31 protein-coding genes and 1 pseudogene are annotated in these 45,142 nt (G+C 60.4%); 19 read left to right on the forward strand and 13 right to left on the reverse strand.

The window, feature by feature from the left end; genetic code table 11:
- Positions 1 to 22: 22 nt before the first annotated feature.
- The 5 genes and pseudogenes from A7A77_RS15335 to A7A77_RS18500 all read left to right on the forward strand — a co-directional run.
- A pseudogene (locus A7A77_RS15335) lies at positions 23 to 289 on the forward strand (acyl-CoA dehydrogenase family protein); the annotation flags it as partial.
- Positions 290 to 322: 33 nt separating this feature from the next.
- Positions 323 to 502 (forward strand): hypothetical protein, encoded by a 180-nt coding sequence (locus A7A77_RS17995; protein ID WP_156500612.1) that lies wholly within the window; start codon positions 323 to 325, stop codon positions 500 to 502.
- 607 nt (positions 503 to 1,109) lie between these two features.
- Complete coding sequence (locus A7A77_RS15340) at positions 1,110 to 3,494, forward strand: TonB-dependent receptor (RefSeq protein ID WP_066560262.1); 2,385 nt, start codon at positions 1,110 to 1,112, stop codon at positions 3,492 to 3,494.
- A 94-nt stretch (positions 3,495 to 3,588) separates the two neighbouring features.
- Entirely contained in the window at positions 3,589 to 5,325 is a 1,737-nt protein-coding gene (locus tag A7A77_RS15345; protein WP_245638509.1) for an arylsulfatase, read from the forward strand.
- Between the two features lie 2 nt (positions 5,326 to 5,327).
- Entirely contained in the window at positions 5,328 to 5,453 is a 126-nt protein-coding gene (locus A7A77_RS18500; protein WP_281180042.1) for a hypothetical protein, read from the forward strand.
- Positions 5,454 to 5,595: 142 nt separating this feature from the next.
- On the opposite strand, the gene A7A77_RS15350 is transcribed toward A7A77_RS18500, so the two are convergent.
- The 5 genes from A7A77_RS15350 to A7A77_RS17615 all read right to left on the reverse strand — a co-directional run bounded on the left by A7A77_RS15350 (position 5,596) and on the right by A7A77_RS17615 (position 13,258).
- The gene (locus A7A77_RS15350; RefSeq protein WP_066560263.1) at positions 5,596 to 6,522 is read right to left on the reverse strand and encodes an alpha/beta hydrolase; all 927 of its coding nucleotides are present in this window, start codon (positions 6,520 to 6,522) and stop codon (positions 5,596 to 5,598) included.
- A gap of 19 nt (positions 6,523 to 6,541) precedes the next feature.
- Positions 6,542 to 8,737: a TonB-dependent receptor gene (locus A7A77_RS15355; RefSeq protein ID WP_156500613.1), complete on the reverse strand. Its 2,196-nt coding sequence runs from the start codon at positions 8,735 to 8,737 to the stop codon at positions 6,542 to 6,544.
- Between the two features lie 99 nt (positions 8,738 to 8,836).
- Positions 8,837 to 9,265: a hypothetical protein gene (locus tag A7A77_RS15360; RefSeq protein ID WP_066560272.1), complete on the reverse strand. Its 429-nt coding sequence runs from the start codon at positions 9,263 to 9,265 to the stop codon at positions 8,837 to 8,839.
- A 456-nt stretch (positions 9,266 to 9,721) separates the two neighbouring features.
- Positions 9,722 to 12,163, reverse strand: coding sequence for a membrane-bound PQQ-dependent dehydrogenase, glucose/quinate/shikimate family (locus A7A77_RS15365; protein WP_082836186.1), 2,442 nt, complete (start codon positions 12,161 to 12,163; stop codon positions 9,722 to 9,724).
- A 369-nt stretch (positions 12,164 to 12,532) separates the two neighbouring features.
- Positions 12,533 to 13,258, reverse strand: a complete 726-nt coding sequence (locus A7A77_RS17615) for a GntR family transcriptional regulator (RefSeq protein ID WP_082836187.1) — start codon at positions 13,256 to 13,258, stop codon at positions 12,533 to 12,535.
- 193 nt (positions 13,259 to 13,451) lie between these two features.
- Between A7A77_RS17615 and A7A77_RS15380 the strand changes: the two genes are divergently transcribed.
- The 3 genes from A7A77_RS15380 (at position 13,452) to A7A77_RS15390 (ending at position 17,494) form a co-directional block, all read left to right on the forward strand.
- The gene (locus tag A7A77_RS15380) at positions 13,452 to 13,892 is read left to right on the forward strand and encodes a nuclear transport factor 2 family protein (RefSeq protein WP_066560279.1); all 441 of its coding nucleotides are present in this window, start codon (positions 13,452 to 13,454) and stop codon (positions 13,890 to 13,892) included.
- A 242-nt stretch (positions 13,893 to 14,134) separates the two neighbouring features.
- Entirely contained in the window at positions 14,135 to 16,723 is a 2,589-nt protein-coding gene (locus tag A7A77_RS15385) for a TonB-dependent receptor (RefSeq protein ID WP_066560281.1), read from the forward strand.
- Positions 16,724 to 16,762: 39 nt separating this feature from the next.
- The gene (locus tag A7A77_RS15390) at positions 16,763 to 17,494 is read left to right on the forward strand and encodes an SDR family NAD(P)-dependent oxidoreductase (RefSeq protein ID WP_066560283.1); all 732 of its coding nucleotides are present in this window, start codon (positions 16,763 to 16,765) and stop codon (positions 17,492 to 17,494) included.
- 344 nt (positions 17,495 to 17,838) lie between these two features.
- Here the strand turns inward: A7A77_RS15390 and A7A77_RS15395 are convergent, their stop codons facing one another.
- From A7A77_RS15395 to A7A77_RS18190, 3 genes are all read right to left on the reverse strand, one after another.
- Positions 17,839 to 18,246 carry a c-type cytochrome gene (locus tag A7A77_RS15395; protein WP_156500615.1) on the reverse strand — a complete coding sequence of 136 codons (408 nt, stop codon included), beginning with the start codon at positions 18,244 to 18,246 and terminating at the stop codon, positions 17,839 to 17,841.
- On the reverse strand, positions 18,246 to 19,997 hold the full coding sequence (locus A7A77_RS15400; protein WP_066560292.1) for an FAD-dependent oxidoreductase: 1,752 nt from the start codon (positions 19,995 to 19,997) through the stop codon (positions 18,246 to 18,248). The genes A7A77_RS15395 and A7A77_RS15400 overlap by 1 nt, the downstream gene beginning before the upstream one ends.
- A gap of 128 nt (positions 19,998 to 20,125) precedes the next feature.
- Positions 20,126 to 20,632, reverse strand: a complete 507-nt coding sequence (locus tag A7A77_RS18190) for a winged helix-turn-helix transcriptional regulator (protein ID WP_066560293.1) — start codon at positions 20,630 to 20,632, stop codon at positions 20,126 to 20,128.
- Positions 20,633 to 20,802: 170 nt separating this feature from the next.
- On the opposite strand from A7A77_RS18190, the gene A7A77_RS15410 reads away from it, so the two are divergent.
- The 6 genes from A7A77_RS15410 (at position 20,803) to A7A77_RS15435 (ending at position 28,077) form a co-directional block, all read left to right on the forward strand.
- The gene (locus A7A77_RS15410) at positions 20,803 to 22,578 is read left to right on the forward strand and encodes an FAD-dependent oxidoreductase (RefSeq protein ID WP_066560294.1); all 1,776 of its coding nucleotides are present in this window, start codon (positions 20,803 to 20,805) and stop codon (positions 22,576 to 22,578) included.
- A gap of 3 nt (positions 22,579 to 22,581) precedes the next feature.
- Positions 22,582 to 23,193, forward strand: coding sequence for an alpha/beta hydrolase (locus tag A7A77_RS15415; RefSeq protein WP_066560300.1), 612 nt, complete (start codon positions 22,582 to 22,584; stop codon positions 23,191 to 23,193).
- 29 nt (positions 23,194 to 23,222) lie between these two features.
- Entirely contained in the window at positions 23,223 to 23,600 is a 378-nt protein-coding gene (locus tag A7A77_RS15420; RefSeq protein WP_156500616.1) for a hypothetical protein, read from the forward strand.
- Between the two features lie 40 nt (positions 23,601 to 23,640).
- Positions 23,641 to 25,821: a TonB-dependent receptor gene (locus A7A77_RS15425; RefSeq protein ID WP_216635601.1), complete on the forward strand. Its 2,181-nt coding sequence runs from the start codon at positions 23,641 to 23,643 to the stop codon at positions 25,819 to 25,821.
- Between the two features lie 192 nt (positions 25,822 to 26,013).
- The gene (locus tag A7A77_RS15430; protein ID WP_172799929.1) at positions 26,014 to 26,790 is read left to right on the forward strand and encodes a GntR family transcriptional regulator; all 777 of its coding nucleotides are present in this window, start codon (positions 26,014 to 26,016) and stop codon (positions 26,788 to 26,790) included.
- A 117-nt stretch (positions 26,791 to 26,907) separates the two neighbouring features.
- Positions 26,908 to 28,077, forward strand: coding sequence for an oxidoreductase (locus A7A77_RS15435; RefSeq protein WP_066560309.1), 1,170 nt, complete (start codon positions 26,908 to 26,910; stop codon positions 28,075 to 28,077).
- Positions 28,078 to 28,400: 323 nt separating this feature from the next.
- On the opposite strand, the gene A7A77_RS15440 is transcribed toward A7A77_RS15435, so the two are convergent.
- The 4 genes from A7A77_RS15440 to A7A77_RS15455 form a co-directional block, all read right to left on the reverse strand.
- A complete protein-coding gene (locus A7A77_RS15440; protein WP_066560311.1) occupies positions 28,401 to 30,728 on the reverse strand; it encodes an arylsulfatase in 2,328 nt (775 codons plus the stop codon).
- Positions 30,729 to 30,789: 61 nt separating this feature from the next.
- The gene (locus A7A77_RS15445) at positions 30,790 to 32,448 is read right to left on the reverse strand and encodes a dihydroxy-acid dehydratase (RefSeq protein WP_066560314.1); all 1,659 of its coding nucleotides are present in this window, start codon (positions 32,446 to 32,448) and stop codon (positions 30,790 to 30,792) included.
- 49 nt (positions 32,449 to 32,497) lie between these two features.
- Positions 32,498 to 33,988, reverse strand: a complete 1,491-nt coding sequence (locus tag A7A77_RS15450; RefSeq protein WP_066560316.1) for an FAD-dependent oxidoreductase — start codon at positions 33,986 to 33,988, stop codon at positions 32,498 to 32,500.
- Positions 33,985 to 35,703, reverse strand: a complete 1,719-nt coding sequence (locus A7A77_RS15455; RefSeq protein WP_066560317.1) for a GMC family oxidoreductase — start codon at positions 35,701 to 35,703, stop codon at positions 33,985 to 33,987. Before A7A77_RS15455 ends, A7A77_RS15450 begins: the two co-directional genes overlap by 4 nt.
- A 302-nt stretch (positions 35,704 to 36,005) precedes the next feature.
- Here A7A77_RS15455 and A7A77_RS15460 point away from each other — a divergent pair, with 302 nt between their 5' ends.
- The 5 genes from A7A77_RS15460 (at position 36,006) to A7A77_RS15480 (ending at position 43,287) form a co-directional block, all read left to right on the forward strand.
- On the forward strand, positions 36,006 to 36,521 hold the full coding sequence (locus A7A77_RS15460; protein WP_066560319.1) for a MarR family winged helix-turn-helix transcriptional regulator: 516 nt from the start codon (positions 36,006 to 36,008) through the stop codon (positions 36,519 to 36,521).
- Positions 36,522 to 36,696: 175 nt separating this feature from the next.
- Positions 36,697 to 38,079 (forward strand): MFS transporter, encoded by a 1,383-nt coding sequence (locus tag A7A77_RS15465; RefSeq protein ID WP_066560320.1) that lies wholly within the window; start codon positions 36,697 to 36,699, stop codon positions 38,077 to 38,079.
- Positions 38,076 to 39,557 (forward strand): aldehyde dehydrogenase, encoded by a 1,482-nt coding sequence (locus A7A77_RS15470; protein WP_066560323.1) that lies wholly within the window; start codon positions 38,076 to 38,078, stop codon positions 39,555 to 39,557. Before A7A77_RS15465 ends, A7A77_RS15470 begins: the two co-directional genes overlap by 4 nt.
- Positions 39,558 to 39,638: 81 nt before the next feature.
- Positions 39,639 to 41,957, forward strand: a complete 2,319-nt coding sequence (locus A7A77_RS15475) for a TonB-dependent receptor (RefSeq protein ID WP_066560332.1) — start codon at positions 39,639 to 39,641, stop codon at positions 41,955 to 41,957.
- A 289-nt stretch (positions 41,958 to 42,246) separates the two neighbouring features.
- Positions 42,247 to 43,287: an aromatic ring-hydroxylating oxygenase subunit alpha gene (locus A7A77_RS15480; RefSeq protein ID WP_066560344.1), complete on the forward strand. Its 1,041-nt coding sequence runs from the start codon at positions 42,247 to 42,249 to the stop codon at positions 43,285 to 43,287.
- Positions 43,288 to 43,474: 187 nt separating this feature from the next.
- Here the strand turns inward: A7A77_RS15480 and A7A77_RS15485 are convergent, their stop codons facing one another.
- On the reverse strand, positions 43,475 to 44,956 hold the full coding sequence (locus tag A7A77_RS15485) for an NAD-dependent succinate-semialdehyde dehydrogenase (protein ID WP_066560335.1): 1,482 nt from the start codon (positions 44,954 to 44,956) through the stop codon (positions 43,475 to 43,477).
- Positions 44,957 to 45,142 lie beyond the last annotated feature (186 nt).

Consider the following 45,142-nt stretch of genomic DNA (forward strand, 5'->3'; position numbering starts at 1 on the left):
CGTGGTCTAATTTTGCACCGCCGTTCTCAACTGGTGTGCCGATGTGCTTGATACGGGCAGTTTGGGCGTGTCGGAAAGCAGCATGGCCAAGGTCGCCGTATCGGAAGCATTGATGCGCGTGGCTGACCGCTGCGTGCAGGTGATGGGCGGCACCGGCGTGACCGACAAGACCGTTGTCGAACAGGTATTTCGGGAAGTGCGGGCGTTCCGCATCTATGATGGTCCGACCGAGGTTCACAAATGGAGCCTCGCCAAGAAGATCAAGCGGGACTGGAGGGCGAAGCAATGAGCTGCATCGCCGAAGCCGGCAAGGTTGCAAAAAGTGCCCGTCACGCTCGGCAAAGCGGCGTTCGCGGCGTGGATGGTGGCGAACGTCGATAACTTTGCCGGGCTGCTGATCGTTGGACCAGTGCAACGGCGGGCAGTCCAACCTGACCTATCGCTCGACTGCATCAACGGCGCGATATGTACTACGGCGCAAGCCGCCGGGCGTGTTGATTAAAGGCGCACACGACGTACTGCGCGAGGCGCGAGTGCAGCAGGCACGGACGTGCCGGTCGCGCATATCTCCAGCGCGCAGCTTCAGGCGCCACTTTTCGCATGCGCCTCAATTCGGAACGCACCTCGTCGACCGACATACATATGAAACTCCTCACATGATCGACTGACAAGCATCCCTGGCTTCGATCGAGGTTTCAATTATTGAACATAACGTTTTCAAAGTTTTGATGAAAAAGACATGCTCCTGTTGTGGGAGGCTTGGCGCTGATGCCGCAAACGCAACCGCTCATCGTTCGGGGGAAGTCGAAACCCGAGTGGGCTGCTTTTCTCGAAAAAATGAGAAAATTATCAATATTTACAGCTTGTTGGTGCTGTAAAATGCAGGGATTGGCACTGCGGTTTTGTCTGGCGGCGCTTGGAGCGATACATCTTCGCGGCGTAGTTTCGATACGCTGGCCATGCGCAGAAAGTGCCGGTTAGCTCGCTGTATCTGTCCTAACTCCGAACCTATCAGATATAGATAATGAACGTTGAGTTCTGAAATTTGTTGACAGCCCGGAAAGGCAAGGATTACTAATCATGTAAAGAATAATGGGGAGAGTGACGTGATGCATAAGGCAAATCTCAAACTCGGATCGGTGAGCTTGATCGCTGTTCTGGCGGGCTTGACGGTGTCGCAACCGGCGCTTGCGCAGGACGAAGCGGACAGCGCTTCCGAAGGGCTTGGCGCTATTATCGTGACTGCGCAAAGGCGGGCCGAAACGCTTCAGGATGCTGGCCTTCCGGTCGCCGCCGTCAGTGGGAACCAGCTGGTCGAGCAGGGTGTCACGGACGTTACGAATTTGACCAACCTTGTTCCGGCGATCCAGATCAACACCCTCTATGGCGCGACCCCGTCCTTCTCGTTGCGCGGGGTGGGCAATTTCGTTGCCAACGTGAACAGCGAGACCGCCGTGATCGTGAATCTGGACGGCGTGCCAGTGGCGCGCCCGACTGGCGTTGCCGGACAGTTCTTCGATCTCGAACGGGTCGAGGTGCTGAAGGGCCCCCAGGGCACGCTTTACGGACGCAACGCAACCGGTGGCGCCATCAATTTCATTTCCAGGCAGCCGGACCTTAGCGGCAGCGTTTCCGGCTATGCCAATTTTTCCTATGGCAACTATGACGCGATCAAGTTTGACGCGGCGGTAAATCTTCCGGTCGCGCAGGATGTCGCGATCAGGGTCGCCGGCATGTCGTCGACCCGCGACGGTTTTTACAGCGACGGAACTGGCGACGAAGACATCAAAGGCATTCGCGCCACGATGCTCGCACGGGTGTCCGATGGCGTTTCACTGACATTGAGCGGCAATTTCACCCATTCGGGAGGGAAGGGCACCGGGTCGACGTGGAAGGGCCTCGACAAGTTCATCGGCATGGAGGACTCGCGCGGTGACAGCCTGTTCGTCGGGCAGACCATCGTTCCGATTTCCGATGTGCCCGGAGCCGTTCCGGCATTCCAGGACAATGACTTCTGGGGTTTTTACGCAAAGCTGGAAATCGATACTCCGCTGGGCGTGGTGACGTTCCAGCCGTCATATCGGAAGAGTGAGCTGGACTTTCTCGGCGTGTCCAACTTCCACGCACGGGTGATAGAGGATAGTGAGCAGACCACGGCGGAACTTCGCCTCGTTTCCGACAACGACAGCGCGTTCGAGTATATCTTCGGCGCTTTCTATATGGACGAGGATAACGTTTCCCAGGTCAACTTCAACCAGCAGACGTTTGCGAACTACACTTCGCTGCAGCCCTCGTCCAAAGCCTGGGCCGGCTATGCGCGACTGACGTATCATGTGACAGACGACATGCGGCTGATCGGCGGTATTCGTTATACCGACGACAAGCGCAGCACGTATCAGGATAACATCAACGTCAATATCCTGGGCTGTTTCTTGCCCACGCCTTGCGTCAACCCCGTTTCGCTGGATACCAGCCCGCCCGATTTCGTGCCTTTCGATGAAGATGGCAATCTCATCAACGGGCAGGTCGAATTCCCGGAGGGCAATTTCTTTCCGGACGATCCGATGTTCGGCCCGCTGGCCGGTGCTCCGGCAACGTCCATCAATGGTGGTATTTTCGAAGCCGACAAGAAATTCACGAAGTTCACGTGGCGGGCTGCTGCCGAATACGACGTTACGCCGGATTCCCTGCTTTACGTTTCTTATGAAACAGGTTTCAAGGCAGGCGGCTTTTACAATACCACCGCGCCGGAACGCAGCTTCGATCCCGAAACCGTCGGTGCATTCACACTCGGTTCCAAGAACCGCTTCATGAACGATCGCCTGCAGGTCAACGTTGAAGCGTTCCACTGGACCTACAAGGACCGGCAGCTTTCGTTCCTCACCAACGATTCCGAAGGCGTGACGACTTTCGTCACCCGCAACGTCGGTAAAGTGGTGATCCAGGGGGCGGAACTGGATCTGCTGGCACGGGTCACGCGAAACACGATGATCGGCGCCAACGTGCAGTATCTCGATACGGAATTGAAGGATTTCGTCTACGAGCAACTCGCGGGCGGGGCCGGACCCAATACCGGATGTGCGGTAACCAACAACGGACCGGTTCCCGGGTCGCCATTCAGCAACTATACGGTCAACTGCAACGGCAAGGCCGCCGCATATTCGCCGAAATGGACACTCTCGGGCAATGTCGAACAAACGGTGCCGCTGCAGAACGGGGCTGACCTCGTTTTCTCGGCACAGGGCCGTTACCAGAGCAGTTCGATAAACGGCTTCGACTTTCTGCCGCAGCAAGAGGTCGACGGATATTTCGTCGGTGACCTTGGCCTGAACTACGAGTCCAACGAAGGCTTCTACATCGCGGCCTTCGTGCGGAACGTGACCGACAAGGTCGTGGCCAGCAATACGCAGAAGCACCCGTATTCGGGCACGCTCTTCGCGCAGGTGCTGTCGCCGCCGAGAACTTACGGCGTTCGGGTCGGCGTCGAGTTCTGATCCACGAGTGGGGAAGGCTGTGTACCGGCCTTCCCCCCAATAACGTTACCGGATGAATCCGGGGCGTGTTTCAGGATCCTTGGAGAGGAGCTTCATGATAAAGCGCAAGGCCAGCATCAAGCGGCGGATGCCAGCGTTGCGCGGCGGCGCGTCGCGGACGGTCCAGGCTCTCGTGGCAATCGGCGTGGCACTTGCGGTGCCGCAATCGGCCAGCGCCGATACGGGCGCGGCGACAGAGGCAGTTCAGCAACCCAATTTCCTGATCATCGTTGCCGACGATCTCGGCTTTTCGGATATTGGCGCCTTTGGCGGAGAAATCCCGACACCCAATCTCGATCATCTCGCCCGGCAGGGCGTTACCCTGACCAACATGCATGTCGCACCAACCTGTTCGCCAACGCGGGCCATGCTCCTGACCGGGAAGGATCCACATACGGTGGGCCTTGGCGCGATGGCCGAAATGCCGCTGCCGGAACCGAGGCCAGCCGGCTATGAAGGCTTTCTGACCGAACGGGAAACCCTGCCGGCCCGCTTGCGCCAACTCGGGTATACCACCCTCATGGCCGGCAAGTGGCACCTTGGCATGGCAAAGGATCAGTGGCCCGGCAGTATGGGCTTCGATCGCTCGTATGCCCTTCTCGACGGGGGTGCGAACCACTTCGGAACCGATCAGATCGGCGCGTGGACCAAAAGCAAGTTCCATCCGACCTACAATTTCGACGGAAAGCCCGTGCAATTTCCCATCGGCTCCTATTCCGCCGATGTGTTCACGAATAACATGCTTGCGTTCCTGCAGTCGACGCAAACGGATGGAAAGCCGTTCTTCGCCTATCTGACGTTCACGCAGCCCCATTGGCCGTTGCAGGCCCCTGCTTCGGTAATCGCCAAGTATCGCGGTTTCTACGATGAAGGGCCGGCCGTAATCCGCGACCGGCGGCTCGCCAGGTTGAAGGATCGCGGCCTTGTGCCGAAAGATGCGATTGCCCCGCCTCTCAGCGGTCCGGATTGGGCTTCCCGGTCCGAAGCGGACAGACGGCACACCGCTCACATGATGGAAATCTACGCCGCGATGGTCGATCGGCTAGACTACAACGTCGGGCGGATACTGGATCAATTGCGCCAGGACGGGCGGCTGGACAGCACCATCGTCGTGTTCCTGTCCGACAACGGCGCCAGTGGATCGCAATGGGACGAAATCGTGCCGTTTCTGGGTGGAGATAACCCGGAATCCGCCGCGCTTCTGTCAGAGCAGGAGAGGCTGAATGAAATCCCCGAACTGGCCGGAACATCGGCAAGTTTCCTGACATACGATACGCAGTGGGCCATCGCCGCGATGGCGCCATTCCGGTTGTACAAGGGTTTCACCAACGAGGGCGGAATTCGGGCACCGGCCTTTATCACCGGTCCGGGGGTCGGGCAGGGGCAAGTCAGCAATGCCCTGACTTCTGTCCGGGATATCATGCCGACCTTTATGGAATTGGCGGGAAGCAAGGAGCCGTCGGCGCCGGCCGAGGGTGGGGGGCGTACGTTGCTCCCCCTGCTGGAAGGAGCGACTGAACAGGTGAGGAAACCGGACGATGTTCTGGTTACGGGGTTTGCCAATCGCCGCATGGTATTGCGTGCCGATGGCTGGAAAGCCGTCTATTCCGATCCTGCCTCGCACGGTTTTGTCGGAAGCCATCCGGTTTGGCAGTTGTACGACATCAATACCGATCCCGCGGAAATGCTGGACAGGAGCAAGGACGAGCCAGAAATCATGAAGGAATTCATGGATATTTGGCAAAGGTATTCCGAAAATAACAACATGTCGTTTTACGGCGACGGAAAATAGTCATGGAAATGACGATCGGTGACATCGTCAATTTGCCAAACCAGCGTCGAAACGTATCATCAGGCTGGATGATCGTCGTGAGTGAACCCCTGAACCTGAAAAGTCATGCAGCAGCGCGGGCGGCATGACACTTGGCACATGTGCGCTATCTCAAAAGTCGCGTTCTGCTCCGGGAGGCTAGGGGCGCTGGATATGACGGTATCAAGGCCGAGTCACCCGTTCGACGACTGACAACGCCCCGCAAGCGTCCGGGGTTCGCAGCTTGTCCGTTCAGCAATTCCGCACGAACGCCCCGATCTCTGCAAAACATTTCATACCGGCCGTTATCGCTCCGGAAAAAAGAACGAAGCCGTGTATCGCTCCTTCCTCGACCAACTGGCGAACGGGTGCCCCGGCCAGTCTCAACCGTTCGGCATATTCCAGCCCTTCGTCGACAAGCGGGTCCATGCCCGCCAGGATGATCAGCGTGGGCGGCAGCGTCGCCAGAACGTGTGCGTCCGCCAGCAGGGGCGAAGGACCATCAGCACCTTTGACGCCCACGCCTTCGAAGAATTCGTATTCCGCGTTCGTGATGGCATCGAACGTCAGGAAATATTCGCCCGACCCCAAACTCCGCCGCGAGGAACGGTCGTTGCCGCGACCAACGGTCAGAACAGGGTAGATCAGGACCTGTCCCGCGACGAGGGCAGGAGCCATCTGGCAAACCAGCGCGGCAAGGTAGCCACCTGCGCTATCGCCGACGACGATCGCCCGATCGTCGGGAAGGCCAAGATCACCGGCAAATTCCAGGCTCCAGCGAAGCGCCGCCATGCAATCATCGATCGCAGCCGGAAACTTGTGTTCGGGCGCAAGGCGATAGTCCAAGTCGACGAGCACCGTTTCCGAAGCGGCGCAGATCGCCCGGCTCTGCAGTTCGTAGGTCGACGGCCCGCCCAGCGCCCAGCCGCCGCCATGGAACTGCACCATGATGCGCGCGCCGGGGCGCTGGCTGACCGGATGGTATATGCGCAAGCTCAGCGGGCCACCCGGTCCGGCGATCAATCGTTCATCCACCCGTGCGACCGGCGCCGCAGCGGGGCCGTAACGCTTCGCCATATCGCTGAGCGATGCGCGTCTCTCCTCGATCGTGAGGTCGACCGGAATGACCCCGGCGATAATCGCCATGTCCTCGACGACGTCCGCGCTTTCGGACGCCATGCCACGATTTTGCATCGCGTCAGAACCGGAAGCCCAGAGTGGCGTTATAGGTCCTTGGATCGTTGTAGTAGGCGAGCTGGTATCCCAGCGAGTCACTGAGGTCGAAGCCGTGGGTGATGACATGTTTGTTCGTCAGGTTCTTGCCGCCGAACGATAGCCACCAGGCGCCGGTCGGTTCCTCGAACCGGACGAAGGCATCGACAAGGGTGTGGGGCTGCTGCGCCAGGATCTCGCTGCTGCTGACGACGGTATAGCTTTTCGAGCGATGGGAAACACTGCCGCCCAGTGTCATCGTCGCGAACGAGACAAGATCGAACTTGTAGTTGCCGGCCAGCATCCACGTCCATTTCGGGGCATTGACCAGGTGGCGCTCATTGCTGATGTCGACCCCGCCCGGACCAATGAAGCGGTCGTACTTGCTGTCGAGATAGGCAAGGTTGGCGTTGAGCGAGAGGCCCGCAACCGGACGTGCGGCCAGTTCCAGTTCGGCACCGCGCATCGTAGCGCGGCCCGCGTTCGTGAACAGCGCCGCGAAGTCGTTGTTCTCGTCCGCGACGAAGCTGGAAAGCTGCAGGTTTTTGTAGTCGTTCTGGAACACGGCGAGGTTCGCCGTCACCTTGTGATCCGGGGTCGATGCCTTGGCGCCGACTTCGTAGGACCACATCGTTTCCGGCAGGTAGGGCGCCGCGTCCGCCGCAGTGTTGGAGCGGCCGTCGAAGCCACCGCTCTTGAACCCGCGGCTGGCGCTTGCGTAGAGCAGGAGATTATCGCTCGGCTTGAAGTCCAGCCCGAATTTCGGAGAGACCGAGCTGAAGCCCTTGCCGGTGTCGATATCGGTGACAAGCTGCTCCGGCGTCGGGTCATAGTCGAACGGGAAGGGCGTCGACGCATCGAAGAAACTCTGCGTGCGGCGGAAATCCTTGTCTTCCTTGGTGTAGCGCAGGCCGGCCGTCAGCGACAGCATCTCGGTCAGGCGATAGCTCATCTGGCCGTATACGGCATAGCTCTTGTTGATCTGGTCGTTGAACGACCCGCTCACGAGCTCGATGTCCGGTCCATAGAGCCCGCTCAGCGTACCGTCATGCTCGCGGAAGTAGAACAACCCGCCGGTCGCCGTCAGGCGGTCGCCGGTATAGTTGAACTGCAATTCCTGGCTGAACTGCTTCTGGTGCTCGGTCACGTAGACGCCGAAGAAGGCGTATTCCGTCCCGTCAAGGTCGAGCTTCGTCGAATAGTCCATCGTGCGATAGGCGGTGATCGACTTGATTTCGACGGTATCCGATGGCCGGATGGAAAGGGTTGAGGAGATCCCCTTCGTTTTCAGGAAGTTCTTGTCATTGAAGTCGGCGTCGATCTTGAACGGATCGGTGTTGGGCGGCACCAGATCGAAGACTGAGGTGGCCCGCGCGGGAGTGCGCGATGTATCGGGATTGTCGCGTGAAATGTCGCCATTCACCCGCCACGTGACGGTGTCGCTGGGCCGATATTCAAGCGCCACGCGACCGGCCCAAAGGTCCTTGTCGCCATCGTCGCTCCCGTCGACCTGGTTGGTGGAAAACCCATCCCGGGTGGTCCTAGCAAAGGCTGCCTTGACGATCAGCTTGTCATCGATAAGCGGAACGTTGAGCGAGCCCTTGGCCGAAATCAGGTTGTAATTGCCGACGTTGAACTCGACCGATCCTTCGGTTTCGTTCCTAAGCGGGGCCGAGACGAACTTGACCGCGCCGCCGATCGTGTTGCGGCCATAGAGCGTGCCCTGCGGTCCGCGCAGCACTTCGATACGGGCCACATCGTAGACATCCAGAAACGCACCCTGCGCACGCCCCAGATAGACATCGTCGATATAGATGCCCACGCCCGGATCGGCGAACGCCAGTGAATCCACCTGGCCGACGCCGCGAATATAGACGACGGCGTTCTGCGCATCGCCGACATGCAGCGACAGGTTGGGGACGGAGCTTTGCAGGTCGCCCAGGTTGGCCGCCTGAATGTTGCGAAGCGCCGTTTCGCCAAGCGCTGTCACGGCGACCGGCACGTCCTGCAGGCTTTCTTCGCGGCGGCGGGCGGTAACGACGATTTCGCCGTTGTCGTCGTTGTCCGCTTTCGCAACCGTCTTGCCGCCGTCCGCGCTCTGGGCAGACGCGATACCGGGCGCAGTCAGCGCCAGGACGGCCAGTGACGCCGACCGAAGCCATTCCGTAGCAGATTGCACCATTGCCTTCATCCTCCCATATTGTCGGGATGAATTAGGGCCACGATAGTGCCTTCAATTCCATCGCAAAGATTGTTGCAGAAATAGCCGCAAAAAATGCGCCTATTCCGACAGCGCGTCGAGCATCATCCGGTGGGTCCGGATCAGGTGAGCGCGCATTGCTTCCTCCAGCTTGGGTGTGGGACGAACGATCGCCTCGCGACGGTCGACGGACGCGCGTTCCTTTATCAGGTAGCCATCATCGACGGCCCGCTTGAGCCGTTCTTCGCGCGTGCGGTTGGAACCGGATTTCATGCTCTGGCACGCGGCGCTGACCGTCATCGGGCGGTCCTTCATATGTGCCACCAGGCATCCGACCAGCAGGTACCAGAACTCCTGCGTGAAATAGTCCGGCCTGCCTTCGAAAGTCTCGTCCCAGTCCCGCGCATAAAGTTCCAGCGCGGTTGCCCACCTGATCAGGCCATCGTCGTTCAGCCGTTCATCGACGCCATGCCCTCTAACCTTATTTGTCCGAGACCCATCACCGTCCAACTGCTCTGTCCTCTCCGCCTGTTGTCGGCACTATCAACTTTCTGCGCCAGTTCAAAGCAGCAAGGCGGGATGTCAACGGATCGCAAGGTGCTGTCAAAGGAACGGTCGATCGGAGGATCGGCTGCAACGCGCTTGTGCGGCGGGCCGTCGGTCCGATGCAGCACACGGCCTTCGATTGGCACCGGTGGCGCTCAGTCCGATAGCGTTCCGGGTGTCGCCCACTTTCCGGCGGTGCTTCGCATGTTCAAGACGGACGTGGAAATAGCGCAATCGGTTGGATGTGAATCCAGCGCAAAAACCATGCGAGGCGAGGGAGATGACACCGGTCCCGGGGCGTGAAAGCGGCCAGATACCTTTTGGGGCATCGTCAAAGGCAATGCGCCTGATGGGACAGTAAGCGGGTTGGGGTAGCTCGAGCGCCATGCCCCGACCTCGCAAACCCGCCAGCACAGTCCGCTATTTCCGCTCGTTGTCAGAGATCATCCGGTTTGTCGTGTTGATGTCTGGCCGGTAATTTGTGTTCCCGTCGGCTGGAAGCGCAAAAGCCAGCAACTGGTCCGATCGCCCGCTCTTCATCGAGAAATGGCCGCTTGCCGGGATCACTATGAATTGGCGTCCACTTTTCCTGGAATAGTAAGTCATCGGGGCCGCATGACCGCCCGCGGGCAGGCGCGCTTCCCACAGAAGACGTCCTGTCTCAAGCTCGATCGCGCGCAGGGTTCGTTCCTGCGTAGCGGCGATGAAGATCAGACCCGATCGCGTTACAAGCGGTCCCCCCACGGCGGGAACACCCATGCGAATGGGAAGAGTGAAACGGAAATTCGCAGGGCCACTGTCACGTGCAGTGCCGAGCGGCTGGCGCCAGATCGTCTTGCGACTGTCCAGATCAACTGCGGCAATCTCGCTATAGGGCGGCTTGATGCACGGAACGTCGAACGGCGAGACAAAACCATTCACTTGCACGGCATATGGCGTGCCCGCCTGAGGAGCGATTGTCAGAGCTTCGTTGTTGACTGACAACTTACCCCCGCCCGAAGGGGGGGCGGCATACGGCCTTATGCCTTTTCGGTCGGCTTCGGCCCGGGTGAGCATTTTGTTGTACATGGCGAAGTGATTGACGTTGAGGACCATCACCCGACGGTCAGGATCGACGGACACTCCTGCCCATCCGGACCCGCCCAGATAACCGGGGTAAACAATGCTGGGTTCAAGGCCGACCGGCGTATAATCTCCATCGTAACGCGCCTGACGGAACTTTATGCGGCACCACAGCTGGTCGAAGGGGGTCATTCCCCACATGCTCGCTTCGGTCAATCGTTCACCGCCGAAAGATGGCATGCCAACAGGGTAGGGCTGCGTTGGAGACAACTTCTCGCCCGGTACAGGATCTTGCGGTACTGGACGCTCGACTGTTTTCACCAGAGGCTTGCCGGTACGCCGGTCGAGAACAAAGAACTGACCGCGCTTTGTTGGCTGGATCAGAGCTGGACGCATACCCTGCGGCGTCTTGAACTCTATCAGCGTTGCCGGCGAGGCGACGTCATAGTCCCAGGAATCGAGATGGCTGGTCTGGAACGACCACCGTACTTCGCCGGTCTCGACATCAAGTGCGACTACCGAATTCGAATATTTGTTCATTGCAGGGGTGCGATGACGGGTGACATAGTCCGGTGTCGGCGCACCCGTCGGTACATAGGCAAGCCCAAGCGCATCGTCGCCGGTGATGGGTGCCCATGCGTTGGGTGTACCACGGGTAAAGGTCAATCCGGCAGGCGGTAACCCGCGGCGTCCCGGCCTTCCAGCATCCCAGGCCCAGGCAAACTTGCCGGATATCACATCGAAGGCCCGGATGGCGCCCGACGGTTCCTGAACGTGTTGCCCGTCCATCACGAACCCGCCAACGATAACTTTGCCCCGAACAACTGTCGGAGCCGACGTGACCGTATAGTATTCCTTCTCGACGGTACCCATCCCCTGTAGCAGGCTCACTTCACCGTTGGCCCCAAATTCAGGGCACCGCCGGCCTGTCTTCGCATCATGCGCAAACATGCGGGCGTCGAGCGTGAAGGAGATGATCCGCTCGCTGCAAAGTCCCGTGGCACCGGGTTGGCGATAATAGGCTACGCCCCGGCACACCCGAATGGCGGACGCCGACTTGTCGAACTTCGGATCGAAGCGCCACACGGTTCGGCCCGTCTCTGGATCGAGTGCCAGCACTTCGCTATGCGTATTGCACATGTAAAGCAGGTTCCCCACCATCAATGGTGTGGCTTCGAGCACGCCGAGCGGGCCGTCAGGCATGCCCAGATGCGCGGTCCAGGCAGGCTTGAGTTGCGAAACATTGGCCGGTGTGAGCTGTTGCAGGCCAGAGAAACGGTCTGAACGGCCACTTCCCCCAACATATGGCCAATCGCCTTCTATCGCAGGGGCGTCCACGTTGATGATCGCCGACGAACCTGGCGCCTGTGGGATGTCGAGCGCCATCAAGAGGCCGACGCATGCCAGCAAACCTGTGCCTGCCCCGAAATACACGGGCGCCATGCGGACGGGACGCGCGCCTAATCCGTCCCAAAGCCAACCGGCGAAAAGCAGCCCGCCGAGCGCGAAGAAGAGATCGAGGCGCGGCAACAGGGCCCACCCGTCCAGTCGCGCTTCCCATAGCGACCACGCCAATGTCGCGGCAAACAGGATCAAAAACCAGATCACGCCGCGCCTGCAGCGTCGCCAGAGAAACAGGCCGGACATCAGCAGCCCTGCACCGGCAAGAAGGTAATAGGCGCTTCCGCCAAGGAATGTCAGCCAGGCTCCGGGAACGGCGAGAACAAGGCCCACCACTATGAACAGCGCGGACGTTGCCCGCTCAAACCACATTCGCGCTGAAGTGCGATTGTCCACCATAACCTCTCCTTGCGCCCATTATTTCCAGACCGGTCGCATAATACTTATCCGGACGGCTATCTCGTTGAGAGAACGTCCGAAATTTGCTCCTTCCCGTTCACTGCGGATGTTTGCGGCGATCGCGGGATCGAACTTGTTCGCCCTGCGGTGGACCGTCATCTCTCAGCGAGCGGTCACCAGATCCTCAAATTCCTGCATGCTCAAAGTGAAACGACCATAAAGCCAAACCCCGAACCGGATGACGTCCGGCGGGAAGCGGCGTCGATCGAACGAGCGGCTTTCGCGCCGATTCCGCTAAGTGGCGATGCGCTGCATATGGCGTGAGATCAGCATCAGACTGACAGCACCTGCGCCGGCGGTGTTGGTGGTCTAGTGCCTGATTGAACGCTTCTTCCCACGGTTTGCCGCTGCGTGATCCGGGCCGACCGCAACATTCAGGGCAATTGGATTGACCCATGCGCGCTCAATCTTTGCCCATACTCGCAAGGCTTCGAATGCAGCTTCGCCATCACCCCGCTCGACAAACTCCAACACGTCGTCGAGGCGCCGGGTATGTTCGACTACTTCATCCACGAAGGGAATAGAGTCGATTATAAATTCTTTTAATAGAGAACTTACTCCACGATTAAGCAAGCTTGAAAGGTATTGATTTTCAGTAAGCAATAATATTCTATCATGAATATTATAAAATCCTTCAAGATGGTCTCTTTGATCCCTTGGATTTAAATCGATAAGATCTTGGCGAATATCTTTCAATATTTTCATATTATTTTTATTTTTATTTACAGATATCGCGGCTTCTTTCATCGCTCCCGCAAAAAGCAGAGTGTTTACCGAAAGAATTTTCAAAACATCTTCGAAAGACAGTCGCCGAACCATCGCTCCTTTGAAACGTTGAACGTCAAGGACGCCGTCTTGCTTCAGCCGCGCGAAAGCTTCGCGAAGAACGTTCTTGCTGACGCCGAGTTGTTCGGCGAGATCGCTTTCCTGAAGTCGCTGGCCAGCGACAAAGCGCCCCGATGCGATGCGAGTCAGGATTGTCTGTACTGAAACATCGACCGCACTAAGCGAATCTTCCTTGTTATCGTTTCCCATTTCCGTCCTTCATGCCAGCTGCGCACCGTGGTTTGGGGTTGGCCAGGTGAATTCCGGTCCGCGCTGCTGTGCTCTCAGCATATCGCCAGAGATGTGGCAATCGCAAGGCTCGCGTAAAATTATCCTATGATATCATCCTGTGATAAAATAGTGGTGTTTGCGGTCTGGCGCGACGGTTTCGAGAGGAAATGACATGTATGAATTCGGTTTGGCCAGTGCTGATGCATTGGCCGTAGTTGGTGTTTGGAACGAATATGCGCGGTGCCTGGATCGCCTCGATTATGATGCTCTTCTAGAGCTATGTACGCCGGACGTTTCGTGGTCGTCGATCGGCTTCGGCGGTGCGCAAGGTGCGGCTGAGGTTCGCGAATTTTTCAAGCATCATGAGAGTGTTGCGAGAGAGGGCGGCGAAGGAGGTCGGCCTGTCTGGGCGCATGTCATGGCAAACCCGTCGGTGGCAGTCGACGGCAACGCGGCGGTTGGGAAATTCTATCTGACCGCTTACAAGTTCGAAGGGGCGGATCGGACGCCGGTGGTCGCCAGACTCAGCGACTACCGAGTCGAGTTTGTCCGCCTGGACGGCTGTTGGCGGATCAAGACGATCTTCATGGACGATTTCCCTGGATCTGCTTGAGCGCTTTCGGATCGGTTCTCATGCCATTCTGATAATATCGTTATAATACAATTTATTGACTTCAAATTATTCGGTGACCTGCATTCGCGGGCACCGATTTTTTTGGCTCTGCGTCCCCTCTATTTCAGGGCGGTTCAGAGCGGGGCTTGCATATGAAAGGATGATATCATAGGGTGAAAACACCATGCGATAAGTCATGGGATGGGTTTTAGAGGCGGTTAATCCGCTCGGAGGAGGCGTAGATGAGGCATTGGGTGTTGGTTAACGCCAGCGTGATCGCATTTGTGGCGCAGAGCGGCACGGCTATTGCTCAGCAGGACCCCGAGGCAGATGTGGGAACTGGGTCCACTGCGCCAGGAGAAATCATAGTAACTGCGCAGAAACGCAGTGAATCCATAAATAAAGTAGGATTGACGGTTTCCGCGGCTACTGGGGAACAGCTGGCACTTCGCGGGATAACGGATACATCGGGCCTGGAAAAAATAGTTCCCGGCTTCACTTATACGCGATCCCCGTATGCGACGCCTGTATTTACGCTTCGCGGTATTGGCCTCTACGACTATAGCCTTGCATCATCGCCATCTGTCGCTGTTTATATGGATCAGGTCCCGCTGCCTTATCCCACGATGACCGATACCGTCGCGCTTGATATTCAGCGCGTGGAAGTGCTGAAGGGGCCGCAGGGTACCCTGTTCGGGCAAAGTTCGACCGGCGGCGCTATCAACTATATCGCGAACATGCCGACGAGCCATTTCGAGGCCGGTGTTGAGGCCGGTGTCGACAATTTCGGCAAGCTGGAGGCTAACGGTTTTCTGAGCGGGCCTCTGACCGAAGGATTGAACGGACGGCTCGCACTTTCCGGAGCGCACGGAGGTGATTGGCAAAGGAATACAGCCGACCGAACGCAAAAATTGGGGGATGATCGCAAGTTCGCTGTACGAGGGACGCTGGATTGGGAGGCGAACGATCGTCTGCGCTTCGTCGCGACCGGCACATTCAGCAGCGATCGGTCCGACGTGCAGGCACCCCAATTTACCTATGCGTCGTTGAACACTTACGGCACTCCGGAACAGGCCGCCGCAGTGGAGGCTCCACCCATTTCGCAGAACCCTTTTGCGGTTGTCGATCCGGCGCTGTTCGATTCCTACACCAACCCGGAAAGCGCGCGCTTCGATCCGACCTTCATTACCCGGCAGACGGTGGTTTTCGACCGTGCGGCGTCTGGGCGCGAAGGAACGTTGACTTATCTGGGAACCGAGAACCCGGGGAGTGACGCGCGCGATGCGACATGGACTCCCGGCTTCCCGCAGCGCAAGAACGATAAGCTCTACATCGCCTCCCTTAGGGCGGACTATAATGTAGCCGATGACGTCACCGTTACGTCCTTGTCTTCATACAGCCGAAAGAACATCGACCAGTCATTTGACAATGACGCGACGGCGGCTCCCCAGTTGGATACCCTTCTGTTCGGGCATCAGGAATTTATCAGCCAGGAATTGCGCGTTGCCCTGGATACCGACAGGTTCCACGGTCTGGTGGGTGCCAGTTATGATCATTCGAACGTTGAAGACAATCTTCTGTTTGATCTGACCGAATCCGGATTTAATTCACCGCTGCCGGGTCAGGAATTTTCGACCGCTGTACAAAATATGCGGCAGAAAATCGATAATTACAGCCTGTTTGCAAACGCCGAGCTGGAAATCGCTGATGGACTGAAAGTACAGGGGGGAATTCGTTACAACTGGTCGAACCGGAGTGCGGATCTGTGTACGTTCGATCCGCCGTCTGATGAGGGGCAGAACTACGCGAAGACATTCGGCAATGCCGATATCGTGCCCGACTTCGGATTTTACGATTTGCAGACGGCCTTCGGACTTGATCCGGCGGGTCATGTTGTCGTCGGCCCCGGTGAGTGCGGTACTTTCAATACCAGCGTTCCGACGAGCGACCCTGCCTATCTGCGTCCGATCATTGAGCCGTTTGAAGTCAAGCTTCGCGAAACGAATGTCCCGTGGCGGGCCGGTCTGAGCTATCAGTTGCAGCAGGGAACGTTGCTCTACGCAACGATAAGCAAAGGCTATAAATCGGGCATTATCGGTAACTTCGCCGCGGCGATCACCAGCCAGTATCGCGCTGCGCCTCAGGAAAAGTTGCTGGCGTACGAGGCCGGTTTCAAGGCGCCTTTGCTGGGTAGGCGCGTTCAACTGAACGGTGCGACCTTTTATTACGACTACACCGACAAGCAAGTTCGGGGCCGCGTCCAGGATCCGATTTTCGGATTGGTTGAAACCACCACCAACATACCGAAATCGTCCGTATTTGGTATCGAGGGTGAACTTGCCGCAAACCCGGTGCGGGGACTTACGCTCTCGCTCAGCGGGACATATCTGAAGGCGAAGATCACGGAGAGTTTTTCGTCATTCGACGGTCAGGCGGTCTACAACCAGACGGGCTATACCGGCGACTTCGATGGAGCGCGATTGCCTTATACCCCGCGCTATTCTGCTGCCGCCAGCATTGACTACCAATTCGGCTTATCTGACACGCTGAATGGCTTCATCGGGGGCGGGATCACGTATCGCGGTGAAACCAACGCGACCTTTGAGAACGAGATCCTGAGAGCGGACGAATTCCGTCTTCCCGATTACGTCCTGCTCGATTCACATCTTGGCTTGGCGTCTGCGGACGGGCGGTGGACTGCAACGCTGTACTGCAACAACTGCACGAATACCTACTACGTGCAATCCCGTTTCCTGACGAACGACACTGCATTCCGCTTTGCCGGAAGGCCTGCGACTGTTGGCGTGAAGTTAAACTGGAAGATTGATTGAACGCATTCGAACTCCGCTGGGAAAGGGAAACGGGACGGGATGGGCACTGAAGGAAAGGTGGTGATCGTCACCGGGGCAGCCGCTGGTCAAGGCGAAGCGGAGGCAGAGGTGCTTGCGGCTGCCGGCAACACAGTGGTTTTGACCGACATTTCGGAAGAGGGCGCTAAAGTCGCGGCGAGATTGGGAAAGAATGCCCTGTTTCGTCGGCAGGACGTCTCCGACGCATCGGGCTGGACTGCTCTCGTCTCCGAAGTGTTGGAGCGTTTCGGGCGGATCGATGCGCTGGTCAACAATGCCGGAATATACGCACCGGGAACGTTGCTCGAAACGGATCAAGCGCTGTGGGAGAAGCACTACTCGGTGAATATGCTGGGTTGCTACTTGGGTATGCGGTCGGTGGCGCAGGCTATGGTCGACGGCGGGCATGGCGGCTCGATTGTCAACATCTCCTCCATATCGTCCCTACGCGGCGTGCCTGGCGCATTTGCCTATGCGGGGACGAAATGGGCGATGCGCGGTATGTCCAAATGCGCTGCGCTGGAGCTGGGGAAACACGGAATTCGCGTGAACACCGTCATTCCGGGCATCGTGGATACCGCCATGCATCAGCTCAACAGCCCGGAGCAGAGGGCGGCGATGGAGTCTGCCATTCCGCTGGGCAGACCGGGCTCGCCGATGGAGGTCGCGCAGTTGGTTGCGTTTCTTCTATCCGACGGCGCGTCGTATATCACTGGATCCGAACTGACGATCGACGGTGGTATCTTTGCGTGAATTAGCCGCGCCAGAGTGCGGATCGGCAATTCCAGCCGTGTTGCTGTTTGATGGCGAACTGGTAGCCCCGCGCTGCGGCACTGACAGCAATCGGTGATTTATCCTGCATGGGTTCCGTCAAGGATCAGAAGCCTGCGCCTTCACCGGGGCACGCGTCGCGGCAAGGTCCGCTCAGACCTGGCTGATCATTCGGTCGGGGGAGGTCCGGCGTGCGGGCACCGGCAGGGCCATCGATCATCGATGCCACGCAAACAGGCCGGACCAATGGCGATACTCTGACTGATCACCCTGTCAGATCCATTTTCCCTGGACAGTGTAGCGGCGATCTGCAGAAGTTATCGCCGCTAGGGCTTTGCGCCATCCAGAATCCATTGCCGAATTTGCGCGATCTCATCGGGCGTGAGTTCTCCGCCGAACGGCATGCGCGCGCCGGTACCGCCGGCCTCGATATGCGTCCCTTCCAATTTCGCCATAAGGTAGCTCTCATCGGGTGAGCCCGGCACGACCAGTTGTAGCGGAGCATGGCCACTCCGCTTGTCGATGAGCTGGGCAAAGGCTTCACCCGGTTCGAGATTGAGATCGTCCGATGCGGCACCGCTTTGATGACAAGCGGTGCAGTTGTCGGACAGGATCGGCTCCACGTTCGTCGCGAAGCTTGACGGTACCGAAGGCTGCGCTCCGCCGACAGTTGTGCAGCCGAGGGTAGATCCGAATACAACCAAAGCGGCGACGGGTACGGTCCAGTTTGCCATCACGCGTGCCCTCCCGCTGCGTTGCGTCCTGCGATAGTACCGAACGCTATTGCCGGGCCGATCGTACTTCCCGCCCCCCAGTAAGTGCCGCCGGCCGGGGCCGCAACGCAGTTGCCCGCGCCATAAAGCCGGGGGATCGGCTGGCCATCCACATGTAGTATCCGCGCCTTGGTGTCGGTCATGGGGCCACCATTGGTATCGAGAGCGCCGCCGCCCAGAATCATGCAGTAGAAGGGGCCATCCAGATCGATTGGATGGCGCGATCCCACAACGCCGTCCATGCTCCATTTCTCGTTGGGCGGGATCGGCCCCACATTGCGTTCGATCATTTCGATCGCGGCCTTGGTCGCGCCGATGTCGAAGCCGTATTTGTCGCGCCCGAATTCGTCGTCTGCCCCATTCCGGGTGTCGGCGTTGAAACGTTCGATCTGCGCGCGAGTCTGGGTTGAAAAGTCGGGGCTTAGCTTCACCTCGCCAACCGCATCGGCGATCCCGTCGAGCCGCTTCTGGATCTCTCCGGCAAGCTGATCCAGCGTTGGTGCGGAAATGATGTATTGCGCCCCCGTAGGGGTGGAGGGCATGGGATAGGTGCCGCCAAACAGTTCCGCGGTTCTTTGATCGTAGATCATGAAAAGCAGGAAGTTGGGGTACTCTTCCGCAAGCGGATCGAAGACCATGTGGGCCTGGGTGCGGTTGTGATAGGCGCGTTTTTCGTCCACGACACGGCGGCCATACTTGTTGACCGCGATGGCGCTGTCGCCCGGCACGACCCATATGCCTTCGGTCACGCTTCCGTTGTGCACGGCTTCTTCGATCACGATCTCGGCTTTCCAGGCATTGATCATATTACCGAAGCGTGCGCCGACGCGCGATGCAATACGAACGAAATCACCCTGCGAATTGGGACTGCCGCACCCGGGCAGGATCGCCGGAGAGATGTACTGTGCCATCAGTTCGCGATTGTGTGAGAAGCCACCCGATCCGAACACGACGCCGCGCCGTGCGGCCGCCGCGAACGGTGCATCACCAGCCATGCCCTCGACACCGTCGACACCGCCGTCGGCACCGATTGTCAGCCGTTCGACGGCATGGCGGGTCAGGATTTGAACACCATTTTTGGTGCACCAGTCGCGCATCGACTTGACGAGTCCCGCACCGCCGCCACTTCCGCTTTTTGCCGTGGCTGGAAACAAGCTCCGCAGCGCCCTCTCAGGATCCTGCAGATAAGGTGAGCGATCGTTGTAGTTGGGGAATTCGGACACCTGCCATTCGACGATGCCATTGCGTTCATAATCCTCGAACACTGCGGCGGCAGTGTCGTAGTAGGTCTCAACCATGTCATATTCGCGGTCGAGGCCGAACTTCGGCTGGTTCTTGCGGAACCGGATCGGCCAGCCGTTGCTCAGCATATAGGCGATCGCCTGCTGTTTGGGGTCGCTTTCGCCCGCGGCGCGCAGATGGTGATTGTTGGGCACCCAGCAGCCGCCTCCGGACTTTGCGGTCGTGCCGCCGGTGGCAGCGCCCTTTTCGAGAACGACGACCGATGCACCGGCGCGCCGTGCCGCAATCGCAGCGCTCAGCCCCGCGGCGCCAGTGCCGACAACGATCACGTCGCTCACGATCGTCGGCCTGGTCGCTTCAGACGCAGCGGCCTGGGTTCCGACACCGATCATGCTTGCGCCGACCACGGTGGTAGATGCCTTCAGGAACCCGCGCCTGTTGCTGCCACCCTCGCTTTTGCGATCGGTCATTTGATTTCTCCTGTCCCGGTCATGATTTTCAACTTCATCCCGGAAAATCTATTTGAAGTGGGTGAAGTTATCAATAAGTTACATTTTTGTTCACTATGCGATGTATTGATTATAAAAAATAAATATAATTAATTATCTAATTCATAGAGTGCACGTGCAGAATTCACTAATTCAACTCTTGAGCCAATCCATTTTCCGAGTGAAATGACTTGTTTTGCTACTTCATGCCCGAACGGCGAAAGTTGATATTCGACATGATTGACGCCGGGGATGGCAATGCGCTCGATCAGTCCGTCATATTCAAGCATCTTGAGGTTCAAACTCAGGATGCGCATAGATAGTGGGCGGTCCGGGTTGAGCGCTCCGAAAATCTTGCGGATTGCCGACGGCCGATAGCTCCCCGACTGCAGCATAATCAGCATGCCGCTTCGCCAATAATTACCGATGTGCCGCTGGAGGCTCATCATCGCCCCATCCGGATCGATGCCGGGGCCGCTGACCCACTCCGCCATCAGCCCGAAGATTTCGCGCTGCTTGGCCGTCATTCCCGTCGGTTCGTCTAAACCGAGCACGTTGGCGATCGCATCGGTGAGGTCGCCCGTTGCGCGATCTTCTTTGCTTATCCTGCCGGGCATCCTCTCGCCTCCGTTGAGTTCCAGCACCTCTTGGGTGCGAGTGCGTATCCCGCTTGGGCGGCACTCGCACGTATTATCTTGTAATGTATAATGATGAAATCGACTGATGAAAATAGCTTGTGATAATATCAGTTTCGGATTAGGAGTGCGGGAGTTGGAGAGGGCATAAAATGACCGACAGGCAGCAGCAGCCCGCGGAATTGCCGGTTGCATCTCGCGTTTCGCGCCGTGGCTTTCTTGCCGCGGGCGGTGTTGCTGTCGCTGGTGCATCGACATGGGCTTCGGCTGCAGAAGCATCGACACAGGCATCGCATGCCGATCCGCTCAATGGCGAGATGCGCGTAGCTGACATCGTCGTGGTCGGCAGTGGCGCCGCCGCTACCTCTGCGGCGATTACTGCGGCCATCGAAGGCGCGCATGTGATCCAGCTTGAAAAGGCTCCGATCACGGGCGGTACGTCCGCAAAGTCGGGTGGCGGTATTTGGATACCCAACAATTTCTGGCTGAAGGAGAACGGCATTGATGACCCGCGAACGCCGTTTCTTGCCTATTGCGCGCAGTATTCGTTTCCGCACTTGTTTGATGCTGCATCGCCAACCTTCGGCCTTGACCGGAACAGCTTCGAATTAATCGCGGCGTTTTACGACAATGCGAGCCCCATGTTGGACTGGCTGACGAAGAACGGCGCGTTGAAGATGGGAAAGGGGATCGGTCTCCCCGATTTCTACGATTACGGCGTACTCGATGGCTGGAACCGGGTGCCGCGCGGACGCGGTCTCTTTCCGCGTCGCGATGACGGCCAAACCGGGTTCGGCGCCGAACTGATGCGGCGGATGACGGAAAGGGCGGCCGCTCTCGGCGTTGAAACGCTGACCGAACACGAAGTCTTGGGCCTGCAGGCGGATGCAAGCGGTGCTGTGCGTGGCGTCGATGTGCGCAGTCCGGGCGGCACGATGCGGTTCGGGGCGCGGCGCGGCGTGATCTTTGGCACGGGCGGCTTCACCTACAATCGCGCATTGCTGAACCTGCACATGAAGGAGCCGGTTTTCGGTGGTTGCGGGGTGCCCACGAATACTGGCGATTTCGTCGGGATGGCCGGGGCCGTAGGCGCGAAGTTCGGGAACATGGCCAGCGCATGGCGATCCCAGATCGTTCTCGAAGAAGCGCTGCAATATGTGACAGTGCCGTCTCCCATGTGGATACCGCCCGGCGACAGCATGATCATGGTCAACCGGCACGGCCATCGCTTCGTGAACGAGAAGCGCAACTACCACGATCGATCCCGCGCGCAGCTTGCATACGACGCAAATGTGCCGGAATTCCCCAACCAGATCGCCTTCGTCATATACGATCAGCGTAACGCAGAGCTTTATGCGGGCAGCCATCCATTTCCGAACGATCCCACCGGCAGCGATTATGTAATCAAGGCGGAGGACTGGCCCTCCCTGGTTGCCGCGATCGCGGCCAGGTTGAAAGAACTGGGATCCGCGACCGGAGGCATCTCGCTGGCACCCGATTTCGGACAGGTGCTGGAGACCACCGTCTCGCGGTTCAACGGCTTTGCCCAAACCGGGCTGGACAGCGATTTCGGGCGCGGCAGTTTTCCCTACGACATCGAGACGGCAGGTTCCTACGCGGCGCGCCAACCGGTTGCTCGCTGGAAAGATACGGTGGGGCCCAATCCGGCGCTATATCCGATCGCAGGCGAAGGTCCCTATTACGCGATCATCGTGGGGCCGGGCACCCTCGACACCAACGGTGGCCCGGTGATCGACAAGCATGCGCGTGTATTGCGCCATGATGGTACGCCGATCGATGGCCTTTACGGGGCCGGCAATTGCATCGCGTCCCCGTCGCATGATGCTTACTATGCCGCAGGGGTAACCCTGGGCCTCGGGCTTACCTTCGGCTTTATTGCCGCGCGTCACGCGATGGGCAGGGGCTGACCGATGCTGAAAGTGAAGCCGCGCATGATGCTCGAACTGGTCGAGTACGGGCCTCACACCGGTCCTGTCGTGATGGTTCTGCACGATGCCGAAGGGCACCCCGACCAGCTTGCCGACCTCGCCGCCGACTTCGCCGGTTTGCGGCTGATTATCCCGCGAGCCCCGCGATGGGCGAGCATGCGTGGGCCGGGGTTGTTCAGTTGGTTTACGGCCATTGGCGACAGCCGTTTTGACCCCGTGACGTTTGGAGATTCCCTTACACAGCTTGAATTGCTCCTGCTGTCGACCGGGCAGCCCAAGATTGGCGCAGTGGGGATAGGGCAGGGGGCCACCATTCTCTGCGCGCTCTGCGCACTCTGGCCAGAGCGATTTGACTGGATTGAGCTCAGGGGCGGTCATTGGCCGGAGCTCGGGCCGGACCTGTTGCCGCACCGTTCGATGGACGGGCTGCAGGTGCTGATCCATCACGGTGGCGGAGACAGCTTTGTCGACCCCACTCCGTTTGCGGCGCGAGGCGCGCTTGTCGCTTCGCCCGGAACTGCGATCACCGACTTTCGGAAGCACGGTGTCGCCGGGATTGTCCTTGCCGACAGGCAGGCGGGAGCGCGTGTATGAGGGCGCGCGCTCCACTTCTCGGTGCTGTGTTGGGCATCGGCCTGACCTCGACCATGCTGATGGCGGCAAACCCGCCAGCGTCAAGGCCGTTGAGTTTTCAACGCGACGTGCTTCCGATCCTGCAAACCAATTGCGCGGTGTGTCACCAGAACCTGGGGCCGATGGGCGGCCTGACCCTGGAACCCGACGAGGCTTACGAAAACCTGGTCGATATGCCTTCGATGGAGATCGAAATGCAGCGTGTCGAGCCGGGAGATCCCGAACGCAGCTATCTCATTCGCAAGGTTGAGGGGACGCACGCGGGTGTCGGCGGCAAGGGGCTGACGATGCCGATCGGCGGCGTGCTTGCACCAGCCGACGTGCAAACGCTGCGTCGCTGGGTCTCCGAAGGCGCGAAGAACAATTGATACACAACCACAATAATGGGTGAGGGAAAGACTAATGCAGATGAACAAGGTGAAGATGCTACTGGCTGCCGGCGTAACAGGAGTGGTTGCGATCCCGACGGTGGCTTTTGCTCAGCAGTCCGCGGCGGAAACGGCCACGGATGGCGATCAGGGGATTGCCGATATCGTCGTAACTGCGCAACGACGCGAAGAGCGGCTGCAGAATGTGCCGATCGCGGTTACCGCGCTCAATTCGGCGCAGCTTTCCAATTCCGGCATCGCCACGACGCAGGACCTGACGACGGTTACGCCATCACTGACGATTGGCCAGAATGGCGGCAACGTCCGGCCCCGCCTTCGCGGCGTCGGTGCTTCGTTCGGCGGCCCCGGCCTGGAAAACTCGATCGCGACCTATGTCGACGGCGTCTATATCGCGGCGGCACCAGCCGGTCTCTTCTCGCTGGCCGGAGTTGAGCGCGTGGAGGTGCTCAAGGGGCCGCAGGGCACGCTGTTCGGACGTAATGCGACCGGCGGTCTGATTCAGGTCGTCACCAAGAAGCCCAGCGAAACCTTCGGCGGAACGGCCAGCATCAATTACGGGAACTACGATACTTTCGGTGGCGACATGTACATGACCGGCCCGCTCGCGTCGGGCCTGTCGATGGATGTGGCCGCGCACGGCAGCTTTCAGGGCGATGGTTTCGGCCGGAACCGCTTCCTCAACATCGACGCCAACCGGACTGACAAGGACATCTCGGTCCGCTCGCAGCTGATGTTCAGAGGGAACGCGACCGACGTCCGGCTGGCCGGCGACTTTTCGCAGATCAAGGGCTCGCAATATGAGTTCCGCGTATCGCCGTTCGATATGCCTGCTCTCGGGCCGGCATTGCCGAACCAGGGAACCTGGGACAGCAACGGCAATGTGCCCTTCATTAGCAACACGAAGAGCTACGGCACGAGCCTTACAGTCAATCACGAGCTTTCGTTCGCGGATCTGGTCAGCATCACCGCATGGCGCAAATCGGACCTCTATGTGCAGGTCGATGGCGACACGACGCCGAATGAGAACCTGAGCGTTTTCAACACCCAGAACGAGCGACAGTTCACGCAGGAACTTCAGCTCGTTTCCCGGCCGGAATCGCCGGTTTCGTGGCTGCTGGGAGGTTACTTTTTTGACGGCAAATCGCGTTACGAACCTTCCATCGTAAAGTTCGGTCCCGCCTTGCAGGACCCCGAATTCCCACTTGCCCTGCAGCGCACATTTTCAATGCAAGGCACGCGTTCGTATGCGGTTTTCGGGCAGGCCACTATGCCGCTGGGCGAGCTTACGCGGCTGACGGCCGGCCTGCGTTATACGAGCGAGCGGAAAAGCTTCGATGCGACGCAAGTCGGCATACTGGCAGACGACACCGAAGTGCCGTTCGGAACAAGGGACGACCACGTCAAATACAAAAAGCTGACCTGGCGTCTTTCGCTGGACCATCGCTTCACGCCGGATGTGATGGCCTATGCATCGATCAATCGCGGCTTCAAGAGCGGCGGTTTCAATCCGGGGGGCGGCATTGCCGATGCACCATTCGATCCGGAGCAGCTCGACGCCTATGAAATCGGGCTGAAGGCAGACTTGTTCGATCGCAAGGTGCGATTCAATCCGTCCTTGTTCTATTATGATTATCAGGATCTCCAGATAACGACTTTTACGCCGTTGGGGCTGCCGATTTTCATCAATGGGCCATCGGCAAAGATCTACGGTCTCGACCTTGATTTCACGGTGCAGCCTTCGAGTGCATTTACGGTTCGCGGCGGGCTTACCGTGCTTCATGACCGGTTTGGCGACTTCCCCGACGCGCCGTTCCATATTTCCAATTCGCCTGCACCGGGAAATACGCTGGTGTTTGACAACGCCCGTGGCAACCGCATTCCCTATACCGCGGATTGGGCAACCACTATCGCTGCCGATTACCAAATTCCGACCAGTTTCGGGAAAGTAATGTTTTCGGCAACCTACAATCACAGCGATGGTTATTACGCCGAAGTGGACAACCTTCGCCGACAAAGTGCCTACGATATCGTCAATGGTTCGGTCCGGATCGAGAGCGACAAGGGGCCCTATGCCAGCGTGTGGGCCCGCAACCTGCTGAACGAGTCCGTGCTGCTGCAGGTTCAGGCCTCCAGATTTGGCGGTTCCGCACAGTTTCAGGCGGCTCGTACTTACGGGATCACAGTGGGAACCAGCTTCTGATGGTTGCCAATGGGAGCGGCTGATTGCGACTTCGCCGCCTATTCAAGCGAGGATGACATGACTGATACAGTATCCGCCATTTCGAAACCTATTCGGCCTCCGCCGCGCCCTTCTGGCGCGGCGGCAGGTGAACGCGACCCATTATCTCGCAGGACGTTTGACAGGTCGTCGGCACTGGGTAGAAGCGTGAATTTGTCAGATTTCAGGGAGATTGCGGGGGTGAACAAGGGCGATACGGCTGGTCCGGCCCAACGTGCACGCAGCACTGTCGATGTCGCCGCGGACACGATCCGCGATTTCATCTCCACGGGGCGGTTCGTCGCAGGCCAACGGTTGCCCGAAACCGATCTCATGGAACGGCTCGGTGTCAGCAAGACAGTGCTGCGCGAGGCTTTTGCCAAGTTGCAACAAGACGGCATCGTCGAGCTGCAGATGTACAAAGGCGCAATGATCCGGCGTCTTTCGCTCGACGAGGTCTTGCAGGTGATCTCGGTCAGCACGGTCTTGCTCGCCCTGGGTATGCAGGAAGCAGCGATGACGGTTTCTTCGCAACCGGAGCGGCGTGCGCTGCTTCTGGACGCAAGACGTGCGCTGCAGACACTCGATCCTCACGATCAGCGAGAGCATCTTCAGGTGTTCTACGATGTCGTGGACGTGATTCTCGATCTGGCCGATAACCCTTACCTGACCGAGATGTTCCAGAGGTCCAACAATCCGCTGATCAAGGAATTCCTGCTCGATTCCGTCGAATTCCGGGCGGACGTGGTCGCCCATACGCGCAAGCTGGACGAAGTGCTGGAGCTTGTGGACCGGGGTGACGGACGCGCCGCGTTCGAGGCTTTGCGCGTGTGGACGAGGCTCGATCGGGCGTGGGTCAATCCGTCGCAAATGGCCCTTGCCGCGCCGCCGCCGGGGCGTACCAAGCCTGGCAAGGCAGCAGGGACGGTGCGACCTCGAACCGCCAAATAGTGGCGGTCTTCCATTCCTGATGCGGTCCTACCCGCGCCAGTGACAGCAACTGAACCTGCAGTGAGCCCATAGCGGACGGCTCTACGCGGGGATCAACAATTTATCCGGGAGCAATCCATGGCCACAGATTTGTCGGCGTTGTTTACGCCTATCGATATCAATTCAATTCAATTGCCCAACCGTTTCGTATTGCCGGGCATGCAGCGCGCACAAGGTCGCAGCGGCGTGCCGACCGCAGCATCTGCAGCGGGTTTCAGACGGATCGTGGAAGGCGGTTGTCCGCTGATTATCAGCGAATCGACGGCGGTCGATCATCCGTCGGCCTCGCGGCAGGAATTCTGCGTACGCATGAACGATGCAACCAAAGAAGCATGGCGCCATTGCGCGAGCGAAGTGCGCGGGGCAGGGGGGCACCTGTTCATCCAGCTCTGGCATGAGGGTGGGCACCGGCCGGAGCTTGAGCCGGGGCCTGATTGGGATGGTCCGACGATCAGCCCGTCAGGAATGGTCGCACCTGGCCGCGGTCATGGCAAGCCAGCCACGGTCAAGCAGCTTCACGAGGTTCGTGATGCGTTCGTGCGTAGCGCACTGCTGGCAAAGGAAGTGGGGGCTTCCGGTGTCGAGATACACGGAGCGCATGGCTATTTCCTCGACCAGTGCTTCTGGGCGCAGACGAACATTCGGGATGACGAATATGGCGGTCCCGACTTGCGCAATCGCATTCGGCTCGCAACCGAGATTGTGCGCGGGGTGCGTTCCGCGCTGGGCCCCGATTTTCCGATCAGTCTGCGCTTCTCGCAGTTCAAGGAGGTCGATTTCGGCGCGCGCATATTCGACACGCCGGAGGATATACGTGTTTTCGTCGAAGAATTCGAAGCGGCGGGCGTCGATGTCTTCGACGTATCGACACGTCGTTTTTACGAGGCGGCATTCCCGGACAGCCCGCTCAGCCTGGCCGGCTGGGTAAAGTCGTTCTCGACAAAACCGGTGATCGCGGTGGGTAGCGTGGGCGTCGATCGCGAGTTCATGGCGACGCTGTTCGAAGAGGGCGAGGCCCAATTCAACATCGAGGCCGGACTTGCCGAATTGGTGCGGCGCTTCGATCTCGGCGAATTCGACATGATCGCGATAGGCCGCGGACAGTTGGGCGACCCGGACTGGGTGCAGAAGGTGCGCGAGGGGCGGGGCAGCGAAATCCGGCATTTCCGGCGCAGCGATATTCTTGGCGATATCACATGGGATGCGGAATTCGTGGAAGAGTCGTACGAGGCCAACGCCAAGCCGTAAATTTATGCCGGGCGCACCATCACGCCGCGACGGGATGGTGCTTGCATATCTGCCACACGGCAGGTGTTGTCAGGTTCGCCTGATCGAGTGAGCGAATGCCCTGAACCGGAATTTCATGTCGTAGCGGCGCATGCGACATTTCGCTGTGCACCAGACGTCGCTCCGGCCCGGGATCGAGCAATAGCAAGGCCGGAGCCCAAGCCGGACGACGTGGGGCGGAAAGCGGTGATGTTTGACGGCAATGGTTTTTATGCCGGTTCCACCAGACGGCGAAGCGCCACCAGGTGGAACCGTTTGGCGCTAGCCTGACCGGACCTCCGTTTTCACTTTCCCAGGTCGACAGTCACCTTGTTGATCGTGCCGGGGTAAACGAAGGGAGCGGTGTAGTCGTCGCTGAGCGTCGTGCCGTAGTCGCGCCCGATGGTGATGCCGCCTTCGCCGACGAACATGAAGCTTGGCGTGCGCTCCATTCTGCCGGTGCCCACGACATGTCCATCGACCGTCAGCGTGATCGTGCCGCCCTTGCCGGGGCCGCCACCGTCATAGTCGAAATCGGCCTCCACCATGTGCCGCCCCGGGGTGAGAACCGCGTCGCCGTCGACCCGGTTCTGGTCGCGCTCCAGCACCGACGCATTGTACATGAACGACGGCTTCCCATCGAGGATGACGAGACCCCAGCCGGCAAAGCGCGCGCCCTGCGCGATCAGCGCGCCGTCGCCGCCCTGTTCTGGAACGACGATGTCGGCGCTGACCTTCCAGTCGCGGTTCATCACGCGGGGGAAGGAGCCGCGGCTGTAACGGAAATCGGTGTTGTAGTATTCGAAATGCGTGCGTTCGCCGATCACCGAGGGGCGGGGCATGACGTCGGGGCCGCGGCTCTGCTTACCGATGTTGAACTGCTCCGTCGCCTCGACGAAATCCTTCTGCAGTTCGGCCAGTTTGTCCGGGTAACGCCTGGCAACGTCTTCGGCCTGCGAGAAGTCCTTGTTCAGGTTGTAGAGCGACCACTTCACTTCGCCGCCGGCGGGCGGGGCTTCCTGTTCCCAGGGGAACACGCGCGGCTGCGTCGATGCCAGCCAGCCGTCCTTGTAGAAGCCGATGTTTTCCCGCAGCTCGAAGAACTGCTCGCGGTGCTGTGACGGTGCCTTGGCATCGTCGAACGTTCCGACAAGGCTGCTTCCTTCGAGCGGCATCTGCTTCACGCCCCGAAACTCTTCCGGCAATGTGATGCCGACGGCGTCGTAGAGCGTGGGTGCGATGTCGGTGACGTGGGCGAACTGCGGCCGGATCGCGCCGGTATCCTTGATGCGATCGGGCCATGAAACGATCAGCCCGTTGCGGATTGCGCCAAGGTGCGAGGCGAAGACCTTGCCCCACTGGAACGGGGTGTTCATCGCCCAGGCCCAGCCCGCGTTGTAGTTGTTCCAGCTGAACGGGCCGCCTGCCGCGTCCAGCTGGGTCATCTGTTCGGCCACGCTCAGCTTGATCTTGTTCTTGTTCCGCGCGATTTCATCCATCGACCCTTCGGGCGATCCTTCGAGGCTGCCGCCGTTGTCGCCGATCGACAGGACGACGAGCGTATTGTCGAGCTCCCCGCTTTCTTCGAGGGAATCGAGGATCCGCCCGATCTGGAAGTCGAGGAATGCCAGCTGCGCGGCGTAGACTTCCATCAGGCGCGATGCGACTTTCCGCTCGTCCTGTGACAAGGATGACCATGCCGGGAACTTGGCGGGGCGGGGCGTAAGCTTGGCGTTGGCGGGAATGATCCCGGCGGCTTTCTGGCGGGCGAAAGTCTGCTCGCGCATCTTGTCCCAGCCCTGGTCGAACTGGCCCTTGAACTTCGCAATCCACTCTTTCGGTGCCTGATGCGGCGAATGGGTGGAGCCGGGTGCGTAATAGATGGCGAAGGGGCTGTCGGGGCGCACGCTCTTCTGGATATGGATCCAGTCGATCGCCTGGTCGGCCATATCGGCGTCGAGGATGTAGTTCGGATCGTCGGCGGGCGCTTCGACCCAGTTCCGGTTCTCGATCAGGAAGGGCGCGAACTGGCTCGTCGCGCCGCCGATAAAGCCGTAGAAATAATCGAAGCCAAGGCCGTCGGGCCAATGGTCGAACGGGCCGACCGGCGTGTCTTCCCACACCGGGACATTGTGATGCTTGCCGAACCAGGCAGTGTCGTAGCCGTTCAGTTTCAGCACGTCGCCGAAGGTGGCGGCGGAATCGGGGATGACCGAGTTATAGCCCGCGTCCGGCGACGCTTCCTCGCTGATGACACCGTAGTTGACCGACTGGGCGTTGCGCCCGGTCAGCAGGGCAGCGCGCGTCGGGCTGCACATCGCGGTGGTGTTGAAATTGTTGTAGCGCAGGCCCGCCTTGGCCAGCCGGTCCATGTTCGGCGTTGGCACCGGGCCGCCAAAGGTAGCGGTTGCGCCGAACCCGGTGTCGTCCGTCATGATGACGAGGATATTGGGCGCGTTCGCTGGGGCCTGCGGCGGAGCGGGATAGGGTGCGGGCCGGGCCTGGCTCAGCAGGTCGCCGTTGCCCGGCGCAGCCTGCGCCAGCGCCGGGGTGAACGGCATCGACAAGGCGGCGGCCAGCGCGGCGACGCGTGAAACGCCCCGCAGCAGCTTGCGTCCGGTCTTGTTGTCCATCTTCTCTCTCCTGAATGTTCTTGCTGCGGCCTAGCCGGCCTGCCGTATTCGTTCCCGGCGTCTATCGTTCCCGCTCGGGAATCAGAACCCCGCCGGTGGGCATCGCGCGCACGCTTTCGCGGAAACTCGATAGATAGCCGCTGGCGGGAACGCGCAGGCCGGGGCCTTCGCGTGCGGCCAGTTCGCTGGCGGGGACATCGATGTCGATGCTGCGATTGGCGACGCTGATCCGCACGATGTCGCCATCGCGCACTTTGCCGATCGGTCCGCCGGTTGCGGCTTCGGGGTGAACTTCGGCGACGGTCAGGCCCTTCAGGCAAAGGCCGGAAAGCTGGCCGTCGGTGACGAAGGCGGTGGTCTTCGCCAGACCTGCCGCATCGAGTGCGAACAGGATGGCAGAGGCACGCCCCCCCATGGCGGGGCCGCCACGCAGACCCTGATTGCGGCTGATGACGACATCGCCGGGTTCGATTTTCCCGTCGCGGATCGCGGTCATGCAGGCATCGACATCTTCGAACACGCGTGCCGGGCCTGAAAATTCCTCGGGCCGCGAACCATCGCGCAATCCCAGCCGCACGACGGCGGTTTCGGCAAAGCTGCCCTTCAGGATGGCGATGCTTGGCCCTTCACCGAACGGATCGTCGAGAGCGTGGATCACGTCGGGATCTTCCACTTCGTAGTCCGCCAGGTTTTCACCCAGCGTCCTGCCGGTGCAGGTCAGCGCGTCCGTATCGATGCGCGGTTCAAGCCGCTTCAGCACCGCGCGCGCGCCGCCGGCATCCTCGAACCGTTCGATACGGATATTGCCGGTGGGCCGCACTGGCGAAATCACTGGCACGTCGCTCATCTCCTCCCACAAGGCGAAGACGTCGATATCGCTCTCCGCCTCGATCGCGGTGGCCTGCAAGTGCTTGATCGCGTTGATGCTTCCGCTGACGGCCAGCACTGTGGCGATGGCATTGCGGAATGCGCCTTCGGTCATGATCTGGCGCGGGCGCAAGTCTTCGTGAACCATTTCGACGATGCGGCGCGCGCAGGCACGGGCATTGTCCTTCATCTTGGGCGAATTGGCACGCACCGGGGCATTGCCCGGAAGCGTCATGCCCAGCGCTTCAACCACCGAGTGCATGGTATTCGCGGTGGCCATGCCCGAACACACGCCGGGGCCGCGAATGGCGTTTTCCGCCATGTCCGCAACCGGGAACTTCGGCTTCGCGCCGAATGCCTCGCCAACCTGACCGGACCACAGGTCTTCGACATCGACCGGTTGGCCGTCGATCTCGCCCGATTGCTGATAGCCGCCGATCACCAGAATAGTGGGAATGTTCAGCCGCGCCGCCGCCATCAGGTGCCCCGGGGGCGTCTTGTCGCAGCTGGTCAGGCAGATCATCCCGTCCAGCAGAGCGGCCTCTACCTGCACTTCGATATCGTTGGCGATGATGTCGCGGCCGGCAAGGATGTAGCTGCCCAGTTTCGCCGCGCCGGTGATGAAATCGCTGGGTGCGGCAGTGCGCACTTCGAACGGGACGCCGCCCGCCTTGCGGATCTCGTCCTTCACGATCTGCGCGATACCGTCGAGATGGGCGTAGCAGATGGCCAGTTCGCTGGAGGAATTGACCACCGCGATCTTGGGCTTTTCCATGTCTTCCTTGCTAAGGCCCAGTGCGGCCCAGTTGGCGCGCCGGCTGGCTGAATTGGCCGAGAGACTGCGGAGAGTCATAGGGATCGCCCTTTCGATGGATTGAATATTGATGCGGGGCAGAACGCGGTCATTCCGCTGCCTCGCCCGCGCTGGCGGCCGCTTCGTCGACGAGGTCGGCGTCGTTGCTGAGATGCGCGCCCTGCTGGCGCAGCAGCGACCGCAGTTCGCCGATGTCGACTGCACGCGGTTCGATCCCGCGATTGGCCGCCACCGCAGCCGCCGCACCTGCCGCGTGGCCGGTCAGCCAGCATTGCGGAATTTCACGCATGAAGCCATGCGAATTGGCGTCGCAGGAAATGTGCCGGCCTGCGGCCAGAACCCCGTCGAGAGAGCGCGGCACCAGCGAACCGTAAGGTACCGAGATAACCGGGAACTTCGGGCTGACCGAAGGGCTGATGCCGACTTGCGTGGCACCGGCCACGCCGCCGCTCCATTGACCGCGCTCGATCCGTTCGACGCCGCCCAGACGGCGGGTGTGGCGCACGCCCAATTGCGATGCGCTTTGCAGCATATAGGCGTTCTCGAACCCCGGCGCGTTCTTGCGCAGGAAGTCGCAGTGGCTTTCCATCAACCGGTGGCTGCGGATTTCCACCTCGGTCATGTCGTCGACGTCGAGCGCCGACAGCCCCGATTGCCGGGGGCCGAGGAACAGTGCGATATCATTGCGCCATGACACATAGGGTGGCTGGAAATAGCCGACCTGCTCGCGGCCCAGAATCGTAAGGTCGCGGAACTGATCGGGCTGGCCGCCCCGGAATTCCAGCCAGCGCGTCATGTCCACGCCGCCGAACGCAAAGCTGGTGTTCATCGAATGGTGCACGTCGCCCTGTTCGATGTCGGTATCGAAATCGGCTCCGGCGCGGGCGAACATGTCGCCGTCGCCAGTGGTGTCGACGACCACCCTGGCCTTGATCGCCTGCCGCCCGGCCTTGCTCTCGAACACCAGGCCGCGCGCTGCGCCGTCTTCGACGATCGGTCGTGCGGCCCATGCGTGGAAGACGATCCGTACGCCGGCATCAAGCAGCATCTGCTGTGCGTTCAGCTTCATCCGTTCGGGATCGAGTGTGGGCGCCCATTGCACGATGCCGTGAAACGCGGTGGTGCGCAGGCCCCAGTATTTCGCCTTGGCCTCGTCGCGCGAGCCCCAGTCGGCGCGAGGCGGACCGGCCTTGCCCTCGGCAGGCATGCGATCCACGAATTCGCGCGCAAAACCCTGGATGACGTGATTGCCCTCCCAGTCGGTCATGCGATCGATCCACATCACCAGACCGCCGGTCGAAAGCCCGCCCAGGCAGTTGTAGCGTTCGACCAGCGTAACGTCGGCACCGGCTTTGGCCGCAGCCCAGGCCGCGGCGCATCCGGCAGGGCCGCCGCCTACCACCACCACGTCGCAGGTGTGATAGATGTCGATCTCGCGCGCTTCTTCCAGCACCGTGCCACCGCGACGGGGCGGGGGCAGGTTGCGGTCCGAACCTTCGAACAGGTCGGAGGGGAGGAAACGATCCTCGGTCCGCTCGACCGACTGGACCTGTGGCTTGCTGTCGCTTTTATCTGTCATTGATGTGTCGCTCCGCTCTCGCTGAGGGGAAGGGCCGGTTCGCGCGCTGCGGCCATGGGTGCCACTTCGTGCGCGACCGATGGGGCCTTGGCATCCTCGATCATCATGTCCGCCGCCTTTTCGGCGATCATGATCGTGGGTGCGTGGGTATTGGCACTGACCAGCGTCGGCATGATCGCGGCATCGGCAACCCGCAGCCCTTGAATGCCATGGACCCGCAGGCGCTCGTCGACGACAGCCTCGCTGTCCGTGCCCATCTTGCAGGTGCCCGCCGGGTGATAGATCGTCGAGGCATTGTCGCGAATCCAGGCGTCGACCTCTTCATCGGTGAAGGGTTTGTCCGGCGGCGCGATCCTGCTGCCGACGACTTTGCGAAAGGCCGGCTGATCGAACAGGTTTTCCAATGCGCGGAAGCCGGCACGCATCGCCAGCTTGTCTGCTTCGGCGGTCAGATAGTTGCCGAGGATGCGGGGCCGGTCTGCGGGATCGGCGGAGCGTAGCGAAATCTTGCCCCGGCTTTCCGGATGCAGGTGGCAGATATGCGCCGCGACTCCGAAGGGCGAATCTCCGGTGACGGATTGAAACGGCACGCGCACCTGCCGGCTGTTCACCCCGGCGGGCATGTAATGGATTTGCAGATCGGGCGAGGCCAGGCGCGTGTCGCTCTTCAAAAAGGCACCGGCGTTGTGCGGTACCATCGCCCCTTTGCCCCGCTTGCGCAGGAATGCGTGGACCAACATGCCGAACGCGCGGTCGAACCGGGCGTCGCGATAGAACATGTCGGGTATCTTGGAACTGTGAAAGTGCGTGATGTTCAGGTGGTCCTGCAGATTGCGGCCAACCCCGCGCAGACCATGCATTACCGCGACGCCTGCATCGGCAAGGTCCTGCGGATCGCCGATGCCCGAATGCAGCAACACCGTCGGCGAACCGATTGCGCCGCCGGTCAGCACGACTTCGCGGGCCGCGCCGATGGTGCGCGTGCCGGCGCGGGTTCGTACGACGACGCCGGTCGCGCGCTTGCCGTCAAGCACGACCCGGTCGACCGTGGCGCCGGTCAGAACGTCGAGATTGTCGCGGTCACGCGCCGGCTCCAGATAAGCGCGCGCCGCGCTCCAGCGCTGGCCTTGCGAGATATTGGTGTCGTAGCGGCCGACGCCTTCGAGTTCCTCGCCGTTGAAGTCGGCGTTGTAGGGCAGTCCCGCCTCTTGCCCGGCATCGATGAAGGAATCGAACAAGGGGTGGTGCGTTTCGATACGGCTGACCCGGATCGGCCCGTCCTTGCCGCGATATTCGTCCAGCGGCCCTTCGTAATGTTCCAGCCGGCGGAAGTAGGGCAGAACCTTTTCGTACGACCACGAAGACAGACCCGCTTGCGCCCAGCGATCGTAGTCGACGGCGCCGCCGCGAGTGAAGATCATCCCGTTCATGGAAGACGAACCGCCGATGACGCGCCCGCGTGGCCAGGTGATGCGACGGTCGTTCAGTCCGGGCTCGGGCTCGGTGACATAGGACCAGTTGTTATATTTCCAGCGGAACAGGTGCATCCCCATGATCGGGATGCGATAGAGCGGATTGCTGTCCCACGGCCCGGCCTCGATCAGCAGGACACGGGTTGCGGGGTCGGCGGACAGGCGATTGGCGAGCACGCAGCCGGCCGTGCCGCCGCCCGCGACGATGTAATCATACTGTTCGGCTGAACAGGTTTCGGACATTGCCATTCTTCCTCTACCCGCGATGAGCGATCTGCAATTCGCTTCGCGACCCGTCCGCACTTCAGGGCATGATCCCCTGACGGCTGGACAGCATTTGCGGTCTATCGTTTAACTATCAACTTAAACTGCGTGAGAAGAGGCGATCTGTCAATCGTCTTTTTGGCGTGGGCACGGTGTTGGTCGATTCGTGGCGCTGGCGATTTCCGCTTCGGCCAAATGGCGCTACCGTGCGATCGGGGGACGTCACCGGCCGCGTGCGCAGCCTGGGTGGTGCCGCTTCAGGATAAGGACCGATTTTTTTCATGACCGACCGTACGATTCGACCCGATGTGCAGACCCTCGATCGACACCATTTCGTGCCGCACTACATCGGGGTGATTTCGAATGCGCTGATATGGTCCCAGTCGCGTTTTTTCCTTGAGGCGTTTGGCTTTGGCGTCAACGAAGTTCGTGTAATTACAGTGCTTGCCGACTGCGGAGAGCTAAGTGGACGAGGGTTCTGCGATGCCCTGATGATGAACAAGTCGATCGTCAGCCGCACGCTCCGCGAGCTGGAGGAAAAGAAGCTGGTCTGGTCGCCGGGAGAAGGGCGCAATCGCAAGTACCAGCTGACCGAAGAAGGGTACGCACTGAACGCGAAAATCGTGAAGATTTCGCTGGAGCGCGAGAAGCGCCTGCTGCGTGGTTTTTCCCGTCGGGACAAGGTTATTCTGCTCGGTTATCTGGCCCAGATGGTGGAGAATCTGGAGCACGCTGGTGATTTCTACGACCTGATCGAAGGTCTCGACATGCATCGCGATGATGATGATGGCAGTTGACGAAGTTTAAAGTTACACTTAATATGCTCCCATAAAGCGATAACGCTTGCCCGTCGGCGATGGCCGCGGGAGATGGGAGAGACGGTGTGAACTTCGTTCCGGGATCGACGCAAAGGCTGTCATCGACCGCCCTGTCCGGGTGCGGTCGATTCGCTCTCGTCCGGGGTGCAGTCGCATGACCGGTCGCACCGTCGACATCTCCGGGATCATCGAAAACCGCTCGCTGAACGGTTTCAATTATCGCCTGATCGCCGCGTCGTGGCTGCTCACCATCTTCGACGGGTTCGATCTGTCACTTGCCGCCTTTGCGGCGCCTTATCTGCGCGACGATCTTGCGCTGGACCCCAATCAGCTGGCCAATATCCTTTCGGCAGGGCTGTTGGGCACATTCTTTGGCGCGGTCGTATTCGCGTCGATCAGCGACCGTATCGGCCGGCGCCCCGTCCTGATCGGTTGTTCTTTCGCGTTCGGCCTGCTTACCGTGGCGATGGGCTTCGCTCCGTCGTACCCGTGGCTGGTCGCCATCCGCTTTCTTGATGGCATCGCCATCGGCGCGGTGATCCCGATCGCCTGGGCATTGAACAGCGAATACGTGCCCAAGGGTCTGCGCGCTACCGTCGTGACCATCATCATGGTCGGCTACAGCATCGGGATCAGCGGTGCCGGCCCGATGACCGTATGGCTGGAGCCTATGGTCGGGTGGCGCGGTCTGTTCATTGTGGGCGGCCTTGGCTCGCTGGTCGCGGCGGCGATCCTGTTCGCAGTGCTTCCTGAATCGATCCGCTGGCTGACGGTCAAGGCGGACAATGGCCAGTCCATCGTGCGCGTGCTGGGCAAGCTGGGCGTCGACACGCGGGACATGCGGTCCGACGATCACTTCATCCTTAGCGACGAACCCGACGCGGCGACCAGAAAGGTCCGCATTTCCGATCTGTTCGCAGGCTGGCTGAAATTCGCGACGCCCGCGATCTGGCTTGCCTATGCGGCCAGTTCGATTGCGGTCTATTACGTCAACGGCTGGGGCCCGATCATCCTCGAAGAGCTGGCGTTCGATCGCAAGACCGCCGCGCTCGCGACGGCATTCGGCGGGATCATGGGGTCGGTCGCAGGGCTTGCCATCATGCGCTTCACCGATCGTCTCGGCCCGGTCATGGTGCTTTTCTATCCGCTGCTGCTGTTGCCGCTGTTGCTGATCCTCGGGCTCGCGCCGCTGCCGCAGCAGGCGGTGCTCTGGCTGGCCATCGTCGCGATTGCGATCGTCGGCGGCATGACCTTCTCGGTCGTCAGCATCATCGCCCCCGTCTATCCCACCAGGGTTCGCGCATCCGGTTCGGGCTGGGCGAGTTCCATCGGCAAGCTGGGCGGCGTGCTCGGCCCGATCTTCGGCGGCTGGATGCTGGCCAGCAACTTGCCGATCATCCGCAGCTTTGCGCTGCTGGCACTTATGCCCGCGCTCGTCCTGCTGTCGGTCATCGGCATCCTGATCGCGCGGCGCAGCATCGGCGATGCCGACGGCGCCGCTTCCACTCTCACCAAATCCACAGGTGCTTCCGCATGACCCCCAACGGCGTCCACATCGATCATCCTGATCGCCTGTTTATCGACGGTGCCTGGGTGCCGGCGACCAGCGGCCGTTCGTTCGAAATCGTATCGCCGAACAGCGAAGAGGTCGTCGCTCGTGTTGCCGAGGGCTGTGCGCAGGACATGGATGCGGCCGTGGCCGCTGCGCGCCGCGCGTTCGACCATGGCCCCTGGCCGCGCACCGCGCCGCGCGAACGCGCCCGGATGGTGGCAGAGCTGGCGAAGGCTTTGCGGGCACGGTCCGAAGAGCTGGAGAATGCGTGGATCGAACAGATCGGCGGACTGCCGGGCATGGCGCGCGGTGTCGTCGCAACCGGCAACCGTTCCTTTGCCGACATCGCCGAGCTGGGCGACCGTTTCCCATGGATCGAGGAAGTTGCCGGCGAGACGGTCGACAGCGCGTATATCGTTCGCGAACCGGTGGGCGTGGTGGCGGCGATCGCGCCCTGGAACTCGCCCTACATGATCATGGCCAACAAGGTGGCCTATTCGCTGATCGCCGGTTGCACGCTGATCATGAAGCCTGCTCCGGAAACACCGCTGGAGGCTTATATCATCGCCGAGGAGGCCGCGAAGATCGGCTTCCCGCCGGGCGTCCTGAACCTCGTTACCGCGGATCGCGATGTGGCGGACAGGCTGGTTTCCAGCCCTGCGGTGGACAAGGTCAGCTTTACTGGGTCCACGGCAGTCGGAATGCGGATCGCGCAAGTCTGCGGCTCCCGCATCGCGCGCTGTTCGCTGGAACTGGGCGGCAAGTCGGCGGCGATCATCCGCGACGATATGCCCACCGGCGAGGCGGCGCAGCTGCTGGGAACGACGATCACCCGCCTGTCCGGCCAGATCTGCGCCATGCTGACCCGCGCCATCGTGCCCGCCGATCGCCATGACGAGATGGCCGAGGCGATCGCCGACGTGATGCGCGGCATCAAGATCGGGCACAGCCGGGAAGAGGGCGTGCAACTGGGCCCGCTGGCCATGAAGCGGCAGCTCGAAAGGGTCGAAAGCTACATCGAGGAAGGCCGTGCGACGGCAGACCTTGTCCATGGCGGCCAACGTCCGGCTCACCTCAACAAGGGCTATTTCATCGAGCCCACGCTGTTCGCCAACGTCGATAGCGGCAGCCGGATCGCGCAAGAGGAAATTTTCGGTCCGGTCCTGTGCCTGATCCCGGCAAAGGACGAAGCAGACGCCATCCGCATCGCCAACGACAGCAATTTCGGCCTGCACGGTTCGGTCCTGACGAAAGATGCCGACGCGGCGTTTCGCATCGCACGCGAAATGCGCACCGGGATGGTGGGGCAGAACGGCATGCGCACCCAGCCCGGAATGCCGTTCGGCGGCTTCAAACAGTCCGGCATCGGGCGTGAAGGGGGGGCGGAAGGCCTGCTTCCCTACATCGAGACGAAGAGCATCCTCCTCGATGGGCGGCCGTCCGATGCCGCCCTGGGGAACTGACGCACGGTCCGCACGCAGCGGTCCCGATCGCATTTTACGACAGACATCTGAGAAACCGATACTTTTGAGAAGGAGAGGGCAATGAGAACCTTAAGCAAAAACGGGAAGTCGGCCTTCCTGGCCGCTGCGGCCTGTGGATGGGCGATAGCGGCTGCACCGGCCAACGCGCAGGACGTGGGTGAGAGCGAAGCCGGGGTCGAAGCCGACGCCGGCGGCCAAAACGCCATTATCGTTACCGCCCAGCGCCGCGAACAGACGCTGCAGGAAGTGCCGTTGGCCGTTTCGGTCCTCTCGGCCGAAGAACTTGAAAATTCGGGCGTCAGCGCGGTCGACACGCTGGTCGATGTCGTGCCGAGCCTGACCTTTACCAAAGGCTTCGACGACGAGAGCAGCTCGCTCAGCATTCGCGGCATCGGCACCACCGTGTTCTCGTCTGCGGTCGAACCATCCGTTTCGGTCGTTGTCGACGATGTCGTCATGGCGCGCAACGGCCAGGCCTTTCAGGACCTGATTGCGATCGAGCGCGTCGAGGTTCTGCGCGGCCCGCAGAGCACGCTGTTCGGCAAGAACGCATCGGCCGGCGTGTTGTCGGTCACGACCAAGAAGCCGACTTTCACGCTGAGTGGAAAGGTCGATACCATTGCGACCGAAGACGGTGAATTCCAGCAACGCGCTACCGTTTCGGGACCGCTGAGCGACAAGGTCGCGGCGCGGCTGACCGGGTATTACAAGGATTATGACGGCGGTTCGATCAACCGCGCCACCGGAAAGCGGCTCAACGGTTGGGAAACCTTCGGTTTCCACGGCAAGCTGCTGGTCGAGCCTTCGGATGCGCTGAGCCTGATGTTCAACGGCGACTATCGCCATTCGGACGCCAACCCGCAGGCGGCGATTCGCAGCCTGTACACAGAGGCCAACGCAGATCTGCTCGATCCGGTCGTACCCGGCGAGGAGAACACGGAGATCGTCAGCGACGCCGATATCTTCGCCAATACCGAAGCCTATGGCGGATCGCTGACTGCTACCTACAAGTTCGCGAACGATTTCGAGCTGACTTCTGTTTCAGCCTATCGCGAATGGAGCCAGTACTATAACAGCGATGTCGATCACACCGCCAATGATCCGCGGCCCGATCTCGTGGTCGTAGACCCTGACGGCAGCACGCCCGCGTTCTTTAGCTGGAACCAGAACGGCGGTACTTACGATCTCAGCCAGATCAGCCAGGAAATCCGGCTTGCCTCGCCCAGCTATGACGGTTTCGATTTCCTCGTCGGCCTGTTCTTCTTCAACCACAAGCTGGAGCATAACTTTGCCCGCCGCTGGGTCAATCCGACCGTCAGCCGCAGTGGACAGTATACCGGCAATGTCGAGACGACGAACTATGCCGGGTTCGTGAGCGGCAATGTCTATCCGGCGGAAAACCTCACCATTTTCGGCGGCCTGCGCCTGTTGCACGAAAAGCTGGAATATTCGGTCTTCCGCGACCCGACCAATGTGTTTGTCGAGGGCGATTCAAAGCTGCCCGGCGGTCAGGGTACAAAGGCAGACTTCGCGGACTCGATCTCCGACACCGCGGTCACCGGCAATATCGGCTTGCGCTATGACGTGTCGGATCTCGGCAACGTCTACGCATCCTACGCCCGTGGCTACAAGGGCGCCGGCTTCAACATGGTCTTCGCCGCGAGCGAGGAGCCGCCGGTCAAGCCGGAGACGGTCGACGCCTTCGAAATCGGCCTGAAGATGAGCACCCCGGACAATGTTCTGTCGACGAATATTGCCCTGTTCTACACCGATTATCGCAACTACCAGGCCCAGTCGCGCGGCGAGTCGATCGAAGAGGAATTCTCGCTTCGCAACGCCGGCAGTCTCACGACGAAGGGTATCGAGGTCGAGGCTTTCATTCGCCCGTCCGAGCATACCCGGATCAATCTCGGCGCGGCCTACATCAAGGCCAAGATCACCGAATTTCCCGGCGGTCCGTGCTATTTCCAGCAAACCGAAGAACAGGGCTGCGTCGACGGAGCCCAGGATCTTGCCGGCGGCGATCTTCCCAACTCGCCGGACTTCAAGCTGACGGGTGGCATCAGGCAGGGCATTCCCATCGAAAGCCTGCCGTTCAATGCCTTCGTTCAGGCGAACGGTACCTACCAGAGCGAGGTGCAGTATGCGCTGACCCAGGATCCGCGCACCAAGCTTGACGGTTATGCGATCATCAACGCGTCGATCGGGATCGAGGCCGACGATGGCAGCTACTCGTTCCAGATTTTCGGACGCAACCTGACCGACAAGTTCTACCCCGGCGAACTGTTCCCGTCGCCCGGCCTTGGCGGCCGCGTTACGCAGCAGGTTGCCCGCGACAATCACCGGTACTTCGGTGTGCAGGGAAGCGTAAGCTTCTGATGGGAAATTGCCGGCGGCTTTCACCCTGCCGCCGGCACCGGCTCCCTCACGCATCCGATGCGGAGCGATTTGCTCAGCCGGTTTCCAACCCCGCGCCTCGCCGTCCCTCACGGCGACGGCGCGGGCCTCATCACCGGCCTGCTGACGGCGCACTGTTTCAACGAGACGAAGCGCACGCAGATAAGCCCGATATCTCGGACAAGAGCGTCACGCGATCCACGAAAGGGATGCACGAACCATCGTTTTTGCGTGTCGACGCGCTGTTAAAATCCAGAGGAATGTGACGAAGATGACGACCTGGCTCACCAATGCATGGTATGCGGCGGCTTGGGATGCCGAAGTGTCCTCGCCCCCGTTGGCGCGCACGATCTGCGGCGTGCCGATGATGTTCTATCGCAAGCTGGACGGCGAGGTTGTCGCCATGCGCGATGCCTGCCCGCACCGGTTGCTGCCGCTGTCGATGGGCCTGCGCGAGGGGGATTCGATCCGCTGCCGCTATCACGGTCTGAAGCTTGGTCCCGATGGCGTGGCCGAGGAAATGCCGATCAAGACCGATCCGGTAAACACGCGGATCTGCGCCGAAACGTTCGTCGTGCACGAACGCCATCGCTTCGTGTGGGTCTGGGTCGGCGAGAAGGACAAGGCCGATCCGGCGCTGATCCCCGACCTGTGGCCCTGTTCGGCGGACGGCTGGCGCTTTGACGGCGGATATTATGCCATCGACGCCGACTATCGCCTTGCGATCGACAACCTGATGGACCTGACGCATGAAACGTACGTGCACACCGGGTCGATCGGACAGCCGGAGCTTATGGAAGCGCCGATCGAAACCCGCACCGAGGGTGATGAAGTCTTCGTCACGCGCTGGATGCCGGGGGTGGACGCGCCGCCGTTCTGGGCCGCGGCGCTGCGCCAGACCGGCAAGGTCGACCGTTGGCAGATCTGCCGCTTCATGTTGCCCTGTGCCGTCATCATCGATGTCGGCGTTGCGCCGGTCGGCGCCGGGGCCACGATCGAGGATCACGATCAGGGCGTGCGCGGCTTCGTCATCGATGTGATGACTCCGGAAACGGAGGACAGCCATCACTACTTCTGGGGCATGGCACGCAATTTCCAGGTGGACGACGACGGCTTTACCGCCCGCTTCAAGACGCAGCAGGGCGGCGTCTTCCTGCAGGACAAGGAAGTGCTCGAAGCGCAGCAGGAATCTGTCGCGGCAAATCCCGGCATGCGCCTGATGGCCTATAACATCGACGAGGGCGGCACACGCGCACGCCAGATCATCGCCCGTGCCATAAAGGCGCAAAACACGGCGCAGGCAGAGGCATAATCCGGCCTACCCGCCGCCTTGCCGCGGCGGATCAGGGCATTTCAAGAGAAAAAGGTCTGCCGGGAAATGGGCGATCCGGGCTCCTCGGGGTGGTGAGCGCGGTCACGGTCGTAATGGATCGCGTTTCCCGGCAGACAGTCTATCGCGGCTGGAAAGCCGCGAAACAGGTGGGCGTTGATCGCCGTCGTCAGGGTGTCGTTTTGATGGCGGTGCATACGAGCTTAAGTTCGACATAGTCGTCGATGCCGTGTCGTGATCCTTCGCGGCCCAGACCGGATTCCTTGATCCCGCCAAATGGCGCGACCTCGGTCGAAATCACGCCGGTATTCAGCCCGACCATGCCGTATTCCAGCGCTTCAGTCATACGAATGCTGCGATCGAGATCGCGGGTGAAGAGGTAACTGGCGAGGCCCGAGCGCGTATCGTTTGCCATCGCTATCGCTTCGGCTTCGTCACGGAACTTCAGCAGCCCGGCGACGGGGCCGAAGGTTTCTTCGCGGCAAAGCAAGGCATCGGCCGGAACATCGCGCAAAACGGTCGGACTGAAAAACGTACCCGGCCCGCAAACTGTGGTGCCACCCGTCATAAGGGTGGCGCCGCGTCCCACGGCGTCTTCCACATGCGCGCTGACTCTGGCTACCGCGCGCTGGTCGATCAGGGGGCCTTGATCGCTGCGTCCGTCCAGACCCGGGCCGACCACGAGTTTCCCCACGCGTTCGGACAGCCGGTTGGCGAATTCGTCGTAGATCCCTTCCTGCACGATGAAACGATTGGTGCAAACACAAGTCTGGCCGCTGTTGCGGAACTTGGCGGCGATTGCCCCGTCGACGGCGGCATCGATATCGGCGTCATCGAAAACAATGAAAGGTGCGTTCCCGCCCAATTCGAGGGACACGCGCTTGACCGTGTCCATGCAACGGGCGGCAAGCATCTTGCCGATACTTGTCGACCCGGTGAAGGTGAACTTGCGAATGCGGGGATCGCCGGTCAACACATCGCCGATCTGTGCGGCATCGCCGGTCACTACGTTCAGCACGCCTGCCGGGATGCCGGCCTCTTCCCCCAGTTTCGCCAGTGCCAATGCGGAAAACGGCGTGAGTTCCGATGGTTTGATGACTATTGTGCACCCTGCTGCCAGTGCAGGCCCTGCCTTGCGGGTGATCATGGCGAGCGGAAAGTTCCAGGGTGTGATTGCGGCAACCACGCCGACCGGCTCCTTGCGCACGAGAAGCCGGCGATCGGACGCGTGAGGCTGGATCACCTCTCCGTCGATGCGGCGAGCCTCTTCGGCAAACCATTCGAGGAATGACGCGGCATAGACGACCTCGCCCCGGGCTTCGGCGATCGGCTTGCCCTGTTCGGCCGTCATGATCGTGGCCAGATCCCGGGCATGTTCAAGAACGAGTCGTGCCCATTCGCGCAAAACCGCGCCGCGATATCCGGCCGTCAGGGCTGCCCAGGGTTTCTGGGCCGCTGTTGCGGCATCGACGGCCAGCGATGTCTGCTTTGCACCGAAATTGGGAACGGTGCCGATCAATTCGCCCGTGGCCGGGTTCGTGACCTCCATCCGATCGGTGTCCGTGGCCCATTTTCCACCCACGTATGCCGCTTCGATGAAGAGGTCGGAGCGCGAGAGAGGCAGGGCGTAATCTTGCAGAAGGACCGTCATGTCGCACCGTTCAATGTCAGTTGATGGGTCTGGCTCCTCGATCATGGCGGGTGCTGCGAACACCTCAGCAAGCGCGGTCGGCGAGTTACCATGTCAGTGCCATCAAGTCTGTTGAGTGAAATTGCCCCGGCGATCTTCAGGTGCCCGATGAGGCAGGAATGCGGTGGCTTGCGGTTTGTGATTGTT

It is taken from the genome of Croceicoccus bisphenolivorans (assembly GCF_001634625.1).
Taxonomy (GTDB): Bacteria; Pseudomonadota; Alphaproteobacteria; order Sphingomonadales; family Sphingomonadaceae; genus Croceicoccus; species Croceicoccus bisphenolivorans.

Excerpts from the sequence above, each read along its gene's own strand:
- A7A77_RS15390 (WP_066560283.1), top strand. The coding sequence starts at position 16,763 with ATGGGCACTGAAGGAAAGGTGGTGATCGTCACCGGGGCAGCCGCTGGT.
- A7A77_RS15340 (WP_066560262.1), top strand. The coding sequence starts at position 1,110 with ATGCATAAGGCAAATCTCAAACTCGGATCGGTGAGCTTGATCGCTGTT.
- A7A77_RS15445 (WP_066560314.1), bottom strand. The coding sequence starts at position 32,448 with ATGACTCTCCGCAGTCTCTCGGCCAATTCAGCCAGCCGGCGCGCCAAC.
- A7A77_RS18190 (WP_066560293.1), bottom strand. The coding sequence starts at position 20,632 with ATGCCCGGCAGGATAAGCAAAGAAGATCGCGCAACGGGCGACCTCACC.
- A7A77_RS15475 (WP_066560332.1), top strand. The coding sequence starts at position 39,639 with ATGAGAACCTTAAGCAAAAACGGGAAGTCGGCCTTCCTGGCCGCTGCG.
- A7A77_RS15485 (WP_066560335.1), bottom strand. The coding sequence starts at position 44,956 with ATGACGGTCCTTCTGCAAGATTACGCCCTGCCTCTCTCGCGCTCCGAC.
- A7A77_RS15415 (WP_066560300.1), top strand. The coding sequence starts at position 22,582 with ATGCTGAAAGTGAAGCCGCGCATGATGCTCGAACTGGTCGAGTACGGG.
- A7A77_RS15460 (WP_066560319.1), top strand. The coding sequence starts at position 36,006 with ATGACCGACCGTACGATTCGACCCGATGTGCAGACCCTCGATCGACAC.
- A7A77_RS15470 (WP_066560323.1), top strand. The coding sequence starts at position 38,076 with ATGACCCCCAACGGCGTCCACATCGATCATCCTGATCGCCTGTTTATC.
- A7A77_RS15480 (WP_066560344.1), top strand. The coding sequence starts at position 42,247 with ATGACGACCTGGCTCACCAATGCATGGTATGCGGCGGCTTGGGATGCC.
- A7A77_RS15385 (WP_066560281.1), top strand. The coding sequence starts at position 14,135 with ATGAGGCATTGGGTGTTGGTTAACGCCAGCGTGATCGCATTTGTGGCG.
- A7A77_RS15425 (WP_216635601.1), top strand. The coding sequence starts at position 23,641 with ATGAACAAGGTGAAGATGCTACTGGCTGCCGGCGTAACAGGAGTGGTT.
- A7A77_RS15350 (WP_066560263.1), bottom strand. The coding sequence starts at position 6,522 with ATGGCGTCCGAAAGCGCGGACGTCGTCGAGGACATGGCGATTATCGCC.
- A7A77_RS15440 (WP_066560311.1), bottom strand. The coding sequence starts at position 30,728 with ATGGACAACAAGACCGGACGCAAGCTGCTGCGGGGCGTTTCACGCGTC.
- A7A77_RS15400 (WP_066560292.1), bottom strand. The coding sequence starts at position 19,997 with ATGACCGATCGCAAAAGCGAGGGTGGCAGCAACAGGCGCGGGTTCCTG.
- A7A77_RS15365 (WP_082836186.1), bottom strand. The coding sequence starts at position 12,163 with ATGGTGGACAATCGCACTTCAGCGCGAATGTGGTTTGAGCGGGCAACG.
- A7A77_RS15435 (WP_066560309.1), top strand. The coding sequence starts at position 26,908 with ATGGCCACAGATTTGTCGGCGTTGTTTACGCCTATCGATATCAATTCA.
- A7A77_RS15355 (WP_156500613.1), bottom strand. The coding sequence starts at position 8,737 with ATGGTGCAATCTGCTACGGAATGGCTTCGGTCGGCGTCACTGGCCGTC.
- A7A77_RS15465 (WP_066560320.1), top strand. The coding sequence starts at position 36,697 with ATGACCGGTCGCACCGTCGACATCTCCGGGATCATCGAAAACCGCTCG.
- A7A77_RS17615 (WP_082836187.1), bottom strand. The coding sequence starts at position 13,258 with ATGGGAAACGATAACAAGGAAGATTCGCTTAGTGCGGTCGATGTTTCA.
- A7A77_RS15455 (WP_066560317.1), bottom strand. The coding sequence starts at position 35,703 with ATGTCCGAAACCTGTTCAGCCGAACAGTATGATTACATCGTCGCGGGC.
- A7A77_RS15450 (WP_066560316.1), bottom strand. The coding sequence starts at position 33,988 with ATGACAGATAAAAGCGACAGCAAGCCACAGGTCCAGTCGGTCGAGCGG.
- A7A77_RS15410 (WP_066560294.1), top strand. The coding sequence starts at position 20,803 with ATGACCGACAGGCAGCAGCAGCCCGCGGAATTGCCGGTTGCATCTCGC.
- A7A77_RS15345 (WP_245638509.1), top strand. The coding sequence starts at position 3,589 with ATGATAAAGCGCAAGGCCAGCATCAAGCGGCGGATGCCAGCGTTGCGC.
- A7A77_RS15395 (WP_156500615.1), bottom strand. The coding sequence starts at position 18,246 with ATGGCAAACTGGACCGTACCCGTCGCCGCTTTGGTTGTATTCGGATCT.
- A7A77_RS15380 (WP_066560279.1), top strand. The coding sequence starts at position 13,452 with ATGTATGAATTCGGTTTGGCCAGTGCTGATGCATTGGCCGTAGTTGGT.
- A7A77_RS18500 (WP_281180042.1), top strand. The coding sequence starts at position 5,328 with ATGGAAATGACGATCGGTGACATCGTCAATTTGCCAAACCAGCGTCGA.